General features: G+C 68.6%; 54 protein-coding genes (2 of these 54 only partly in view). 25 read left to right on the top strand and 29 right to left on the bottom strand.

Going from position 1 to position 55,004, the window contains the following annotated elements; all coding sequences use genetic code 11:
- Together ACTIFS_RS09215 and ACTIFS_RS09210 are read left to right on the top strand one after the other, a co-directional pair.
- Positions 1-219, top strand: the 3' portion of a protein-coding gene (locus ACTIFS_RS09215; RefSeq protein WP_439573781.1) for a (R)-mandelonitrile lyase. Its footprint begins 180 nt before the window's first position; only the last 219 of its 399 coding nucleotides appear in the window; its start codon lies off the left edge, out of view; its stop codon occupies positions 217-219.
- Between the two features lie 183 nt (positions 220-402).
- The gene (locus tag ACTIFS_RS09210) at positions 403-1,119 is read left to right on the top strand and encodes a DUF5765 domain-containing protein (RefSeq protein WP_439573780.1); all 717 of its coding nucleotides are present in this window, start codon (positions 403-405) and stop codon (positions 1,117-1,119) included.
- Between the two features lie 28 nt (positions 1,120-1,147).
- Here the strand turns inward: ACTIFS_RS09210 and ACTIFS_RS09205 are convergent, their stop codons facing one another.
- From ACTIFS_RS09205 to ACTIFS_RS09170, 8 genes are all read right to left on the bottom strand, one after another.
- On the bottom strand, positions 1,148-5,443 hold the full coding sequence (locus tag ACTIFS_RS09205) for a translocation/assembly module TamB domain-containing protein (protein WP_439573779.1): 4,296 nt from the start codon (positions 5,441-5,443) through the stop codon (positions 1,148-1,150).
- Positions 5,443-7,410 carry an autotransporter assembly complex protein TamA gene (locus ACTIFS_RS09200; RefSeq protein WP_439573778.1) on the bottom strand — a complete coding sequence of 656 codons (1,968 nt, stop codon included), beginning with the start codon at positions 7,408-7,410 and terminating at the stop codon, positions 5,443-5,445. The genes ACTIFS_RS09205 and ACTIFS_RS09200 overlap by 1 nt, the downstream gene beginning before the upstream one ends.
- Positions 7,411-7,632: 222 nt before the next feature.
- Positions 7,633-7,944 carry a Na+/H+ antiporter subunit G gene (locus tag ACTIFS_RS09195; RefSeq protein WP_439573777.1) on the bottom strand — a complete coding sequence of 104 codons (312 nt, stop codon included), beginning with the start codon at positions 7,942-7,944 and terminating at the stop codon, positions 7,633-7,635.
- Between the two features lie 7 nt (positions 7,945-7,951).
- Entirely contained in the window at positions 7,952-8,221 is a 270-nt protein-coding gene (locus tag ACTIFS_RS09190; protein WP_439573776.1) for a K+/H+ antiporter subunit F, read from the bottom strand.
- On the bottom strand, positions 8,215-8,712 hold the full coding sequence (locus tag ACTIFS_RS09185; protein ID WP_439573775.1) for a Na+/H+ antiporter subunit E: 498 nt from the start codon (positions 8,710-8,712) through the stop codon (positions 8,215-8,217). Before ACTIFS_RS09185 ends, ACTIFS_RS09190 begins: the two co-directional genes overlap by 7 nt.
- Positions 8,709-10,256, bottom strand: coding sequence for a monovalent cation/H+ antiporter subunit D (locus tag ACTIFS_RS09180; RefSeq protein ID WP_439573774.1), 1,548 nt, complete (start codon positions 10,254-10,256; stop codon positions 8,709-8,711). Before ACTIFS_RS09180 ends, ACTIFS_RS09185 begins: the two co-directional genes overlap by 4 nt.
- Positions 10,256-10,588: a Na+/H+ antiporter subunit C gene (locus ACTIFS_RS09175; protein ID WP_439573773.1), complete on the bottom strand. Its 333-nt coding sequence runs from the start codon at positions 10,586-10,588 to the stop codon at positions 10,256-10,258. The genes ACTIFS_RS09180 and ACTIFS_RS09175 overlap by 1 nt, the downstream gene beginning before the upstream one ends.
- 4 nt (positions 10,589-10,592) lie before the next feature.
- Positions 10,593-13,394, bottom strand: coding sequence for a monovalent cation/H+ antiporter subunit A (locus ACTIFS_RS09170; RefSeq protein WP_439573772.1), 2,802 nt, complete (start codon positions 13,392-13,394; stop codon positions 10,593-10,595).
- Positions 13,395-13,487: 93 nt separating this feature from the next.
- On the opposite strand from ACTIFS_RS09170, the gene ACTIFS_RS09165 reads away from it, so the two are divergent.
- The gene (locus tag ACTIFS_RS09165) at positions 13,488-15,452 is read left to right on the top strand and encodes an SLC13 family permease (protein ID WP_439573771.1); all 1,965 of its coding nucleotides are present in this window, start codon (positions 13,488-13,490) and stop codon (positions 15,450-15,452) included.
- A 13-nt stretch (positions 15,453-15,465) separates the two neighbouring features.
- On the opposite strand, the gene ACTIFS_RS09160 is transcribed toward ACTIFS_RS09165, so the two are convergent.
- From ACTIFS_RS09160 to ACTIFS_RS09150, 3 genes are all read right to left on the bottom strand, one after another.
- The gene (locus tag ACTIFS_RS09160) at positions 15,466-17,010 is read right to left on the bottom strand and encodes an MFS transporter (protein ID WP_439573770.1); all 1,545 of its coding nucleotides are present in this window, start codon (positions 17,008-17,010) and stop codon (positions 15,466-15,468) included.
- Between the two features lie 224 nt (positions 17,011-17,234).
- Positions 17,235-17,870 carry a glutathione S-transferase family protein gene (locus tag ACTIFS_RS09155; protein ID WP_439573769.1) on the bottom strand — a complete coding sequence of 212 codons (636 nt, stop codon included), beginning with the start codon at positions 17,868-17,870 and terminating at the stop codon, positions 17,235-17,237.
- Positions 17,871-18,353, bottom strand: coding sequence for an SRPBCC family protein (locus ACTIFS_RS09150; RefSeq protein ID WP_439573768.1), 483 nt, complete (start codon positions 18,351-18,353; stop codon positions 17,871-17,873). It abuts the gene before it with no gap.
- A gap of 359 nt (positions 18,354-18,712) precedes the next feature.
- On the opposite strand from ACTIFS_RS09150, the gene ACTIFS_RS09145 reads away from it, so the two are divergent.
- The 4 genes from ACTIFS_RS09145 (at position 18,713) to ACTIFS_RS09130 (ending at position 21,094) form a co-directional block, all read left to right on the top strand.
- Positions 18,713-18,973, top strand: a complete 261-nt coding sequence (locus ACTIFS_RS09145) for a hypothetical protein (RefSeq protein ID WP_439573767.1) — start codon at positions 18,713-18,715, stop codon at positions 18,971-18,973.
- A gap of 13 nt (positions 18,974-18,986) precedes the next feature.
- Positions 18,987-19,382, top strand: a complete 396-nt coding sequence (crcB, locus tag ACTIFS_RS09140; RefSeq protein WP_439573766.1) for a fluoride efflux transporter CrcB — start codon at positions 18,987-18,989, stop codon at positions 19,380-19,382.
- Positions 19,383-19,407: 25 nt separating this feature from the next.
- Positions 19,408-19,791: a fluoride efflux transporter FluC gene (locus tag ACTIFS_RS09135; RefSeq protein ID WP_439573765.1), complete on the top strand. Its 384-nt coding sequence runs from the start codon at positions 19,408-19,410 to the stop codon at positions 19,789-19,791.
- 472 nt (positions 19,792-20,263) lie between these two features.
- Positions 20,264-21,094 (top strand): universal stress protein, encoded by an 831-nt coding sequence (locus ACTIFS_RS09130; protein ID WP_439573764.1) that lies wholly within the window; start codon positions 20,264-20,266, stop codon positions 21,092-21,094.
- 134 nt (positions 21,095-21,228) lie between these two features.
- Here the strand turns inward: ACTIFS_RS09130 and efp are convergent, their stop codons facing one another.
- Positions 21,229-21,798 (bottom strand): elongation factor P, encoded by a 570-nt coding sequence (efp, locus tag ACTIFS_RS09125; RefSeq protein ID WP_439573763.1) that lies wholly within the window; start codon positions 21,796-21,798, stop codon positions 21,229-21,231.
- A 97-nt stretch (positions 21,799-21,895) separates the two neighbouring features.
- Positions 21,896-22,720 carry an acyl-CoA thioesterase gene (locus tag ACTIFS_RS09120; protein WP_439573762.1) on the bottom strand — a complete coding sequence of 275 codons (825 nt, stop codon included), beginning with the start codon at positions 22,718-22,720 and terminating at the stop codon, positions 21,896-21,898.
- Between the two features lie 97 nt (positions 22,721-22,817).
- Here ACTIFS_RS09120 and epmA point away from each other — a divergent pair, with 97 nt between their 5' ends.
- On the top strand, positions 22,818-23,873 hold the full coding sequence (gene epmA, locus ACTIFS_RS09115) for an EF-P lysine aminoacylase EpmA (RefSeq protein ID WP_439573761.1): 1,056 nt from the start codon (positions 22,818-22,820) through the stop codon (positions 23,871-23,873).
- A 5-nt stretch (positions 23,874-23,878) separates the two neighbouring features.
- Here epmA and ACTIFS_RS09110 read toward each other — a convergent pair whose 3' ends face one another.
- Positions 23,879-24,745, bottom strand: coding sequence for a helix-turn-helix domain-containing protein (locus tag ACTIFS_RS09110; protein WP_439573760.1), 867 nt, complete (start codon positions 24,743-24,745; stop codon positions 23,879-23,881).
- Between the two features lie 290 nt (positions 24,746-25,035).
- Here ACTIFS_RS09110 and ACTIFS_RS09105 point away from each other — a divergent pair, with 290 nt between their 5' ends.
- From ACTIFS_RS09105 to ACTIFS_RS09080, 6 genes are all read left to right on the top strand, one after another.
- A complete protein-coding gene (locus tag ACTIFS_RS09105) occupies positions 25,036-27,030 on the top strand; it encodes an AMP-dependent synthetase/ligase (protein WP_439573759.1) in 1,995 nt (664 codons plus the stop codon).
- Positions 27,027-27,827 carry an ABC transporter ATP-binding protein gene (locus ACTIFS_RS09100; protein WP_439573758.1) on the top strand — a complete coding sequence of 267 codons (801 nt, stop codon included), beginning with the start codon at positions 27,027-27,029 and terminating at the stop codon, positions 27,825-27,827. Before ACTIFS_RS09105 ends, ACTIFS_RS09100 begins: the two co-directional genes overlap by 4 nt.
- A gap of 178 nt (positions 27,828-28,005) precedes the next feature.
- Positions 28,006-28,944 carry a branched-chain amino acid ABC transporter permease gene (locus tag ACTIFS_RS09095; RefSeq protein WP_439573910.1) on the top strand — a complete coding sequence of 313 codons (939 nt, stop codon included), beginning with the start codon at positions 28,006-28,008 and terminating at the stop codon, positions 28,942-28,944.
- Between the two features lie 13 nt (positions 28,945-28,957).
- Complete coding sequence (locus tag ACTIFS_RS09090; protein ID WP_439573757.1) at positions 28,958-30,037, top strand: branched-chain amino acid ABC transporter permease; 1,080 nt, start codon at positions 28,958-28,960, stop codon at positions 30,035-30,037.
- Between the two features lie 98 nt (positions 30,038-30,135).
- A complete protein-coding gene (locus ACTIFS_RS09085; protein ID WP_439573756.1) occupies positions 30,136-31,473 on the top strand; it encodes an ABC transporter substrate-binding protein in 1,338 nt (445 codons plus the stop codon).
- Positions 31,474-31,736: 263 nt separating this feature from the next.
- Positions 31,737-32,582: an ABC transporter ATP-binding protein gene (locus ACTIFS_RS09080; protein WP_439573755.1), complete on the top strand. Its 846-nt coding sequence runs from the start codon at positions 31,737-31,739 to the stop codon at positions 32,580-32,582.
- 9 nt (positions 32,583-32,591) lie between these two features.
- Here ACTIFS_RS09080 and ACTIFS_RS09075 read toward each other — a convergent pair whose 3' ends face one another.
- From ACTIFS_RS09075 to ACTIFS_RS09060, 4 genes are read right to left on the bottom strand one after another with little or no spacing between them, the layout of a single operon-like run.
- Positions 32,592-33,185: a GNAT family N-acetyltransferase gene (locus ACTIFS_RS09075; RefSeq protein ID WP_439573754.1), complete on the bottom strand. Its 594-nt coding sequence runs from the start codon at positions 33,183-33,185 to the stop codon at positions 32,592-32,594.
- Positions 33,182-35,128, bottom strand: a complete 1,947-nt coding sequence (locus ACTIFS_RS09070) for a molybdopterin biosynthesis protein (RefSeq protein WP_439573753.1) — start codon at positions 35,126-35,128, stop codon at positions 33,182-33,184. The genes ACTIFS_RS09075 and ACTIFS_RS09070 overlap by 4 nt, the downstream gene beginning before the upstream one ends.
- Positions 35,125-36,144: a hypothetical protein gene (locus ACTIFS_RS09065; protein WP_439573752.1), complete on the bottom strand. Its 1,020-nt coding sequence runs from the start codon at positions 36,142-36,144 to the stop codon at positions 35,125-35,127. The genes ACTIFS_RS09070 and ACTIFS_RS09065 overlap by 4 nt, the downstream gene beginning before the upstream one ends.
- A 33-nt stretch (positions 36,145-36,177) precedes the next feature.
- Positions 36,178-37,104: a substrate-binding domain-containing protein gene (locus ACTIFS_RS09060; RefSeq protein ID WP_439573751.1), complete on the bottom strand. Its 927-nt coding sequence runs from the start codon at positions 37,102-37,104 to the stop codon at positions 36,178-36,180.
- 78 nt (positions 37,105-37,182) lie between these two features.
- Here ACTIFS_RS09060 and ACTIFS_RS09055 point away from each other — a divergent pair, with 78 nt between their 5' ends.
- Genes ACTIFS_RS09055 through ACTIFS_RS09040 form a run of 4 tightly spaced genes read left to right on the top strand, consistent with a single transcriptional unit; the run spans position 37,183 to position 40,324 of the window.
- The gene (locus tag ACTIFS_RS09055; RefSeq protein WP_439573750.1) at positions 37,183-37,878 is read left to right on the top strand and encodes an ABC transporter permease; all 696 of its coding nucleotides are present in this window, start codon (positions 37,183-37,185) and stop codon (positions 37,876-37,878) included.
- 5 nt (positions 37,879-37,883) lie between these two features.
- Positions 37,884-38,612 carry an ATP-binding cassette domain-containing protein gene (locus tag ACTIFS_RS09050; RefSeq protein ID WP_439573749.1) on the top strand — a complete coding sequence of 243 codons (729 nt, stop codon included), beginning with the start codon at positions 37,884-37,886 and terminating at the stop codon, positions 38,610-38,612.
- A gap of 31 nt (positions 38,613-38,643) precedes the next feature.
- Positions 38,644-39,510 (top strand): substrate-binding domain-containing protein, encoded by an 867-nt coding sequence (locus ACTIFS_RS09045; protein WP_439573748.1) that lies wholly within the window; start codon positions 38,644-38,646, stop codon positions 39,508-39,510.
- Position 39,511: 1 nt separating this feature from the next.
- The gene (locus ACTIFS_RS09040) at positions 39,512-40,324 is read left to right on the top strand and encodes a molybdate ABC transporter substrate-binding protein (protein ID WP_439573747.1); all 813 of its coding nucleotides are present in this window, start codon (positions 39,512-39,514) and stop codon (positions 40,322-40,324) included.
- A gap of 13 nt (positions 40,325-40,337) precedes the next feature.
- Here ACTIFS_RS09040 and ACTIFS_RS09035 read toward each other — a convergent pair whose 3' ends face one another.
- Positions 40,338-41,489, bottom strand: coding sequence for an acyl-CoA dehydrogenase family protein (locus ACTIFS_RS09035; protein ID WP_439573746.1), 1,152 nt, complete (start codon positions 41,487-41,489; stop codon positions 40,338-40,340).
- A gap of 235 nt (positions 41,490-41,724) precedes the next feature.
- Positions 41,725-42,924 (bottom strand): pimeloyl-CoA dehydrogenase large subunit, encoded by a 1,200-nt coding sequence (gene pimC / locus ACTIFS_RS09030; protein ID WP_439573745.1) that lies wholly within the window; start codon positions 42,922-42,924, stop codon positions 41,725-41,727.
- A gap of 193 nt (positions 42,925-43,117) precedes the next feature.
- Here pimC and ACTIFS_RS09025 point away from each other — a divergent pair, with 193 nt between their 5' ends.
- From ACTIFS_RS09025 to ACTIFS_RS09015, 3 genes are all read left to right on the top strand, one after another.
- Positions 43,118-43,888: an enoyl-CoA hydratase/isomerase family protein gene (locus ACTIFS_RS09025; RefSeq protein ID WP_439573744.1), complete on the top strand. Its 771-nt coding sequence runs from the start codon at positions 43,118-43,120 to the stop codon at positions 43,886-43,888.
- Between the two features lie 164 nt (positions 43,889-44,052).
- Positions 44,053-44,460: a tripartite tricarboxylate transporter TctB family protein gene (locus ACTIFS_RS09020; RefSeq protein ID WP_439573743.1), complete on the top strand. Its 408-nt coding sequence runs from the start codon at positions 44,053-44,055 to the stop codon at positions 44,458-44,460.
- 5 nt (positions 44,461-44,465) lie between these two features.
- The gene (locus tag ACTIFS_RS09015) at positions 44,466-45,983 is read left to right on the top strand and encodes a tripartite tricarboxylate transporter permease (RefSeq protein WP_439573742.1); all 1,518 of its coding nucleotides are present in this window, start codon (positions 44,466-44,468) and stop codon (positions 45,981-45,983) included.
- Positions 45,984-46,004: 21 nt separating this feature from the next.
- On the opposite strand, the gene ACTIFS_RS09010 is transcribed toward ACTIFS_RS09015, so the two are convergent.
- A complete protein-coding gene (locus ACTIFS_RS09010) occupies positions 46,005-46,499 on the bottom strand; it encodes a peptide deformylase (protein WP_439573741.1) in 495 nt (164 codons plus the stop codon).
- Between the two features lie 233 nt (positions 46,500-46,732).
- On the opposite strand from ACTIFS_RS09010, the gene ACTIFS_RS09005 reads away from it, so the two are divergent.
- The 4 genes from ACTIFS_RS09005 (at position 46,733) to ACTIFS_RS08990 (ending at position 49,838) form a co-directional block, all read left to right on the top strand.
- On the top strand, positions 46,733-47,773 hold the full coding sequence (locus ACTIFS_RS09005; RefSeq protein ID WP_439573740.1) for an ABC transporter substrate-binding protein: 1,041 nt from the start codon (positions 46,733-46,735) through the stop codon (positions 47,771-47,773).
- A gap of 82 nt (positions 47,774-47,855) precedes the next feature.
- On the top strand, positions 47,856-48,599 hold the full coding sequence (locus tag ACTIFS_RS09000; protein ID WP_439573909.1) for an ABC transporter permease: 744 nt from the start codon (positions 47,856-47,858) through the stop codon (positions 48,597-48,599).
- Positions 48,587-49,354, top strand: a complete 768-nt coding sequence (locus tag ACTIFS_RS08995) for an ABC transporter ATP-binding protein (protein ID WP_439573739.1) — start codon at positions 48,587-48,589, stop codon at positions 49,352-49,354. Before ACTIFS_RS09000 ends, ACTIFS_RS08995 begins: the two co-directional genes overlap by 13 nt.
- 13 nt (positions 49,355-49,367) lie before the next feature.
- Complete coding sequence (locus tag ACTIFS_RS08990) at positions 49,368-49,838, top strand: Lrp/AsnC family transcriptional regulator (RefSeq protein ID WP_439573738.1); 471 nt, start codon at positions 49,368-49,370, stop codon at positions 49,836-49,838.
- Between the two features lie 26 nt (positions 49,839-49,864).
- Here ACTIFS_RS08990 and thiL read toward each other — a convergent pair whose 3' ends face one another.
- From thiL to glyA, 8 genes are all read right to left on the bottom strand, one after another.
- Positions 49,865-50,860 (bottom strand): thiamine-phosphate kinase, encoded by a 996-nt coding sequence (gene thiL, locus ACTIFS_RS08985; protein ID WP_439573737.1) that lies wholly within the window; start codon positions 50,858-50,860, stop codon positions 49,865-49,867.
- 81 nt (positions 50,861-50,941) lie between these two features.
- On the bottom strand, positions 50,942-51,298 hold the full coding sequence (locus ACTIFS_RS08980) for a DUF1428 domain-containing protein (RefSeq protein ID WP_439573736.1): 357 nt from the start codon (positions 51,296-51,298) through the stop codon (positions 50,942-50,944).
- Between the two features lie 86 nt (positions 51,299-51,384).
- Complete coding sequence (gene nusB, locus ACTIFS_RS08975; RefSeq protein ID WP_439573735.1) at positions 51,385-51,870, bottom strand: transcription antitermination factor NusB; 486 nt, start codon at positions 51,868-51,870, stop codon at positions 51,385-51,387.
- Positions 51,870-52,355: a 6,7-dimethyl-8-ribityllumazine synthase gene (ribH, locus tag ACTIFS_RS08970; RefSeq protein WP_439573734.1), complete on the bottom strand. Its 486-nt coding sequence runs from the start codon at positions 52,353-52,355 to the stop codon at positions 51,870-51,872. Before ribH ends, nusB begins: the two co-directional genes overlap by 1 nt.
- Before the next feature lie 25 nt (positions 52,356-52,380).
- The gene (locus tag ACTIFS_RS08965) at positions 52,381-52,995 is read right to left on the bottom strand and encodes a riboflavin synthase (RefSeq protein WP_439573733.1); all 615 of its coding nucleotides are present in this window, start codon (positions 52,993-52,995) and stop codon (positions 52,381-52,383) included.
- A gap of 3 nt (positions 52,996-52,998) precedes the next feature.
- Complete coding sequence (gene ribD / locus ACTIFS_RS08960) at positions 52,999-54,096, bottom strand: bifunctional diaminohydroxyphosphoribosylaminopyrimidine deaminase/5-amino-6-(5-phosphoribosylamino)uracil reductase RibD (RefSeq protein ID WP_439573732.1); 1,098 nt, start codon at positions 54,094-54,096, stop codon at positions 52,999-53,001.
- Positions 54,097-54,099: 3 nt separating this feature from the next.
- Entirely contained in the window at positions 54,100-54,579 is a 480-nt protein-coding gene (nrdR, locus tag ACTIFS_RS08955; RefSeq protein WP_439573731.1) for a transcriptional regulator NrdR, read from the bottom strand.
- Positions 54,580-54,594: 15 nt separating this feature from the next.
- On the bottom strand, positions 54,595-55,004 hold the 3' portion of the coding sequence (gene glyA, locus ACTIFS_RS08950) for a serine hydroxymethyltransferase (RefSeq protein ID WP_439573730.1). It continues 898 nt past the right edge of the window; only the last 410 of its 1,308 coding nucleotides appear in the window; its start codon lies off the right edge, out of view; the stop codon is at positions 54,595-54,597.

The raw sequence follows: 55,004 nt of genomic DNA, 5'->3' as shown, positions 1-55,004 counted from the left end.
CTGCATGTGACCGCCGGCTGCGGCCTCATCCAGAAGCTCGGCGGTCCCATCGAGGTCATCCGCGCCGGTGACTCGGTCTGGATCCCGCCCGACGTCAAGCACTGGCATGGCGCCGGGCCGCGCACGGGCATGACCCATGTCGCCATCCACGAGGCTCTCGACGGCAAGCATATCGACTGGCTGGAGCCGGTGACCGACGACCAGTATCGCGGCGCCTGACCTCTACGCCCTTCCCCGCGGTTGACCGCCGCCGCGGGCGCGCCTACGACCGGCCTCCACTGACGCGCAGGCGGCTGCCCCCCGAAGCCGTCACGGTTTGGCGCGTCAGGTGCCAGGGTTCGGGGGAACGGTCGCCAAGGGCGGCGGCTCCCGGCATGACGATGCTGCACAGGGGGCGCTGCGATGTGTTTCAGCCCGACCATTACCGGCGCCATGGTCGTGGCCGGCGTGATCGCCACCGCGGTCACGTTGAAGCGACGCGAACCGCCGATCTTCCCGATCACGCTGGCCTATTTCACCGCCATGGAGGCGCTCCAGTTCGGCGGCTATATGGTGATCAACCAGTGCGGCACGCCGGCCAACCAGTCGATCACCTTTCTGTCCATCCTGCACATCGTCTTCCAGCCGTTCTTCATCAACGCCTTCGCCATGGCGATCCTGCCCGTGGCGGTCGGCCCACGCATGCGCACGCTGGCCTTCGGCATCTGCGGCCTGTCGGCGGCGGTCATGCTGATGCAGCTCTATCCGTTCGCCTGGGCCGGCACCTGCCGGCCGGGCTCCATCCTGTGCGGCACGCCGCTCTGCACGGTGTCCGGCGACTGGCACCTGGCCTGGAACGTTCCCTATAACGACCTTCTGGGCGGGCTTTCGCGGATGACGGTCGAGTTTCCGACCTATTTCATCGCCGCCTTCTTCGTGCCGCTGCTCTACGGCGCCTGGCGCTTCGTCATCTTCCACGCGCTTGTCGGCCCGATCGCGGCCAGCTACCTGACGACCAATCCCAACGAGATTCCTGCCATCTGGTGCCTGGTGTCCATCGGCATCGCGCTGGTCGCCATGAGCCCGCTCATCCGCCGGCAGCTCGCGCCCCGGCCGGAGCCGGCCGCCGCGCCGTCCTGAGGGCCGGTCCGGCCAACGCTTCAGTGGATCAGTATTCGATCTCGGCGCCGATGCCGGCCGCCGCGCGTCCGTCCGCGCCGATCTCGGTCTGGATGCGGATGCGGCGGGTGAGGTCGATATCGACACCGACCGCGCTTGCCTCGGGCCGGGCGCCGGCGCGCACGCCCACCCGCACCCGCTCGTTGATGGCCCGAGAGACCCCCACCGCCGGCCCCGCGGCGCCGGTCGTCACGTCGAGATTGTCCACACCCAGCGCCCGGCGCGTCGCCTCGAAACTGTCCGGGCCGCCGCGTCCGGAGAGGGTTGCGACCGCCTGGGCAAGCTGCACCGCCTGAAACGGCGACAGACCGGCGGCAGCGCGCTGGAACAGCAGCCGCGACAGCACCTCGTCCTGCGGCAGGCTTGGGCTTGATGTCAGCGTGAATTCCGGCTCGGTCGCGCGGCCGGTAATGGCCACCGAGGCGGTGATGTCGGTCGCCCGCGTCTCCGCCACGAAATCGAGATCGGGCACCAGATCGCCGCCACCGAAGGTCACGCGCCCGCGCGTGATGTCGAGGCGCTGGGTGAGCAGCGACAGCCGGCCGCGGCGCAGCTCGAACGAACCGTTGGCGCGCATGTCGCGGGTGGTGCCGGCCAGGCGGAGCTGGCCGCCGAGCTCGGCGTCGACACCGCGACCGCGCACGAAAACCCGGCCGGGGGCGTCGAGCACGACATCGAGCGTGGCATTGAACGGCGCCTGCTGGCGGCTGGCTGCCGCCGCGCGCTGGCGGGCGATCTGGGCAAGCCGCGCGCGCGTCTGTGGCGGCGCACCGACATGGCGGGCATCGCGCAGGGGCTCGGCCGTCGAGGGCAGACGGTCGGGCACCCGCACCTCCATCGTGGCCACGCCGACGCGGCCCGCCAGCCGCGGCGTGGTCGCCAGCGGGCCGGTGACGGTGAGGTCGAGGCTGGCGATCATCTGCACGATCTCGCTGGAGACGAGTTCGGCATTGCTGGCCGATATGCGCAGGTCCGCAGGCAGGCCGCGCAAGGGGTCGGCGTTGATGCGGCCGGAGACCGAGACCGTGCCGCCGTTCTTCGCGCGCGCGGTCAGCCGCTCGATGGCGATATCGGTGCCGCGGCCGGCGAAGCGCCCCTCGATGGCCGTGAAGGACACGCCGTTCAGCGGGTCAGAGAAGGACCCGCCGGCAAGCGTCGCAGTCCCCTGGATATCGGGTGCCGTGCGCGTGCCGCGCAGGGCGCCGTCGATGGTCAGGCGGCCGGCCACGCGCTGGCCGGAGCCGGCAAGCTGCGCATTGGCGAGCGCTGCATCCAGCGTGCCGCGCGCCCTGAGATCGAAGGCGCCGACGGGCGTCACCGGCAGGCTGCCCTGAACTGTCAGGGCGATGGCGCGACCGCCATTGATGCGGGCATCGAGGCTGGCGCGCTCGCCGCGCGCCTCGCCGCGGGCGGTGATGTCCAGCGCCGGCACGCCCGCATTGCGGCTCGCCGGCAGGCTGAATCCCCGCAGGCTCGCCTCAAACGGGCCGGAGGGCCGTGCCGCCGGCCCGCGTAGCGTGGCGCGGGCATCGAGCGTGCCGCGCAGGCCCGTCCCGGGTGCAAGGATGTCCAAGGCGGCCAGCGGCACCCGCCGCGCGGCAATCGTGGCGTCCAGCTCGGCGCCCAGAGCGCCGGCGATCTCGATCTCACCGCCCTGCAGCGTGATTGTCAGCCGTTCCGTGCGGACCTGCGCGCCGTCCAGGACGAGGCTGGCCGGGCGGGCCAGCGCGATGCGCGCACCGGCGCGCGTGGCGGTGAACGACCGCAGGTCGAGCCGGTTCGGGGTGCCCGGAACCAGCCGCCCGGCCCCGGCCAGGGCGAAGCCGCGAGCGCGGGCGGTGAGGTTGATGTCGGTCGCCTCCCCGGCTGCGGCCGCGCGCAGTTCGACGCGCTCCACCGTCTCGCCGCCGGCGATCAGCCGGTCGACGGTCGCCTCGCCGTCAAGCCGCGGGCGGCCGTAGAGGTCATTTGCTCTCAGGTTCGCGCGCAGGATGTTGAGGCTCGCAGCCCCGAAGACCAGCCGCTGGCCGTTGCCCTCGACCGCAACCGACTGGCGCCCTCCGGTCGCATCCGCCGTCACGGTCGCCTGCATGCTCCCCGAAAGCCGGGTGAGGACCAGCGGAGACAGATCGTCGAGATTGCCGGCTGCGACCCGGAGCCTGCCGGCCGCCAGCCCGTCGGCACCGACCCGGCCCTGCCCTTCGGCCGTAAACGAGCCGAGGCGGGCCACCAGCCGGTCGAGCACCCAGGCGCTGCCGTCTTCCTTCAGCGCGACATCGGCGGTCAGCGGCTTGCCGTCGATCAGGCCGGCGGCATTGACCGCAAGATCCGGCGCCGAGGCGATGCTGCGCGCCTTCACCGTCAGCCTGAGATCGCGGATCGGGCGGTTCAGCGCCCGCGCATCGGGGGCCGAGACGATCAGCTCGACATCGGGATCGATGAGATCGCCGGTGGCATGGGCATCGGCACGCGCGGCGCCGGCCAGCTGGCGGTCGACCTGCGCGAGATCGGGAAGGGCGAGCGCCGCCCTGAGATTGACCTGCCCCGCACCCAGCGTTCCGCCAAGGCCGGCGGTGACATGGCGGCCGGACAGCGTCACGCCTTCCAGCGTCATCACCTCGCGCTGCCGGACAATGGTGCCGGCGAGCGTTGCCTGGCGCCCCACCAGCCGGTCGGCGACCGGATGACCGAAGGCGAGTTCGGTGGCGCGACCGTCCAGCACGGCGCGGGTCAGGCCCTGCGAGGGGTCTCCGCTCAGCGTTGCGGCCACATAGCCCTGGCCAGTCAGAGGCCGGCCGGCCAGGCGCGAGAAGGCTGCCAGCCGCATGATGTCGGCCTGAACCTGCCCCTCCAGCACCCTGGCACCGGTGCGGCCGGTGAACGAGAGCCTGACATTGGGCGAGGCGAGCGACAGGTCCGAGACCTCGGTCACGGCCTCTTCGTCGACAAGCGCACGCAGGCTCAGCACGGCCCGGTTGCCCAGGGCCTCGGCAAGACCGCGATCGGCGAGGACGAGCCCGTCAGCCTCGCCGTTCATGGCGATGCGATAGCGCGGCGTGCCCGCGGTCTCGGGCTCGGCCGAAAGGGTGGCGGCAAGGCTGCCGATCGTTGCCGCCGGCGTCTCCAGGGCCTGTAGGTCCAGCCTGCCCTCGACGCGCGGCGTCTGCAGAGGGCCAACCGCGGTCGCATCGAAGACGAGGCGGCCGATGCGCGTGGCGCCGCGGGCGGTGGCGCCCTCGGCATTGGGCAGGGCGCGGGCCTGGACGCGCACGTCCAGTTCCTGCCGGGCTGTCAGGTGGCCGCCAAGGGTCAGTTCGGCGAGGCGCGAGGCCAGCCGGAAGCTCTCGATGGCATATCCCCCGTCGTCGCCGAAGACGAGGCTGCCGGTCAGTTTCGTGTCCCCGGCGAACACGGCCGAGGCGGCCGGCGGCAGGAGCGTCTCGATACGGGCATCCAGATCGAGGTTGAGCCGGCGGATCTGGTTGTCGCGGGCGAGCACCGCCTCGCCGCGGGCGTTGATATCGGGGCCGGCATCGAAGGCGATGCGCCCGCGCCAGTCGTCGAGCGGGCCGGAGCCGGCAAGGTCCAGCTTCACCGGCGGCAGGCCCGGAAGGTTGGCGAGGCGGGCGAGGATGCCGCCGGCCGGCTCGTCGTGCCGGAGCGACAGGTCGAGTTGCTGGCCGGTCGGCACGAATGTCAGCTTCACGGCGGCCAGGCCCTCGGCGTCGAGGCGGCGGATCTCGAGGGCGGCATTCAGGCCCTCGGCGGGCGGGCCGAGACTGGCATTGCCGGTGGAGGCGAAGCGGGCGGCGACGCCGAGCACCGGCTCGCCGAGGACGAATTCCGCGATGGCGAAGGCGCCGATCTCAACCTTGAGCGGGAGTTCGGGCAGGAGCGGGCCGTCGGCAGCCGGCCGTGGGGCGGAGGGATCGGCGATCGGGCGGCGCAGCAGCTCGACCCGGCCGATCTCGAGGTTCTGGACTTCCAGCCGGCGCGACAGAAGGGCCACCCGGCGCCAGACCAGACGGATCGTGTCGATGCGCAGATAGACACCCTCGCGGTCGGCGATGGTGACGTTGCGGATCATCGCATCCGACGACAGCGGCCCCTCGACCGCTCCGATGCTGACCGTCGAGCCCGGCGAGGACAGGGTCCGCGAGATGAACCCGGCGAGCACGCCCTGGTCTTCCTGCGCGAAAGGACGCGAGCCCGTGCCAATGACCGCCACCACGGCCAGCACGGCCATGGCGAAGAAGGCGGCGAGGGTTCTGGCGCGCGTCATCATCAGAAGGCCTGCCCGATGCTGACATAGAAGGCATAGGGCCGCTCGCCCTGGCGGCGCGCCAGCGGCACGGCAACGTCGAAGCGGATGGGGCCGACCGCCGTGTAGTAGCGCAGGCCGAGACCGACCGCATAGCGCATCGGGGCCGAACCGTTGGGAAACGAGCCGGAATAGGCCTGACCCATGTCGAAGAACGGCACTACGCCGATGGTCTCGGTGAGGCGGACCCGCGCCTCCACCGAGGCCTCGAACAGGCTCATGCCGCCTGTCACGTCACCGAACATGTTGCGCGGTCCGAGACTCTTGTAATCGAAGCCGCGCACCGAGCCGCCACCGCCCGCATAGAAGCGCCGCGAGGCCGGAATTGCGGCCAGCGTGCCGCCGAGGATGGAGCCGAAAGCGACACGGCCGGCAAGGATGGTGCGGGCCTCCGCGTCCAGCGCGTAATAGGCGGAGGCCTGGATCCGGCCGACGGCGAACAGGTCGGGCGCATCCCCGAAGCCGAGATAGGGCGTCATCGATGCGGTGACGCGCACGCCGCGGGTGGGGTCGAGCGGCCTGTCGGTGGTGTCGTAGGTCACTGCGACCGGCAGGCCGACGAGGCCATAGTCGAAGCGGCCGAGCACATCGGTCGAGCGGCCGATCTCGGCCTCCACGCCCGCACGCACGCTGAAGGAATCGGTGAACCGGTGGCGGATCGCTGCCGTCGCGTTGAACAGGTTGCTGGTGTAGAGGTCGGTCAGTTCGCGCTGGAGATAGGCGTCGAAAAGGAAATCGTTGCGGCTTCCCCAGAGCGCCGGCTTCAGGAAGGACAGCGCGAGCCGTCCGCCGAGATTTCCTGCATTGAAGCCCGGCCCCACCGGTGGCGCCCAGGTCTGCCGGCCGGTGAAATAGAACAGGTCGGCATCCAGCCTCAGCCGTTCGGCGCCGCCGAACAGGTTGCGGTGGGCCCAGTAGGCCTTGAGCGCCGGACCATCGACGGTGGAATAGCGGATCGAGCCGCCGAGCACGCGCGGCGGCCGTTCAGTCACCTCCACCTCGACGGGAACGCCGCCGGTGGCGTCGAGGCTCGTGCCCTCGCGCACGCGTACCCCGCCAAGCGCCTCGATGCGCGACACGGACCGGCGGATGTCGGTCATCGCCCGGCGGGAATAGGGATCGCCGGGCCGGGCATAGATGAAGGAGCGGACCACGGCCGGGTCCACCTGCCGCGTGCCGGACACGCCGATGGCGCCGAGGCCGGCCTTCTCGCCCGGATCGACGAGGAGGGCGAGATCGACGGTCTGCGAGGGATGGTCGATGACCGGGGCCCGCCGGCTCACCCTGACGAAAGGATGGCTCCGGTCGCGGAAATGATCGGAGAGCGCGGCCGCCGCCTGCAGGACGTCGGCCGTGCGGGCCGCATCGCCCGGCTTCACGGTGACGATGCGCGGCGGCAGGACGGCAGGATCGAAGGGCTGGCCGGAGCGCCGGTCCAAGACAACCACGCTGCCGAACCGGTAGAGCGGCCCCGGCTCGACCATTACGGCCACCGGCACCACGGCGCGCCCGCGCAGGCTGTTGATCGCAGCCCTGACGGAGGCCGAGGCCGGCCGGTCCAGGCGGATCGCCTGCCCGCCGAGAACAATGGAGACCTGGGCTGCATAATAGCCGGAGCCCCAGAGGGCATCGACGATGCGCGGCAGGTCGGCCTCGGCCCGGCGGACCAGTTCGTCGCCGTCCTGCGGCGGCTCGTTGCGCAGGCGATGCAGGACGGACACGTCCCGGACGGCCTCGCGTGCGGCCGCATCCGAACGCAGCCCCTCGACAGCAAGCTGGTAGGCCACGGCCGTGGACGTCACCGACGGCGGCGATTCTCCGAAAAGTCCGAACGGATTGAAGGCGCGGGCGGGCGACGACGCCCCGATCAGCAGCACGCCAACGACCAGTCCGACACCGACGCGGGAGCTTGCCTTCCCGTCAGCCACCATTCCCGACCTTTCGGACGCGATACTGAAACAAATTCCCGGAGAGCGAGAAGCGATGGGCCAAACCGGTCTGGATCCCGAACTGATTCTAACCGGAAAATCTTAAGTCCGCCTTGTGGCACAGCGATGGCACTGGGGCCGATTGCCTGGGCCCTGGAATGCCTGCGACGATTGCACGCGCCTGTCCACCCGTCCGTGGGCCCCGCGACGCCTGCCGCAAAGCTGTCAGCCCTCAGCGCCGTTCCCCCCGCCCCGACCGGCCTTGAGCGCAGCCTTGGCGATGAGATGGGCGCTTACCGGGGCGGTGATGAACAGGAACACCGAAATGGCGAGTTCCTTGAGGCTCAGCGAACCGGAAACCGCGCTGGTCTGGATCAGCGAGGCGATGACCAGCGCGCCAAGGCCGAGCGTGGTCGCCTTGGTCGGCCCGTGCAGGCGCATGAAGATGTCCGGCAGGCGGGCAAGGCCGATGGAGCCGATCAGCGCGAAGGCGGCGCCGACCAGGACGAGGATCGAGATGACAGCTTCGAGGATCATGGCCGCCTCACTCGATGATGTCGCCGGAGAGCAGGAACTTGCACAAGGCGGCCGTACCGACGAAGCCCATCATGGCGATGATCAGCGCCGCCTCGAAATAGGCCTTCGTCGCCCAGGCCATGCCGAGCAGAAGCACTAGCGCGATGGTGTTGATGGACAGGGTGTCCAGAGCGAGGATGCGGTCGGCGGCATCGGGCCCCTTCACCAGGCGCCACAGGTTGAGTGCCATGGCCAGCGTCACCATGGCGAAGGCTACGGGCAGGACGAGGCTCAGCATCCGAATATCTCCTTCAGCGGCGCTTCGTAGCGGGACTTGATGGTGGCGATCGTCAGATCGGCATCCTCGACGTGCAGGGCGTGGACCAGAAGCAGGCGCTTCTCGCGGTCGATCTCGATCGAGACCGTTCCAGGCGTCAGCGACACGATGGCGCCCAGCATGGTGGCAACCAGCGTATCCTCCACCGCGAGCGGCACCTCGATGAAGGCGGGCTTGAGCCGGCCGACCGGACCCAGCACCTGCCGGGCAACCTCGACATTGGCGAGAATGATGTCGCCCATGACCCGGATGAACAGCGCGAGGCCGGCCACGGGGCGGTGCAGGCGCGGCGGATCGGGCCAGAACGACCGCGTCACGGCGGGAATGACGAGGCCGACGATGGACCCCATCACCAGGGTTCCGGGATGGTAGCTGCCGGCGAGCGCGACCCACAGGCCGATGATGGCCAGCGTGACGAAGGGATGGGGAAGGATGCGATAGAGCAGGGTCATGGCCGGCGCTCCCGCTGGACCGGCGCGCCGACGACGGCATTGCCGTAGGACTGGCGCTGCTCGAGCTGGGCAGCCGCCGCCCGCATATAGGCGGAAACCGGGGCGGCGAAGATGGTCAGGAGCGGGCCGGCCGCGGCCAGCATGGCGATGGCGGCGACCATGGCCGCCGGCGCCCGGCGGGGCGGCACCTCGCCGGCCTCCTCGGCAACCAGCGGCCGGGTCGGCTCCCAGAAGAAGGCACTCGCGGCCCGCGACAGCACCAGCGCAACGACAAGGCCGGTGATCAGGAGCGCGGCCCAGTACCAGGGTGCAATGGGTCCCGTGGAGACTGACTGCATCAGCATCAGCTTGCCGAGGAAGCCGGACAGCGGCGGCGCGCCACAAACGGCGATGCCGAGGGTGAGGAAGGCAGCGCCTGGAACGACCCGGTCGGCCAGAAGCGGACCCTTCTCGATTGTATCGGCAAGGGTCCCGCGCTCGCCCGCGATGGCTGCGCCGAGCAGGAACAGCCCCGCCGTGGCGAGCGTGGTGTGCGGCAGGTAGAACAGCGCCGCCGCCACCGGCTCCGGCCCGCCGGTCGCCACCGCCACGATCAGCGTGCCGGTGGAGACCAGCACCAGATTGGCGACCAGCACGCCGAACCGGCGGGCGGCGAGCGCCCCGATGGCACCGACAGCGATGGTCGCGGCGCCCAGCGCCGGCAGCCAGGGCTTCAAGAGGTCGGCGGTGAAGGGGGCGGCGTCGAGCCCGCCGGACGAGACGCGCAGGATCGCGTAGATGCCGACCTTGGTCATGACCGCGAACAGCGCGGCGATCGGCGCGGTGGCGGCCGGATAGACATTGGGCAGCCAGAACGACAGCGGCAGCACCGCCGCCTTCAGAAGGAACACGGCGATCAGAAGCGCCAGGGCGGTCCGCGCCAGCGCCTGATCCGCAGGGGCCACGCGCGGCAGCACCTCAGCGAGATCGGCGAGGTTGAGCGTGCCAAGCGTGCCGTAGATGAGGCCCAGCGCGATGAGGAACAGCGAGGAGCCGGTGAGATTGAGGATCACATAGGCAAGGCCCGCCCGCGACCGTTCCGGCCCGCCGCCATGGACGAGCATGGTGTAGGAGGCCAGCAGCAGAATCTCGAAGCAGACGAACAGGTTGAACAGGTCGCCAGTCAGGAAGGCGCCCATCAGGCCGGCGAACTGCAATTGCAGCAGCGCGTGGAAATGACCCCGTCCGTCCATGCCGGTCGAGATCGCGGCCAGCAGCACCGGCAGCGCGAGAACGGCGGTGAGCGCCACCATGATCGCCGACAGGCGGTCGGCCACCAGCACGATCCCGTAGGGCGCCGGCCAGTTACCGAGGCGATAGACGTGGATGGCACCATCGCCGGCGACCATGACGAGGCCAATGGCTGAGACAAGCGTCAGGACGGTTGCGCCAAGCGCGAGGGCCCGGCGCAGGGCAAGGTCCGTCCGGCCGAAGATCATCAGCAGGAACGCGGCCGAGAACGGCACCACGAAGGGCAGGATGGGCATGTGGCCGGACATGGGCATCAGCGGTGTCCGTCCGTGGTATCGACGTGATCGGAGCCGCTCTCGCCCTTGGCGCGCAGCGCCAGCGCGACGAGATAGGCCGTCATGCCGAAGCCGATGACGATGGCGGTCAGCACCAGCGCCTGCGGCAGCGGGTCCGCATGGCCCGTGGCCCCGGGAAGGGCCAGCGGCGGCGCGGTGGCGCTGAGCCGGCCACCGGCGAAGATCAGCAGGTTCACCGCATAGGCAAGCAGGGTCAGGCCGAGCACCACCGAAAAGGTCCGCGGCCGCATGATCAGAAACAGACCCGCAGCGGTGAGGATGCCGATGCCGGCGGCGACGATGATTTCCATGGCCTCAGCCCTCCCCGGCCATGCGTTCGCGCTTCGAAAGGTCGCCCAGCGCGGAGAGGATGAGCAGGACGCCTGCAACAACCACGAGATAGACGCCCAGATCGAAGGCGATGGCCGAGGCGACCTCGAACTTCCCGACGACGGGCGCGTGGATATAGGCATAGGTGCTGGTCAGGAACGGCCTGCCGAAAAACCAACTGGCCAGGCCGGTCAGCGTCGCGATCCCCAGCCCCAGGCCGATCACGCGGACATAGTCGATCCGCAGGCGCGCCGTGGCGAAGTCGATGCCGCTCGCCATGTACTGAAGCATCAGCGCCACCGCGGCGACGAGGCCGGCAATGAAGCCTCCGCCCGGCAGGTTGTGCCCGCGCAGGAAGATGTAGACCGACACTGCGATGGCAAGCGGCAGCAGCGGCCGCATCAGCATGGCGAGCATGACCGGGTGCCGGTCGGCCTCGGCCGCGATCTCGCGATGGGCATAGGGTTTCAGCCGGAGCCCCTCGAGCACGGCATGGACACCGAGCGCCGCCATGGCCAGCACGGCAATCTCGCCGAGCGTATCGAAGCCGCGGAAGTCGACCAGGATGACGTTGACGACGTTGGAGCCGCCTCCACCGGGCACCGCATTGGCGATGTGGTAGCCGGAAATGGTCTCTAGCGGCCGCGTCAGCATGGCATAGGCCAGCAGGCCGACCGCAAGTCCACCCGCGCCGGCAAGGACGGCGTCCCGGATCTGCCGCGCCGGCGCGCTCTCCGGCGTGCCCTGCTCGGGCAGGAAGCGCATGGCCAGCAGCAGCAGCACAATGGTGACGACCTCGACCGAGAGCTGGGTCAGCGCCAGATCGGGTGCGGAGAACCGCACGAAGGCGAGGGAGACGATCAGACCGACAACGCTCATCATGATGACCGCGGTCAGGCGCTTCCGGTGGTTGAGCACTGTTCCTGCGGCCCCCAGCGCCAGCGCCAGCAGCGCGGCGACCGCCAGGGCATCGGGCGGTGACACGCCGGCAAGGCCGGTGAGCGGCCCGGCAGGCCCGCCTGCCCAGGCCCAGGCGCCGAGCACCAGCACGAAGCCGACGAAGGTCGCGAGATAGCGCTGCAGCGAACCATTGTCGATGAAGCCGAGCAGTGCGACGGCGGCCCTGCTGGAGTCGCGATAGACGCGCTCGAACGCGACCGGACTGGACAGGCGCGGCAGGTAGCGGCCGTGCAGTTCGAACAGGTGGTTGCGGCGCCAGTAATGGATAAGCCCGCCGCCGAGCGCCACGAGGCTCATCACCAGCGGGACGTTGAAGCCGTGCCAGACCGCCAGCTTGAACTCGGGCACCCCGGCCGGAAGGACGGCGCTGGACGCGGTCACCAGCAGCAGCCCGACCGACAGTTGCGGCAGGATGCCGACCGCCAGCACGAGCACGACAAGGATCTCCACCGGCAGGCGCATCCAGCGCGGCGGTTCGTGCGGGGTTTTCGGCAGATCGACCGGCTTGCCGTTGAAGAAGACGTCCAGGATGAACCGCGCCGAATAGGCGACCGAGAAGATGCCGCCGACCGTGGCGAGCGCCGGCAGGAGATAGGCCCCCCAGCCCTGGAAGGCGGGATGGCCGATGGTTTCGGCGAAGAACATCTCCTTGGACAGGAAGCCGTTGAGGAAGGGCACGCCGGCCATGGAGCCGGCGGCGAGAATCGCCAGCACTGCCGTGCGCGGCATGTAGGGGAACAGGCCGTGCAGGCGGCGCATGTCGCGCGTCCCGGTCTCGTGATCGATGATGCCGGCCGCCATGAACAGCGAGGCCTTGAAGATGGCGTGGTTGATGATGTGGAAGACGGCGGCCACCGCGCTCATCTGGGTGTTGAGCCCGAACAGCAGGGTGATGAGCCCCAGATGGCTGATGGTCGAATAGGCCAGAAGCCCTTTGAAATCGTCCTTCAGGAGCGCGATGTAGGCGGCATAGACGAAGGTGATCGCGCCCGTGCCGCCGACCAGGATGAACCAGAGGTCCGTGCCGGCAAGCGCGGGATACATGCGGGCGATAAGGAAGACGCCGGCCTTCACCATGGTCGCCGAATGCAGGTAGGCGCTGACCGGTGTCGGCGCAGCCATGGCATTGGGCAACCAGAAATGGAACGGGAACTGCGCCGACTTGGTGAAGGCGCCGAGTAGGACCAGCACCAGAATCACAGGGTAGAGCGCATGGGCGCGGATCTGGTCGCCACGGGCCAGAATGTCGCTGAAATTGAAGCTGCCGGCCGCATGGCCAAGCAGCAGGAGGCCGCCGAGCAGGGCAAGTCCGCCGCCGCCGGTGACGGCCAGCGCCATGCGCGCGGCGATCCTCCCGTCATGGGCCTCGTATTTGTAGGCGATCAACAGGAATGACGTGAGGCTGGTGATCTCCCAGAACATCAGCATCATCAGCACGTTCTCGGCGAGCACCACGCCGAGCATGCCGCCGGCGAAGGCCATCAGCAGCGCGTTGAACCGCACCAGCTTGTCCTTGTCGGGCATGTAATAGGCGGCATAGAGGACGATGAGCAGGCCGATGCCGAGGATGAGGATGCAGAACAGCAGCCCCAGCCCGTCGAGCCGCAAGGCCAGGTCCAGCCCCCATTCGGGCAACCAGGGACGGCTCGCGATGACCGTGCGGCCGGCGACCACCTCCGGCACCATCGGGGCCATTGCGACCAGGCCGAGGATCATGCCGGCGGCGGCAATCCACGAGGATGCCGCGCGCGTGCGGCTGCCGAGCAGGATAGCCAGCGTCGCAAGGAAGGGCGCTGCGAGAATGATGGGAACCAGAGCGGGGACCATGCGGTTTGATAACCGATCGGCCCGGCCGATCAACCCGCCTCGCGAAGATGCGGCAAAGCGTCCGTGGAGGACGCAGGCAGGACAGCCCGTTTCATGACACAGCCCCAGATCATTCTCCTCGCGCTCCTCGGGGTCACCGTGCTGCTGTTCCTGTGGGGCCGGTGGCGCCATGACATGGTGGCGCTCGGGGCGCTTCTCGCCGCCGTGGCGACGGGTCTGGTTCCAAGCGACGAGGCCTTTGCCGGATTCGGCCACCCCGCCGTCGTCACGGTGGCCTGCGTCCTGGTGCTGAGCGGCGCACTGCAGTCGACGGGTGCGATCGACTGGGCCGCGCGAGCCTTGATGCCGCGCTCCTCCAGTCCGGCGCTGATGATCGGCGCGCTGTCCGGCTTTGCCGCGGTTCTCTCCGGATTCATGAACAATGTCGGGGCTTTGGCCCTGCTTATGCCGTTCGCGATGCAGGTGTCCAACCGCCTCAACATGCCGCCCGGCCAGATGCTGATGCCGCTGGCCTTCGGCTCGATCCTTGGCGGCATGACGACGCTGATCGGCACCCCTCCCAACCTGATCGTCTCCGGATTCCGGGCGCAGAACGGCTCCGGGTCCTTCGCCATGTTCGATTTCGCACCTGTCGGCCTGGCCGTCGCCGTGGCCGGCATCGCCTTTCTGGTCCTCGGCGGCTGGCGGCTGGTGCCGGCGCGCCCGCGGAGCGGCGCCGACACGTTCGAAACGGGCGCCTATCTGACCGAGGCGCTGGTGCTGGATGACTCCCGCGCCGCGGGCATGACCCTCCGCGAGGTGGAAGCCGCGCTCACCGAAGCGGACGCCCAGGTCGTCGGGCTGGTGCGCGACGAGACGCGAATCCCCGCGCCGAATCCCTGGCGGGAGGTGCGTGCCGGCGACATTCTGGTGATCGAGGCCGAACCGGAGGCCCTGAACGACGCGCTGGGGCGGCTGGACCTCAAGCTGGCCGAATCCGTGCGGCCGGAACCGGTCGAGGCTACAGACGATGACAAGGGCGACGCCGAAGAGGCGGTCGATTCGGCCGGCAAGGCCGTGTCCGGCGGCAAGGGTTCTTCGGGCGGGAAAGGATCTTCAGGCGGGAAAGGATCTGCAGGCGGCAAGGCGCCAGCCTCTGGCCGGAAGGGCAAGGCCGCAGCCGCCGAACAGCAGGAGCCGCGTCGCACCAGCCTGCAATCGGACGAGATCGTCCTGATGGAACTGGCGGTCAGGCCGCGCGCCGACCTCGCCGGCCGGTCGGCCAGCTCGATCCAGCTGAGAAGCCGGTTCGGCATCAATCTGCTGGCGGTGTCGCGCGAGGGGCGCCGCTCGCGCGCGCGCCTTCGGACGATGCCGATCGCCGAGGGCGACGTTCTCCTCATGCAAGGCCCGCCGGACGCCATCCTGGAATTTGCCAACCGGTTCGGATGCGTGCCGCTGGCCGAGCGCGAATTGCGCATTCCCGCGCCCCGCAAGGCGCTGCTTGCCACCGCGGTTCTGGCGGCGGCCATCGCGGGCGCCGCCTTCGGGCTGGTTCCGGCGGCCATCGCCTTTGCTGCCGGGCTTGTGGCCGTCGTCCTGACCGGGGTCGTGCCGGTGAAGCGGGTCTATGACGCCATCGACTGGTCGGTGATTTTCCTGTTGGCGGCGCTCATCCCCGTCGCAGGCGCCATGGCGACCACCGGGACGGCCGATCTCATTGCCAAGAATCTGGTCGGCGGGCTCGCTGGCGGCCAGCCGGTCGTCGCGCTGGTGATGATCCTCGTCGTCACCATGACCCTGTCGGACTTCATGAACAATGCGGCCACGGCTGCGGTCATGTGTCCGGTGGCGATCGGCACGGCCGGGCAGCTCGGCGTCAGCGCCGATCCCTTCCTGATGGCGGTCGCGGTCGGGGCGTCCTGCGCCTTTCTCACGCCCATCGGCCACCAGAACAACACGCTGATCCTCGGGCCTGGCGGGTTCCGCTTCGGCGACTACTGGCCACTCGGCCTGCCACTCGAGGTGCTTGTGGTCGTGGTGGCGACCCCCATGATCCTGCTGGTCTGGCCGCTCTGAGGCCGGCCCGGCCTCACGGCAGGGCGGGCTCCCGGCGCCGCAGCATCACCAGAGCAACGGCCGCGGCGAACAGCGCCACCAGAGCCGCGATGAGCGCCATGGTCTCCAGCGACTGCGTGAAGGCCAGGCGAGCCGCAGCCACCAGCGGGGCTGCGACCTGTTCGGGCAGGCTGCCAGCCACGGCGATCGCGGCACCGAGCGTGTCGCGCGCGGCAACCGCAGCCGCCTCCGGCACCGCCGCCGGCGTGGCCGAGGCCATGGCGCTGCGATAGATGGCCGTGACGATGCTCCCCAGGACCGCGATGCCGACCGCCCCGCCGAACTCGGAGGCGGTCTCCGAGATGGCGGAGGCCGATCCGGCCTTTTCGGGCGGTGCCGACCCGACGATGAGGTCGGTCGTGAGCGTGACGACGGGCGCAAGGCCAAGCGAGATGACGATATAGCCGCCCACCACCGCGGCGAGACCCCAGCTGCCGCCAATCCGGGTGAGGATGACGAAGCCCAGCGCCGCCACGAGCAGGCCGCCGACCATGACCGTCGCCGGGAGAAACGCGCGCGTCAGGCGCGGTGCCACCATCGAGCCGGCAATGAAGCCAAGAGCCGATGGCACGGTCCACAGGCCGGCTTCCAGCGGCGACATGCCGAGGACCAGTTGCAGATGCTGGGCAATCAGCAGGAAGGAGCCGAAGGCAACCGAGAAGCCGAGCAGATTGACCACCACGGCCGCCGAAAAGACCGGCGAGGCGAACAGGCGGAAGTCGATCAGCGGGTCGGTCAGCCGGCGCTGACGCAGCACGAACAGGCAGGCCAGCACCAGGCCGCCTGCCGTCGCCCCGGCAGCCAGCGCGTCGGGGCCATGTTCGGCCATCCGCTTGATGCCGAAGATCACGGCCAGCACGGCCGCGAGCGACAGGCCGACGCTTGGAAGATCGAGCCGGCCGGCCTGACCGTCGCGATATTCGGGCAGCAGGACGGGGCCGAGCGCCAGCAGGAGCACCATGACCGGCACGTTGATGAGGAAGACCGAGCCCCACCAGAACTGCGACAGCATGAGCCCGCCGACCAGCGGTCCAATGGCCGCCCCTGCGGAGAAGCTGGCGATCCAGACGCCGATGGCGAAGGTCCGCTCCTGCGGATCGGGGAACATGTTGCGGATCAGCGACAGCGTGGAGGGTGCCAGCGTCGCCGCCGCGATGCCGAGCAGCGCGCGGGCGATGATCAGCAGCGCCGGAGAGGTGGCAAATGCAGCAAAGACGGAGGCGATGCCGAAGGCACCCGCGCCGATCAGCAGCAGGCGACGCCGTCCGATCCGGTCGCCGAGCGTGCCCATGGTGACCAGAAAACCGGCGACGAAGAAGCCGTAGATGTCGACGATCCAGAGCAGCTGGGATGCGGTCGGCCGCAGGTCGGCCGAGATCTGCGGCACGGCCAGATTCAGCACCGTCAGGTCCATGGAATAGAGCATGCAGGGCAAGGCGAGGACGGCGAGGCCGATCCATTCACGCCGGCCGGCGAGCGCCGCTGCGCCGGTTCCGGATGATGCCGCGGTGTCGGTCATGATGCCTCGTCGGGGATGCACGGTGTCGGCGGAACAGTGGCGGATCCCCGTCCGGAACCTGTCAGCAGGTCCGGAATGCCGCCCGCGGGCCCACGCAGCGACGGTGCCTGCTGACAGCTTCTGGCCGCCGGGGCCGGCGAACCCGACGAAAAGGGACCTCTCGCCGGGCAGGCGAACCCGTCCGGCGAGAGGGGTGGGGCCACTCCCTGGCCCCCTGGATTTCGTCAGGCCGCGGCCGCGGCGGCCTTCGGGAACGGATCGCGCCAGGCATCCAGTTGCATCAGGCGGTCGTGCCACCGGCTCACCGCCGGAAAATCCGTCACCGGGATGCGGGCCTTCTCGGCCCAGGGCAACGTCACGGCCACGGAAAAGTCGGCGATGGTCAGGTCAGGCCCCAGCAGATAGGCGCGATCACCCAGATGGCTGTCGAGCAGTCCGAGATGGCGGCGGCAGGCCTTGATGGCGGACGCCTCGGCCGCCGCATCGACCGGCCCGAGACCGAAATACGGCCGGATGACATGCTCGAAATAGAGCGTACCGGTCTTCGGGTTGAACTCGTGGGCCGCCCAGCTGAGCCAGCGCATCACCTCGACCTGACGGTCCGCGGCGGCCGGCCACAGCGGCGATCCGGCGCGCGCCGCCAGATGCATCATGATCGCATCGGATTCCCAGAGGACGAGATCGCCGTCCACCAGCACGGGCACCTTGCCGTTCGGGTTCATGGCCAGGAAGTCGGGCGCCTTGTGGCCGCCGGCGCCGAGGTCCACGGCGATATAGGTCACGGGCGAGCCAAGGTGGCGCGCCAGCGCGCAGACCTTTCGCGGCATCATCGTGTCGGAATAGTAGAGCTGCATGGTCATCTAGATATCTCCCTGGGCGAAGCAGGCTTCGAGCTTGTCGATCGAGGCGGTCCAGCCGCGGGTATGGCCGAGACGGGCGGCCTCGTCGAAGAACTGCTCGTGATGGAGGGTGAACAGGCAGCCCTCACCGTCCGGGCGGAAGGTCAGGGTCACCAGGGAGACGCGCTCGGGCGTGGACTTCCAGAACCAGGTGAAGACGAGCCGCTCGCCCGGCACGACCTCCTGATAGACCCCATGAACGTCGTGGTCCTCGCCCTGAAAGCCGAAGCCGATATGAAAGGCGCCGCCCTCGCGGACGTCGAGCCGGGTCACCCGCATGTCCTGCGGCGTCCCCGGTCCCCACCAGCGCGCTAGCTTTTCCGGGTCCGTCCAGGCCGACCAGACGCGCGCGGGCGCGGCGTCGATCCGCCGTCGGATGGTGAGGCTGGGCGAGGTCTTGTCTCGAACGGTGCCTGATGCGGAGGCGTCGGCTGGGGCGGGCATGTCGTCTCCTGTTCCAGATAGGTCTGAAGGCGATCAAGTCGGCGGGACCAGGAGAACCAGTGGCGGAAGAACAAGACCATCGCCCTCTCCGTCGGGCTCCACGTTTCGATGGAGGCGCCGCTGTCCCGGCCGTCCTGCTCCGCCGCTGGCAACCTCGGGACGGAGCCTTGAGGTTGATCCGGCGGCCGGCGACTTCACTTAACTTATGAGTTAAGTTTTAGGCTGCCATTCGAAACCTGTCAAGCGCGGGATCAAGCCGTCCGCGCCGACACGATGGTCGCCCTGCCCTCGCCCGCAAACCTCTTGCCAGCCGCGCGTAGGGGGGGACAATGACGGCCCGACTCGCGAGGGTTTCATTCATGGTCCGCCAGAGCCTGACCGCCTTGTCCGTGCTGTTGACGATGACGGCGATGCTTGTCCTTTCGGGCGCGCCGGCTCTGGCCTATGGCGTCTATTGCGCCAACAGCCGGATCGAGGTCGACAGCCGTTCCTTCGAGCAGATGCGCATCGCCCGCGGCTCGGGCGTCTGCATGCTCGGCCAGTTCAGGTTCCTCTCCGACGCGCAGAACTTTGCCCGACGGAACAACCTGCCGCCCGGAACACGCTGTTCGTGCCGCTGACCGGACGGCCGCGATGTCGCTGGCCGCCTGCCTTGCCATTCTCGCCGGAGGCTTCCTCGGCGGAATCGGGCGCCACGCCCTCGCAGGCCTTGTCGGGCGGCGCGTGCGCGGCGACTTCCCGTGGGGCACGATGGCGGTCAATGTTACCGGTGCCCTCGTCATCGGCGTCGTTGCCGGCATCGCCCGCCGTCCCGACAGCATCCTGTCGGGGGACCTTGTCCGGGATTTCCTGATCTTCGGCCTGCTGGGCGGCTATACGACGGTCTCTGCCTTCAGCCTGCAGACGCTGCACCTGATGTTCGAGGGGCATGGCGCCGCCGCGGCCGGCAATGTCGCGCTGTCGGTAACGCTCTGCCTGCTCGCCACGGCCATCGGCCTGTGGGCCGTGGCAGCATGGCACGGGCTGTGACCGCCATGCCGAACAGGAAGCGGCCGTGAGACAGCACCTGGCCATCGGATGCGGCGCTGCGCTCGGTGCGTTGCTGCGCTACCTGACGCACATCATGGTGGTATCGACCGGACTGGCGGGCCTCTGGACCACCGGCCTCGTCAACGTGCTCGGCTCCTTCGCCATCGTGCTTTACGGAACCGTGACCGGCCCCGGCGGACGGCTCGGCTCCGATCTGTCGACGCGGCTGTTCGTCATGGCCGGCCTGTGCGGCGGCTACACGACCTTCTCGGCGCTGAGCCTCGACGCCGTTCTGATGGCCGAGACCGGACACTATGCCGGGGCGGCAGGCTTTCTCGCCGCCGTCGTGGGGCTCTCGCTCGCCGCGGCCTGGGCGGGACGGGCGGTGGGTCGCTGGGTGAACGGGTAGCGCCGCGTCAGCCCGCCGTGTCGGCAGCCTGCCGGGCGGCAGCCTGCAGCCGCGTCGCCCGTCGGCATAGTCGGCCATGGTGTCGGCGGCGAACTTCATCTGCACGTCCACGTATTCCCTGGGCGTGCGGGCGGCCATGACCTCGCCGAGATGGTCGGCATTGGCCCTGAGGCGTCGCGCCCCGAAGCCGAACAGTTCCTGCGTAACCGCCGTCGGAACCGCCATCATCGCTGAAAGGTTCAGGCTGAATGCGTTGTCATGCGCGTCACGGGCCATGGCATCGTCCTCCTGTCGCCTGGCATCGGGCCAGTTTCGCCCCGGGCGACGCAGGCGTCCTTGCGATGGATCACTGTCCGCCCGGACATCGCCTCGCCATATGACGGGGGAAGGATTGCCGCCGATCATGGCCTCGTCCCGACGCGTCCAGCGTCGTCCCGAGGCGGGTGATCCGGCCCCGGACCGGGAGAATTCGATGACCGCGAAGACCGTCCATGTCGCCCTGTTCGCCCCCGAGGGCGAGATCGAGACCGACCTGCTCGACTATGCGCTCGCCCTTCCAGGCCTGCGCGGCGCCCATATCGTCGCCCTGATCGGCACTCCCAAGCTGCACTTCTCGTTCCCCGAGGGCGGAGCCCTGTCCGAGACCGTCATCGAGGGCATTAACCAGAACCTCGTGCGGACCGGACAGGAATCGGGCGAGGCCCTGCGCATCCTCGCCTCGGCGCGGGGCGCCGAGGTCTCAACCGAACTCGTCCATGCCGCGCTACCGGAGATGACGGCGACCATGGTGCGCCGGTGCCGACTCGGCGACGTGGTGGTGGCGCGCGGCGCCAGCGCGGACCGTGGCGGCGAAGGCGCGCTGGCGGAGGAACTTCTGGTCGGAACCGGCAGGCCGGTGATCCTGGTCCCCGACGGGTGGCGCCGCGAGGAGCCGGAAGGGCCGGTTCTGGTGGCCTGGGACGGCGGTGCCAAGGCCGCCGGCGCCGTGGCCGAGGCGCTGCCGGTGCTGAAGGCGGCACGCGCCGTGGAGGTGCTCATCGTCAATCAGGCCGGAGAAGCCGGCGAGGATGATCTGGCCTTTATGGACCATCTGCGCCGCCATGTGCCCCACGCCACACTCTCGCCGGTGAAGTGGGAGGCCGGGACGGTTGCCGAAGTGATCGCAGCCCAGGTGCGCGTGAAGTCTGCCAGCCTGCTGGTTGCGGGCGCCTATGGCCATTCCCGCCTGAGGGAATTCGTGTTCGGCGGCACCACCGCGCACCTCTTCGCCAGGCCGCCCTGCCCGCTGCTGCTCTGCCATTGAGGGTTTTCCGCAAGGCGGGCGCGCGGTGAAGGCGTGTCCTTGTGGGTTCCTCAACAAAAACCGGCGGGCAGAGCCCGCCGGTGAAACCATCCCCCATGCGGGTCCATCAAGCCCCGCGGCTGCCGGCCAGACGCTCAGTCCTTGGCGCGCTCGGAATAGGACCCGTCCTCGGTCAGGACCACGACGCGGGTGCCGACCGTGATGTGCGGCGGGACCAGCGTGCGCACGCCGTTGGACAGCATGGCCGGCTTGTAGGACGAGGACGCCGTCTGGCCCTTGGTCACCGGCTCGGTGTCCACCACCTCAAGCGTCACGCGCTGCGGCAGTTCGATACCGACGGCGTTGCCCTCATAGACGGAGAGCTTCACTTCCATCTCGCTCTGCAGATAGGGCTTGGCATCGCCGAGGATGTCGTCGGGAACGGAGATCTGGTCGTAGTTCTCCTTGTTCATGAAGTGGTTGCCGTCGGCATCGGAGTAGAGATAAGTGTGCGGACGGTCCTCGACGTAAGCGCGCTCGACCAGCTCGGTGGTGCGCCAGCGCTCGGACACCTTCACGCCGTCGGAGAGGCGGCGCATGTCGACCTGCGTCACCGGCGTGCCCTTGCCCGGATGAATGTTCTGGGCGGAGACGATCAGGTAGAGCTTCCCGTCGACTTCGAGAATGTTGCCCTTGCGGACGGAGGAGGCGATGACCTTCGGCACGGAACGGGTCCCTGGAATGGCGGCGGCGCGGATTGCGGCCCGACGGTTCTGTCGGGCCGTCGCATAGACGAAAGCGCGGCCGAACGCCACCCCCGCCCTATTGGCGGAACCAGCCGATCTGGCTTGTGCTGGCCAGCAGCGTGCCGGCATCAGACCACAACTCGCCGAACTGGTCGCAGAACTGGTCGCCGAATCGCAGCGCATCCGCGCGGGCGAGCAGCGGCCGATCCCCCTGCGCGTCGATCTCGGCCTGGCTCGCATGGAAATAGGAGGTCATCGACACGGTGCCGGCCGGCACCGGATGGCCGCGCACCTGGAACACCCTCGGAAAGAAGATGTCGCAGAAGGCGGCAAGCGAAACGAAATCCAGCGTCCGCGCCGGCCGGTCGGCGATCCAGAACAGCGAATGCGGCGAGCGCGGCTCGGCAAGCGGCGGACCGAAACGCGGCTCGCCCTCCAGAAAGCGGAACTCATAGCGGCCGATGAACGGGACGGGCGCGCCCGCCGGCATGGCCGGCAGGCTTTCGGCCGGAGCCGCATCCGGCATCGTCGCGGGCTGATGGCGCCAGGTCTGCGACCGCACCGCGCAGATGATGGTGGCGTTGGTGGTGATCGTGCCGTTCTGGGCGATCTCCGCATAGAAGTGCTGGACGCTCCGGCCGCTGCGCACCACCCGCACGGCAACAGTGAAATCACCCTGGGCGATCGGCGCGCAATAGTTGACCGTCTGCGAGACGGGCGTGCCGATCCGCTCGGGATTGTCGAGGACGGCGCGCATCAGCAGCCCGGCGGTGACGCCGCCGAAGGGGCTGGCCATGTTCCAGTAGGCGGGCGTCGTGCGGCCGGCCAGGAGGCCATCCGGTCCCGGCGCAAGGCGCGTCGCATCGTCGAGCGGATGCAGGTCAGCGGTGTTTTCGGACATGGGGGGCCGGGTTTCGCTTCGGGAGCGGCGAGACTATGTGGGGGTCCCAGACGCCGCAATGACGCCGAAGGTCAGGGGCTCGCCCTGAAACATCGCCATGACAGACGCCCCCTCGCCCTGGTGGCAGCCGGACCGCCATGCCGACCGGAAGCCGTTCCTTGCCGCACGGGGCCGGATCAAGGCGGCCATGCGCAGGTGGTTCGATGCGAGGGGCTTCACGGAAGTCGAGGCCGGCATCCTGCAGATTTCGCCGGGAAACGAGGCGCATCTGCACGGCTTCGCCACGCAGGCTGTCGCCATCGACGGCCGGCAGGCGCAGCTCTACCTGCACACCTCGCCCGAATTCGCCGCCAAGAAGCTGATCGCGGCCGGCGAGACGCGGATCGTCGATTTCGCCCGCGTGTTCCGCAACCGGGAGCGCGGTCCCTTGCACCATCCCGAGTTCACCATGGTCGAGTGGTACCGGGCCGGCGAGCCCTATGAGCAGTTGATGACCGACTGCGCCGACCTGTTGCGGCTGGCCTGCGAGACGACGGGGCGCGACGTGCTGTCCTGGCGCGACCTGTCGTGCGATCCGGCCGAGGAGCCGGAACGGCTGACCGTGTCGCAGGCCTTCGAGCGGCATGCCGGCATCGACCTGCTCGCGACCGTCTCGGCATCGGGCGCGACCGACCGGGAAGGACTTGCCGCGCAGGCGTCGGCGGCGGGTCTGCGCTTTTCCGGCGACGACACCTGGTCCGACATCTATTCCAAGGTGCTGGTGGAACGGATCGAGCCGCAGCTCGGCCGTGGGCGCGCGACCATCCTGTGCGAATATCCGGTGAGCGAGGCAGCGCTTGCCCGCCCCAAGCCGGAGGACCCGCGGGTCGCCGAGCGCTTCGAGCTCTATGCCTGCGGCGTGGAACTGGCCAATGCCTTCGGCGAGCTGACCGATCCGGTCGAGCAGCGACGGCGTTTCGAGGCGGAGATGGCCGAGAAGCAGCGCGTCTATGGCGAGCGCTACCCCGTCGACGAGGAGCTTCTGGCAGCGCTGGCCCTGATGCCGCCGACCAGCGGCATCGCGCTCGGTTTCGAGCGTCTGGTGATGCTGGCCAGCGGCGCCCGCCATATCGAGGACGTGGTCTGGACGCCGGCGCCCGACCCCCTCGCCTGACAGGTTCAGGCCTTGACCGCCCGGCGATAGGCGCCAGGCGTGACGGCAAGGCGGGCCTTGAAGGCCCGGGTCAGGTGCGCCTGGTCGGCAAATCCCACTTCCGCAGCGACCTCCGCCGGCGCGCGCCCGGCCCGCAGGCGGTCCTGCGCCCGCCGCACCCGCACATCCACCACATAGGCATGGGGCGTCAGGCCGATCTCGCGGCGAAAGGCGCGGATCAGGTGATGGGTGGAGAGGCCGGCATGATGGGCAAGCTCGGTCAGCTTCAGGTCCTCGGCATAGCGCGCCTCGATCAGATCGCGCACGCGTTGCACCGGACCGCGCTCGCGGCCGAGCCCGGCCTGCGGGATGTCGGCGTGGAGAACCAGGCAGCGGCCATAGGCCCGCAGGAGCAGTTCCTCGCCGGCCAGACCATCCGTCCCGGCCTCCAGCGCGGCATGGGCCGCGGAGAACAGGCGCGCGCCCTCGGGGTCGTGGACAACGGGCGAGCGGAACCATGGCGTGCCGGTGACGATGCGGCCACTGACCGCGCCGGCCACCAGGCGGATGACGTCGAGGCCCGGATAGGTCATGCGGTAGGAATAGCCGCCATCGGCCGGCATGCCGTCATGGACGTCGAGTGGCTGGTTGAACACGAGGTCGCCGGCAAAGGCATAGTGCTTCGCCCCGCGCGTGTTCCACATCTCGCAGCCGGCCTCCAGATTCCCGATCACGTAGGTGTCATGGGTATGGGGGGCATAGGCATGGGTGACGAAGGTCGCGCTCAGGCACTCCAGACCCTCGAAGCGGCTGGCTGCGAAGAAGCGCGCCCGTTCGCCGCGGGCGAGCGGTGTCGCCGCCAGGGCTTCAGCCTGCGAAACGGGGCCATCCATATCGATTAACTAGCACGTCGGCGGCGGAGGTCTTGAACGAAATCGGCATCGAACCGTGCCGATTCCGGCTGCGACAAGCCGTTTCGGCCTCCCTCTTCCGGCTGATCGCGGGCTGGATGATCGTCCCCTTGATTTCGTCGACCGCGCGGTCAACTATCCGGCCATCCGCCGTGACGAGGCTGGATGCGGCTCCGCAAGGCGCCGCCAGAACCCGGGAAACGGGTCGTCGACCAAGGGAACAACCGGCGCCGGAAGAGCTGCCGGAAGGAACATCAGGGAGGACGCCGGCCGTGGCAGACCACGCCGACGCGCGCGCCGTATCGGGCGCCCACGACACCTTTCCGAAGCTGCTGGCGCTGAACGCGCAGCGCTTTGCAGGCCGTCAGGCCATGCGCCAGAAGGACCTCGGCATCTGGCGCTCATGGACCTGGGCGGAGGTGGCGCATGAGGTTCGCGCCTTCGCGCTCGGGCTCGGCGAACTGGACCTGAAGCGCGACGACAAGGTCGCCATCGTCGGCCGCAACCGGCCGCGCCTCTACTGGACCATGGCCGCCGTGCAGAGCTGGGGCGGCGTGCCGGTGCCGGTCTATTCGGATTCGGTGGCGGATGAGATGGCCTACGTGCTCGAACATGCCGAGGTCACCATCGCCGTGGTGGAGGACCAGGAGCAGGTCGACAAGGTGCTGTCGATCTCCGACCGGCTGCCGAAGCTCACCCACATCATCTATGACGAGCCGCGCGGCCTGCGCGACTACGACCACTCGCGGATGCACGCCTTCGAGGAGGTTCAGGCGCTTGGCCGGAAGGCCGGAGCCGACCCCGCGAAGGCCGCGGCGCTGGATACAGCCATTGCCGCCGGCAAGGGCGCCGACCTTGCCATCATCCTCTACACGTCCGGGACGACCGGCCGGCCGAAGGGCGTGATGCTGTCGAACGACAATGTCATCGTCTCGGCCCGCAATGGCGGCCTGTTCGACGGGCTGAACGAGAATGAGGAGACCATCGCCTACCTGCCGCTCGCCTGGGTGGGCGACAACATCTTCTCCTATGCCCAGTCCTATGTGCTGGGCTTCTGCGTGAGCTGTCCGGAAAGCGCCGAGACGGTGGTCGACGACCGCCGCGAGATCGGCACCTCCTATGCGTTCGCGCCGCCACGGGTTTACGAGAACATGCTGACGCAGACCATGGTCCGGATGGAGGATGCCGGCCCGGTCAAGAAGGCGATGTTCAACTATTTCCTCGGCGTGGCGAAGGAATGGGGCGAGCAGATCCTCAACCGCGAGCCGGTGCCGCTGACGGCGCGGCTCAAATATGCGGTCGGCGAGTTTCTGGTCTACGGTCCGCTGAAGAACCGCTTCGGCCTGACCAATATCCGGGTCGGCTATACCGCGGGCGAGGCGATCGGGCCGGAGATCTTCAAGTTCTTCCGCTCGCTCGGCATCAACCTCAAGCAGCTCTACGGCCAGACCGAAGCCAGCGTCTATATCACCGCCCAGCCGGACGGCGAGATCCATGCCGACACGGTGGGCAAGCCGAACATCGACGTCGAGGTGAAGATCGCCGACAACGGCGAGGTGCTCTATCGCTCGCCCGGCGTGTTCCTCGGCTATTTCAAGGACCCGGAAAAGACCGCCGAGACCAAGACGCCGGATGGCTGGGTCCATTCGGGCGATGCCGGCTTCTTCGATCCGAAGACCGGGCACCTGAAGATCATCGACCGCGCCAAGGATGTCGGCAAGCTGCGCACCGGCGCGCTGTTCGCGCCGAAATACATCGAGAACAAGCTGAAATTCTATCCGAACATCAAGGAAGTGGTGGCCTTCGGCCAGGATCGCGACTTCGTCTCCTGCTTCCTCAACATCGACCTGACGGCGGTCGGCTCCTGGGCCGAGCGCAACAATGTCTCCTATGGCTCCTACCAGGAACTGGCCGGCCATCCGGACGTGCTGAGGACGCTCACCGCCCATGTCGACGAGGTGAACCGCTCGCTGTCGCAGGAACCCATGATGGCCGGCTCGCAGATCCGGCGGTTTCTCGTGCTGCACAAGGAGCTGGACGCCGACGATGGCGAGCTGACGCGCACCCAGAAGGTGCGCCGCGGTTTCATCGCCGACCGCTACCTGCCGCTTGTCGACGCGCTCTACAGCGGTGCCGCACGCGGCCAGATCCGCACCGAGGTCACTTTCGAGGACGGCCGCAAGGGCATCATCGAGGGCGACGTCCAGATCATCGACATGACCCCCTATCCGGTCGCCGAGACCGCCTTCAAGGAGGCTGCGGAATGAGGGCCCCGTCTGCAACCGACATTGCCGCCGGCGAGGTGATCCTGGCGGTGGAGAAGGTCTCGCTGGCGTTCGGCGGCGTGAAGGCGCTGTCCGATGTCTCCTTCGACATCCGCAAGGGCGAGATCCGCGCCATCATCGGCCCGAATGGCGCCGGCAAGACCTCGATGCTCAACTGCATCAACGGCTTCTACCACCCGTCCGAGGGGCGGATCACGTTCAAGGGCCTGACGCGCCCGAAGATGCGGCCCTACGAGGCGGCCGCCGGCGGCATCGCCCGCACATTCCAGAACGTCGCGCTGTTCAAGGGCATGTCGACGCTCGACAACATCATGGCCGGCCGCACGCTGAAGATGCACCGCAATTTCTTCTGGCAGATGCTGCGCCACGGCCCGGCCATGGACGAGGAGATGGAGCATCGCCGCTTCGTCGAGGAGATCATCGACTTCCTGGAGATCCAGCACATCCGCAAGGTGCCGGTCGGCAAGCTGCCCTACGGGCTGCAGAAGCGGGTGGAGCTTGGCCGGGCGCTGGCGATGCAGCCGGAGGTCCTGCTGCTCGACGAACCCATGGCCGGCATGAACCTCGAGGAGAAGGAGGACATGTGCCGCTTCGTCCTCGACGTCTCCAACCAGTACGGCACCACCATCGCGCTGATCGAGCACGACATGGGCGTAGTCATGGACCTGTCCGACCGGGTCGTGGTGCTGGACTACGGGCGCAAGATCTCCGACGGCACGCCTGACGAGGTAAAGCGCGACCAGCGCGTGATCGATGCCTATCTCGGCGTGGCCCATTGAGGACGAGATCATGACCGACGCCACCCTGACCTCGTCCGGCGACCGCCCGATCCGCAAGGGTCTGATCGGCTGGGGCATCCTTGCCGCCGTCCTTGCCCTGATCGTCATCACCGGCGCCACCGGCGTGCTGCCGGCGAACTCCCTGCCCTATCGGATCGTCATCGCGCCCTTCGTGGAGATGGTGCAGATGCCCGACCTGCTGGTGCAGACGATCTGGGAAGGCTTTGTCGGCGGGGTGCTCTATGCCCTGATCGCGCTCGGCTTCGTGCTGATCTTCAAGGCCTCGGGCGTGTTCAACTTCGCCCAGGGCATCATGGTGGTGTTTGCCGGCCTCACGCTCGTGGGGCTCTACGAGAAATTCTCCGGCTTCGGCTTCACCGGCGTGCTTGCCGCCTATGTGGCGCTGATCGCCGCTCTCGGCGTCATGCTGGTGCTGGCCATCGCGGTGGAGCGCGTGGTGCTGCGGCCGCTGGTCAACCAGCCGGACATCATCCTGTTCATGGCCACATTCGGCCTGACCTACCTGCTGATCGGCATCGGCGAGACCATTTTCGGCGGGTCGCCCAAGGTGATGATCGCCGACGAACTCGGTCTGCCGAAGGGCGTCATCGACCTCAACATTCTCGGTGGCCGGGTCAGCCTGCAAAGGCTCGACATCGCGGCGGCGGTGATCGCGATCGCGATGATCGCGGTGCTCGCCTTCTTCTTCCAGTACACCCGCATCGGCCGGGCCCTGCGCGCGGTCGCCGACAGCCACAAGGCGGCCTTGTCGGTCGGAATCTCGCTGAACCAGATATGGATCATCGTCTGGTTCACCGCCGGCATCGTGGCGCTGATCACCGGCATCATGTGGGGCGCCCGCTCGGACGTGTCGTTCGGCCTGCAGGTGATCGCGCTGAAGGCGCTGCCGGTGCTCATCCTCGGCGGCTTCACCTCGGTGCCGGGCGCGATCGTCGGCGGCCTCATCATCGGCATCGGCGAGAAGATCGGCGAGTTCTACTGGGGCCCGCTGTTCGGCAGCGGCATCGAGAGCTGGCTTGCCTATGTCATCGCGCTGACCTTCCTGATGTTCCGGCCCCAGGGATTGTTCGGCGAAAAGATCATCGAGCGGATCTGAGGAGCGCCCCGTCGTGTTCTATCGTGAAGCCGGCCAGTACAAGACCTCCTACAAGTCCGACATGGCGGTGTTCCCGCTGCTGCAGGACCGTATCGGGCTGATGCTGATCCTTGCGGTCGCCTTCATCGGCGTCCCGCTGTTCGCATCCGAGTTCATCATCCTGTCGGTGATGGTGCCGTTCCTGGTCTTCGCCCTGGCCGCGATCGGGCTGAACATCCTGACCGGCTATACCGGCCTGATCTCGCTGGGCACCGGCGCGTTCATGGGGGTGGGCGCCTATGCCTGCTACAAGCTGACGACGATCTTCCCCGGCGTGAACATCATCGTCTGGATCCTCGTCTCCGGCCTGTTCTCGGCGGCCATCGGGGTGGTGTTCGGCATTCCGAGCCTCAGGATCAAGGGCTTCTATCTGGCCGTGGCGACGCTCGCCGCGCAGTTCTTCCTGCAATGGTGCTTCGTGCGCATCCCCTGGCTCTACAACTACAATGCCTCGGGGGCGATCGAGGTGCCGGAGCGCACCCTGTTCGGCGTGGCGATCACCGGGGCGCGGGCAGCGCCGGAGGTGCGCTATCTGGTGCTGCTTTCCATTGTGGTTCTGCTGACCTGGGTTGCCTCCAACATCGTCCACGGCCGGATCGGGCGGTCCTGGATGGCGGTGCGCGACATGGACATCGCGGCCGAGCTGATGGGGATCCGGCTGCTGCCGACCAAGCTGCTCGCCTTCGCCGTGTCGTCGTTTTATTGCGGGGTGGCGGGCGCCTGCATGATGTTCCTCTGGTACGGCGGTGGCGAGGCGAATGATGCCTTCAACGTCAACCAGAGCTTCCTCGTGCTGTTCATGGTGATCATCGGAGGCCTCGGCAGCCTGATCGGCTCGTTCTTCGGCGCCTTCTTCATCTCCACCCTGCCGACCATCCTCAAATTCGGCGTGCCGGCCATCGGCATCCCGCTCACGGGCGCAGCCGCCGAGCACCTGACCCACATCATGGTCGGCGCGCTCATCATCATCTTCCTGATCGTCGAGCCCCATGGCCTGGCCAGGCTCTGGCAGATCGCGAAGCAGAAGCTCAGGGTCTGGCCCTTCCCCTATTGAGGGCCTGATCCCGCATCAACGAGACCCGGCGGAAAGCCAGGCATGACAGGACCGCGGCGACCGGATCACCGGCCCGCCAAATCCAAGGAGGAACTTCCATGAAAGGCTTCAAGTGGACGATGGCTGCGGCCTTCGCCGCGGGTCTGGCGACGGCGGCACCCATGCCGGCAAGCGCCCAGGCCCAGGACACGATCTTCATCCCGCTGCTCAGCTACCGCACCGGCCCCTTCGCCTCGTCGGGCATCCCGATCGCGAACGGCATGCGCGACTACCTCGAAATGATCAACCAGCGTGACGGCGGCATCAACGGTGTGCGCATCGTCATCGAGGAATGCGAAACGGGCTACGACACCAAGAAGGGCGTGGAGTGCTACGACTCGCTGCGCTCGCGCAACCCGGTGGTGGTGAACCCCTATTCGACCGGCATCACCCTGCAACTGATCCCGCGCGCGGCGGTTGACCGGGTTCCGCTGCTGTCCATGGCCTATGGCCTGTCCGCCTCGGCTGACGGCAACACCTTCCCATGGATCTTCAATCCGCCGGCCACCTACTGGGACGGCGCCTCCGTCATGGTCACCTACATGGCCCAGCGCGAAGGCGGCTTCGACAAGCTGCGCGGCAAGACGCTCGGGCTGATCCATCTCGACGCGCCCTACGGCAAGGAGCCGATCCCGGTCCTCCAGGCCATGGCCGAGCGCTACGGGTTCAACCTGAAGCTCTATCCGGTGGCTGCCGCCGACATGCAGAACCAGAGCGCCATCTGGCTCAACATCCGTCGCGACCGGCCCGATTTCCTCTATAACCAGGGCTGGGGCGCCATGAACCCCACCGCGGTGCGCGAGGCGATCCGCAACAACTTCCCGATCGACCGTCTGGTCGGCGTGTGGTGGGCCGGCGGTGACGACGATGCCCGCGCGGGCGGTGCCCAGGCCGCAGGCTACCGCATCCTGAACTTCCATCAGGCGGGCGCCAACTTCCCCGTGATCCAGGACATCCTGAAGCACGTGGTGGAGAAGAACCTGTCGCGCGTCGACTCGCGCGACCGTGTCGGCGAGAACCTCTACAACCGCGGCGTCTACAACTCGATGCTGATGGTCGAGGCGATCCGCACCGCCCAGCAGATCACCGGCAAGAAGGTGGTGACGGGTGAGGATGTGCGGCGCGGCTTCGAGTCGCTCAACATCACGGAGGCGCGGCTGAAGGAGATGGGCATGGAGGGCTTTGCCGCTCCGGTGCGCGTCACCTGTGCCGACCACAACGGCCACAACAATGTGTTCGTGGCCCGCTGGGACGGCACCCGCTACGTGCGCGACAGCGACTGGATCTCGCCGATCCGCGACCTGGTGCGTCCGCTGATCGAGGATGCCGCCAAGAAATATGCCGAGGCCAATGCCGGCTGGCCGCGCCGGACCGAAGCCTGCGACCAGCGCTCCTGAGGCGCCGACCGAGACCGGGAGCCGCGGGCAACCGTGGCTCCCGACCTGAACGGATCCGATGCGTCCTTCGAGGCTCGCTTCGCTCGCACCTCAGGATGAGGAGGGTGGTGCCAGGTCTCAGCGCCGAACGAGACCCGGCCGCCGCACCCTGTCATCGCTGGAGCAGGGCACTCCGCTCCTCATCCTGAGGTGCGAGGGCTTTTGGCCCGAGCCTCGAAGGACGCACTCGAACAAGGCAGTTCCGCTGACAACCGGAAGGTTCCATGACCGCCCAGACCCAAGCAACGACGGCGCCCGAGACGGCCCAGGACCTCATCCTGTCGGTCAGCAATATCGAGGTCATTTACGACCACGTCATCCTCGTGCTCAAGGGCGTCTCGCTGATCGTGCCGCGCGGCGGGATCGTGGCCATTCTCGGGGCCAACGGGGCCGGCAAGACCACGACGCTGAAGGCGATCTCCAACCTGCTGCATGCCGAGCGCGGCGAGGTCACCAAGGGCCACATCCTGTTCGAGGGCGAGGAGGTTCACGCGCTGTCGCCGAACGACCTCGTGCGCCGCGGCTGCATCCAGGTGATGGAAGGCCGCCACTGCTTCGGCCACCTGACCATCGAGGAAAACCTGCTCACCGGTGCTTTCACCCGGCGCGACGGCAAGGCGGCGATCCGCGACGACATCGACAAGATCTACACCTATTTCCCGCGACTGAAGGAGCGCCGCACCGCCATGGCCGGCTACACGTCCGGCGGCGAGCAGCAGATGTGCGCCGTCGGCCGCGCCCTGATGAGCCGGCCGAAGATGATCCTTCTCGACGAGCCGTCCATGGGCCTAGCCCCGCAGATCGTCGAGCAGATCTTCGAGATCGTGAAGGACATCAACGCCAAGGAGGGCGTGTCCTTCCTGCTGGCCGAGCAGAACACCAACATGGCGCTGCGCTACGCCACCTTCGGCTACATCATGGAGACGGGCCGGATCGTCATGGACGGCGACGCCAAGGCTTTGCGCGAGAACGAGGACGTCAAGGAGTTCTATCTGGGGGTTGCCGAGGGCAGCAAGAAGAGCTTCCGGGATGTGAAAAGCTACAAACGGCGCAAGCGCTGGCTGGCCTGACCGACCGCTTCAGATGATCGGCGCCCGGGGCGCCGCCTCGCGCGGAATCCGCCCCGACAGGCGTGGATCGTCGATCACCTCGATGGCGCGCGCGAAGGGCGAAAATCCCATACGGCGGTAGAAGCCGAGCGCGCCGGGGTGGTCCAGCGTGCAGGTGTGCAGCCAGACGCGCCGCGTTTCCGACTGCCAGGCGTGGCGCAGCGCCTCGCCCATCATGGCGCCGCCGAGGCCGCGTCCCAGGGCATCCGCCCGAAGACCGAAGAAGGCGATCTCGACGTCGGCCGGGTCGCGGCGGTTCAGTTCGACAATCCCGACCGCCTCGCGCTCGCCATCGGCCGCGAAGACCTCGACGCCCGGATGGTGGAGGATTGCCGCCAGGTCCGCATCGCTCATCAGCAGGCGCGAGAACCACAGCCAGTCGAGGCCGATGGCGGCATAGAGCGCACGATACCAGCCAAGGTCGGGCTGCGGCACGCGCCGGAGGCGGATCGCCTGCGTGGGCACGGCAGGGGTCGGCCGCTCGCGCATCTCCAGATGGGTGACCACGGCGGCAAGCTTGCCGGCGGGGATGTCGGTATAGCCGTCGAGGTTGAGGAGGGTCATGCCGGGGTCTCGGGCGGGTCGGCGGGAGTGAAACCGAGCGCGGTCAGGTCGGCGGCAGCAGCCGACAGCGCCCGGCGGAAGGCGGCAATGGCCTCCGGCCTGCGCGGCGAGGCGGCAACCGCGATGTCATAATGCTCCTCGGCGAGCGGGATGAAACCAAGGCCGTTGGCCTCGGCGACCTGCCGGATGGCGAGGCCCCAGTCGGCCCGGCCCTGGGCGACCGCCGCCGCCACGGCATTGTGCGAGCGCGGCTGGTTCCAGTAGCCGGGCGGCTTCGCCCCGCCGAGCAACTGGTCGATCAGGATGCGCGTACCGGCCCCCGGATTGCGTCCGACCATCAGGCAATCGGGATCGGCCAGCGCCGCAGCAATGGCGCCAGCGGCATCGGCGGCGCCAGCGAACGGGGCATGGCCGGGGCGATGCAGGATGCCCTGCATGCGTCGCCAGCCGGGGATCAATTGCGCGCCCTCCGGCAGGAACGGGCGGTTGTAGGTGCCGCTTGCCGGGTCGAGCAGGTGGATGGGGGCAAGATCGCATTCGCCGCGCCGCAAGGCCGAGAGACCGCCCTGGCTGCCGAGCGCCAGAACCCGCGCCGCAAGGCCCTCGCCGGCCAGCCGGCCGACAACCGCGTCGAGCCCGACACAATGGCTGCCCATGATGGTGAGGTCGGGCACGGCCAGATGCGGCGTGAACAGCGTCACCTCCGCCGTCCCATCGGCGGGATGGGCCTCGCTCAGCGCGTCGATGGCGAAAAAGCCGTCGGCCTGCGAGAAGGCGGTGACCGCCCCCGATCCCTTCCCCACGGGATAGGCGATGCGGTCCTCTTCGGTGCCAGCGAGCGCCACCATGACGAACTCGGTGCGGCCGAGGTCGGAGGGGACGCGCACCGGCACGCGGGCCGTGGTGCGCACCTCGTGGCGCTCCGGCAGGCCTGCAAGGATGCGCAGCACCGGCGCGACGATGTCGTGGAAGGTGAACATGGCGGAGGTCGGAAAGCCCGGCAGGATGACCACCGGCTTGCCGGCGCAGACCGCAAGGCAGAGCGGCTTGCCGGGCTTCAGTGCCACGCCATGGGCGACGATCCCGGGGTCGCCGAGACCTGAGACGATGCGGTAGGTCAGGTCGCCGGCGCCCTTCGACGTGCCGCCGGACAGGATCACCGCGTCGCAGGCCGCGTGGGCCTGCCGGATCGCCTGTTCCAGCAGGTCCGCGCGATCAGGAACGGCCCCGGATCTCACCGGCTCGCAGCCGTTCTCCTCAAGGGCCGCGGCGACGATCGGCCCGTTGGAATCGTAAATCGCGGCCGGTCGCAGCGGCTCGCCCGGCGCCAACAGTTCGTCGCCCGTCGAGATGACCGCGACGCGGGGCCGGCGCCAGACCTCGGCGCCCGCCAGCCCGACGGCCGCCAGCATGCCGATCTCGCGCGCCCCGACCGTGGTGCCCCGGCGCAGCAGCGTCTCGCCGCGGGCGATGTCGGAGCCTGCAAAGGCAATGTTCTGGCCGGGCGCCAGGGCGCGGCCGACGGCGATGCCGACCGTGCCGGACGGCTCTGTATGCTCGACCATGACGACGGCATCGGCGCCCCGCGGGATGGGGCCACCGGTGGCGATCAGCGTGGCCGTGCCGGCCTCCACCGACACCCTGGGTTCGGTGCCGCAGGCAATGGTCTCGCCGGTGAGCGCCAGCAGCACCGGCCGTCCCTCGCGGGCCCCTGCAATGTCGGCCGCGCGCAGGGCGAAGCCATCGACCACGGAGCGGTCGAAGGGCGGTGTGTCGATGGGGGCGGCAATGTCGCGCGCCAACACACGCCCGACCAGCCGCTCGAGCGGGACGGTCTCGGTGCCCAGCGGCGCAGGCTTCACGGCCGCGCGGAAACGGGCCACGGCTTCCGCGCGCGAAAGGACTGTGAGGAACTGGTCCTGGTCGAGGGCTGAACGCGTCATGCTGCTTCGGGGGCGAGAGGGCTGTTGATCAGAATGGCATCGAAGGGCGTGCCGGCGGCCGCGCCCTCGCTTTCCGGCGGAACGATGCCCAGCGCGCCGGCGGCAAGCAGTCCCGAGAGCGGCGCCTCGCCGACGGCCAGGGGCTCCCAGCCACCGGAGGATTCGCGCAGAAGCACGAGATCGGTCGCCCCGACCATGGATGCGACCTTGCGCGTCAGCGGCCGGGTGACGTGCGCCATGCGGCGGCCGGTCAGGCGAGCCAGCAGCGGCAGGATGAGCGCGACGAAGGCGGCCACCACGCCGTCGAACCGTGGCGGCAGCGCCAGCAGCGTCCGGCCGTCGCGTGCTGCCAGATGCGCATGGCCGGGCCGCAATGCAATGCCGCGGGCGTCAGCGCCCGCAGTTTCCGCGAGCAGGACCAGATCGGCGTCGCATCGGGCGGCCCGGCGGCAGCCCAACGCCTCCAGCCGGGCGGCGAGCCAGCGCAGGCCGGCACAGTCGGGCGCCGCCTCGAGGGCGTAGCGCGGCACGCAAACCTTTACCTCGGCCAAGCCTGCCGCCTCCAGCGCCAGACGGTGCTCCGGCGTGATCTGGACACCCGTATCGAGCAGCGACGCCCCCGCGACGAGGTCGGAACCCGCAGGCACGGCATTCTCGCCCGGATGGGCCGATTGTCCGATCTCGAACAGGCCCCCGGCGCCCTGGAGGGCATCGGCGGGCAGGACGGCATCGGTCCCCGGCGGCAGAGGTCCGGCGGCTGCGACATGGGCCGGTGCCACCGACAGCAGGGCCGGCGCATAGGCTGAGGCACCGACAAGATCGGACGAGGCGACGGCGATGCCGGCGCGCCGGGCGATCCACAGAGCCGGAACGGGTCCGGGTGATGCCACGGCCTCGGCCGCGACCAGTCCGACAGCGCCGCGCACCGCCACCGTCCGCGGAGCGGGAGGCGTGAGGCCGGCCAGAAGCGCGGCAAGCGCTTCGGAAACCGGAATCAGGGGCGCGGCGTGGGTCATGGTGCCCCTATATGGGTCAGCCGGCGCCATTCGTCACATGTTGAGACGCACGGCACCGGTCCCGGCGATATCGTAGCCGGTGAGATCTGCAGCCCGGCCGCCGAATTGGGGGCTTCGCAGCAGCGCGAGGAGGCGCTGCGGGCCAGGCTCGAAATAGGTCCGGCGACGCATGACCAGGTCAAATCTCTCCCAGGCGAGCGGCAGGAACCCCAGGCCATGCGTTGCCGCCACGGCCCGCGTGGCGATGCCGCAGTCGATCTCCCCCGCGCGGATGGCCAGAGCGAGGTCGGCACCGGTCGGATAGGGCTGCGGGACTGCGGCAAGGGCCTCGATGGCGAGGCCTTCCTGTCCGGCGAGCCGACGCAGGAGCAATTGCGCCCCGGCACCCGCCTGTCTGAGGCCGAACCGGGCGTTGCGCGCCGCCGCAGAGACAAGCCCGTCCAGCCCGAGCGGATTGTCCCTGGCGGTCAGCAGGCCCTGCTCGCGGCGGGCGAAGGCGATGACCACGGCATCATGCAGGCCGGGCCGGGCCGCCACCCGCTCCACATTGGCAGCGTCATCATCCCCGTCAGAACCCTCGTCGCCATGGAGGTGAATGGCCGCGAGCGACACCTCGTCGCGCCCGAGACGGTCGAGACCCGCCTCGGACCCCTCCGACAGCAGCGCCAGCCCCGAGCCCGACTGGCGCACCGCCCATTCGAGCAGCGGATCGTGACTGCCGCCCACGATGGGCGGTGGCGGCGACAGAACCAGCCCGTCCGGCAGGGCGAGCCCCGCAGTCACCCAGCGGTCGAGCGCCGCACGCGGGAAAAGCCACTTGCCGGTGACCTTCGAGCAGGGAACGGCCCGGTGCGCCACGAGCTCGTAGAGCTTGCGTTCCTTGAGCCGCAGATAGGCAGCGGCCTCCTCGGTTGTCAGATAGGCATCGACCTGCATCATGTTGCGCATGATTGCATTCATTCCATACTTTGAGAAGCTGATGCTTTGGAAGATATTCAGCGCAAATAAAAGCAGAACGGGGATCGACGCATTTTGGATATGACGGCCGCCTTCGCCGCCGCCCTGGCGCTCATCGTGGGACTGGATCCGCAGTTCCTGTCCATCGTGCGGCTGTCGCTTACCGTCACACTGGCTGCAGTCCTGATCGCCGCGGTGATCGGCCTGCCGCTGGGTGCGCTCCTCGCCCTCTCCCGGTTTCGCGGTCGCTCGCTCGTCATCGTCGTGGTCAATGCCTTGATGGGCCTGCCGCCGGTGGTCGCCGGGCTGATCGTGTTCCTCGCGCTGTCGCGGTCCGGCCCGCTCGGCGCGCTCGGCCTTCTGTTCACGCCAACCGCGATGGTGATCGCCCAGACCATCCTGGTCCTGCCCATCGTCATCGCGATCACGCGGCAACTGGTGGAGGACCTCCACGGGGAATATCGCGAGCACCTCGCCTCGCTGGGCCTGACGGGCGCGCGCGCCATCCCCACGCTGCTGTGGGACGGGCGCTTTGCCCTGACAACCGCCCTGCTCGCTGGTTTCGGGCGCGCCAGCGCCGAGGTCGGCGCCGTGCTGATCGTTGGCGGCAATATCGCCGGCTACACCCGCACCATGACAACCGCCATCGCGCTGGAAACGTCCAAGGGCGATCTGCCGCTGGCGCTTGGCCTCGGCATCGTGCTGATCCTGCTGACGCTGGCGATCAATGCCGCAACCTTCGGCGCCAGCCGCATCGGCGCGCGCTTCTCGGGATGACCGGCATGCGTGACACCGCCTCCATCCTGCCGCTTGCGGTCAACGGCCTGGTCTTCGAGGCTGGCGGCCGCCGTCTGGTCGACGGCATTTCGCTGACGCTGCCGCGTGTCGGACTGACCGCCATTCTGGGCCCGAACGGTGCCGGCAAGTCGCTGCTGCTGCGGCTCTGCCACGGGCTGATCCGGCCGACCGCCGGCCAGGTCCGCTGGGCCACAGACGGGGGCAGCGTTGCCGGCGTGAGGCGCCATGCCATGGTGTTCCAGAAGCCGGTCATGCTGCGCCGCTCGGCGCGCGCCAATGTCCTTCACGCACTGGCGGCCACGGGCGCAGCCGGCCGCGAGCGCACCGAGCGGGCGGATGAGGCGCTGGAGCGTTTCGGGCTGACGGCCTTCGCAGGCCGCCCGGCCCGGTTGATGTCGGGCGGCGAGCAGCAGCGCCTGGCCATTGCCCGCGCCTGGGCGCTGCGGCCAGAGATGCTGTTCCTCGACGAGCCGACCTCGCAGCTCGACCCGGGCGCCACACGGCAGATCGAGCAGATGCTTGCAGCGCTCAGAGCCGAGGGTGTCACGCTCGTCATGGCATCGCACGACCTTGGCCAGGCCCGCCGGCTCGCAGACCGGGTGCTGTTCATCGACCGGGGCAAGCTCGTCGAGGACCGGCCAGCGCAGGCCTTCTTCGCCGAACCGGAATCGCAGGAGGCGCGGGCGTTCATCGCTGGCGACCTCCCCTGGTAGCAGACACGACAACCGACAAAAGGGAGACGACATGATCACGCGACGCCACCTCATCCTCACCTGCGGAGCCCTGGCCCTCGCCGGCACGGCCGCCCTTGCCCAGGACCCTCGGCCCGCTACACCCCAGGCCGCCGCGGGGACGCGCTTCATCACCGTCGCGTCGACGACGTCGACGGTGGATTCCGGTCTGTTCAACCACCTCCTGCCGCTGTTCAAGGCGAAGACCGGCATTGACGTCCGGGTCATCAGCCAGGGCACGGGACAGGCGCTCGACACCGGGCGGAGAGGCGATGCGGACGTCGTCTTCGTCCATGCGCGCGCGGCCGAGGAGAAATTCGTCGCCGACGGCTTTGGCGGCCCGCGCCGGCCTGTCATGTTCAACGACTTCGTTCTGATCGGGCCGCAGGCCGACACCAGCGGAATCCGGGGCACCCGCGATATCGTCGCAGCTCTGAAGACCATCCAGTCGCGCGCGCTACCCTTCGTCTCCCGCGGCGACCGTTCCGGTACCCATCAGGCCGAGCTGGCGCTGTGGCGCGCCGCCGGCATCGACCTGGCCGCGACCCGCGGCTCCTGGTACCGCGAGATCGGCCAGGGCATGGGCGCCGCACTGAACACCGCCTCCGGCATGAACGGCTTCGTCCTGTCGGATCGCGGCACCTGGCTGTCATTCCGCAACCGCGGCGGGCTTGCCGTCCTTGTCGAGGGCGACCGCCGCCTCGCCAACCAGTACGGCATCATGCTGGTCAGCCAGCAGCGACACCCGCATGTGAAGACGGCCGATGCCCAGGCCTTCATCGACTGGGTGACCGGCCCCGAGGGCCAGAAGGCCATCGCGGACTACAAGATCGGCGGCGAGCAGCTGTTCTTTCCGAACGCGACCGAGTCGGGGGTGTGAGATGCGCGCCATCCTTGCGCTTGGGGTGCTCGCCATGACGGCGGGCGCCGCTTCTGCCGCGGAACCGGTCTTGCTCCATGCCGCAGGCAGTCTTCGGGGCGCCCTGACCGAGGCGAGCCGCGCCTTCGAGGCCCAGACAGGACTCAGGGTGACGCAGGCCTACAGGCCATCGGGCCTGATCCGCGATGCCATTGCCGGCGGGGAGAAGGCGGAAGTCTTTGCATCCGCCAACATGAACCACCCTGCCGCTCTGGCGGGCGCCGGCAAGGCTGGACCGGTCGTCCTGTTCGCGCGCAACGAGCTTTGCGCCTTCGTCCGACCGGGCCTCGACGTGAGTGCAGGCACGCTGCTGGACCGGATGCTCGACCCCGCGGTGAAGCTCGGGACCTCGACGCCGCGGGCAGATCCGGCCGGCGACTACGCCTTCCAGGTCTTCGCCCGTGCCGAGCAGATCAGATCTGGCAGCCGGGCCGCCCTCGAGGCCAAGGCGCTCCAGCTGACGGGCGGGCCGACCAGTGCTCCGGCTCCCCAGGGTCGCAATGTCTACGGCCATGTCCTTGCCGAGGGTCGGGCCGATCTCTTTCTGGCCTACTGCACCAATGCCGGCCCCATCGCCCGCGAACAGCCGGGAATCCGGGTCGTGCGCCTGCCGGAGGGGTTGGCCGTCGGCGCCGACTATGGACTGACCCTGATGACCGGCGCATCGCCCGGTGCGGTCCGGCTGGCGATGTTCATCCTGTCACCGGACGGACAGCGCATCCTTGCGAGCCACGGATTCACGGCCCCTGGCCTGCCACGCGAAGCGACCAACTGAGTGACGGCGGCCGTCAGGCCGCCGTGACCAGCCTGCCATAGTCGGCAACGGCCGCGAGGTGGTGGTCGGTGTCGCCGAACAGGGTGTCGATCATGGTGAGGCGCTTGAAATAGTGCCCCGCCTTGTACTCCATGGTCATGGCAATGCCGCCATGGAGCTGGACCGCCTGCTGGCCGATGAAGCGGGCCGAGCGGCCGATCTGGACCTTGGCGGCAGAGGCCAGCGCGCGGCGTTCCTGCGGGTCCTCGGTCGAGGCGGTCATGGCCGCGAAGATGGCCATGGAGCGGGCCTGTTCGAGCGCGACGAACATCTCGGCGGCCCGGTGCTGCAGCGACTGGAACGAGCCGATATTGATGCCAAACTGCTTGCGCTGCTTGAGATAGTCGACCGTGACCGCGGTCAGTTCGTCCATCGCCCCGACGGCCTCCGCGCAGAGCGCCGCAATGGCCTCGTCGGCGACAGCTTCCAGCACGGGAAGGCCGCCCTCCGGATCGCCGATCACGGCGTCGGCGTCGACGCGCACCCCGGACAAGGTGACCTCGGCCGCGTGCGTGCCGTCCTGGGTCGGCGTGTCGCGGCGCGAGAGGCCCGCCGCATCGCCCGGCACGAGGAACAGACCGATCCCGCCATGATCGCGCCGGCCACCGGCGGTGCGGGCCGACACGATGAGTGCATCGGCCGTGCCGCCATGGACGACAACCGCCTTCTCGCCATCCAGCACGTAGCCGGACCCCTCCCGCCTGGCCGTGGCGGTCACGTCGAACAGGTCATAGCGCGAATGCCGCTCGGTGGTGGCCAGCGCCAGCGTGCGCGATCCATCGGCGATGGCCGGGATGTTGGCGGCCTTCTGGTCGGCAGAGCCGGCCCGCTTCAGCACGCCACCGCCAAGAATGACCGTGGCGAGCCAGGGTTCCAGCACCAGCCGGCGCCCGAAGGCCTCGGCCACCAGCATGGTCTCGACCGCCCCGCCGCCGAAGCCGCCATCCGCTTCCGCAAACGGCAGGCCAGCGAGGCCGAGTTCGGCGAACTTCGACCAGACGTCCGGGCTCCAACCGCCCGGCAGGGCAGCGATCTTCCGCCGGCTCTCGAAATCGTAGGTATCGGCGAGAAAGCTCTCCACCGAGTCCTTCAGGAGCTGCTGTTCTTCTGTCAGGTCGAAATCCATGGGAAGCCTGCTGATCTCGTTGTCGGTTCGCGTAGCGACGATGCGACGCCCGTTGGAAGTGGGTCCTTCGAGGCTCGCTGCGCTCGCACCTCAGGATTGGAGGGGTTGTGTCTGGCCCCGGCGGCGTGCCGGAGCATTCACAGTCGTCCTTCGTGCAGGTCGCTGTCTCACCTCGTCCCGAGGTGCGGGCGCAGCGAACCTCGAAGGACGCATTCCGGCCTCGCAGAGTGCCCGCTCAGAGCCCCAGCACGGCCTTGGCGATGATGTTCTTCTGGATCTCGTTCGAGCCGCCGTAGATCGAGACCTTGCGCACGTTGAAATAGGTCGGCGCGATCGTCTGCGCCCATTCCGGCCCGACAGGCGGCTCGTTGGAGCCGTGGTCGTCGTCCAGCGTATAGGGCGCCGAATGCGGGCCGATCACCTCCATCAGGAGCTCGGTCGTGGCCTGCTGCAGCTCCGAGCCCTTGATCTTCAGGACGGAGGAGGCCGGGTCCGGCTTGCCCTTCTCGCGCTTCTTCTCGCCGGCAATCACGCGCAACTGGGTGATCTCGAGTGCCTTCAGCTCGATCTCGACGGCCGCAATCTTCTCGCGGAAGCGCTGGTCCTCGATCAGCGGGCGCCCGCCGCGCTGCTCGATCGCGGCCATCTCGCGGATCTTGGCGATGCGCTGCTTGGAGATGCCGACGCGGGCGATGCCGGTGCGCTCGTTGCCGAGCAGGAACTTGGCATAGTCCCAGCCCTTGTTCTCCTGGCCGACCAGGTTCTCGAGGGGCACCTTCACGTCGTCGAAGAACACCTCGTTCACCTCATGGCCGCCGTCGATCGTCTGGATCGGCTTCACGGTGATGCCGGGAGTCTTCATGTCGACGAGGATGAAGGAGATGCCCTCCTGCTTCTTCACGGTGGAATCGGTGCGGGCGAGCACGAAGATCCAGTCGGCATACTGGCCGAGCGTCGTCCAGGTCTTCTGGCCGTTGATGATCCAGTGATCGCCAGCCTTTTCCGCCTTGGTCTTGAGGCCGGCAAGGTCGGAGCCGGCACCGGGCTCGGAAAAGCCCTGGCACCACCAGTCGTCGAGATTGGCGATGCGCGGCAGGAAGCGCTTCTTCTGCTCGTCCGAACCGAACGTATAGATCACTGGTCCGACCATCGAGGTGCCGAAGGCCAGCGGCGGCGGCGACGGCGCCATCATCATCTCCTCAAGGAAGATGTACTGCTTCACCGCATCCCAGCCGGTGCCGCCATAGGCGACCGGCCAGTGGGCGACGCCCCAGCCCTTCTCGTTGAGGGTGCGCTGCCAGAACACGATGTCGTCGCGCGAGGCGTGGTGGCCGCTCGCGAGCTTCTCGCGCAGCGCCCTCGGCAGCTTGGCCTCGATGAAGTCCCGGACCTCCTTGCGGAAGGCGATTTCCTCGTCGGTGAACTTCAGTTCCATCCGGTCCTCCAGCGTCTTCCTCGGCGCGCGGCGCGGCGGGTGGCCGACGTTGACATACCCGCGCGAATGTTTTGCCGCATTGAACCCCTCCGGGGCGACCTTGGCAACCGTCACCTATGGGAGAGGCCCGGGCCGGAGACAGCGGTGGCGGAGGCGTCCAGATTGCAGCCGCACGCCGACAGGGAGGAGCGCCATGAGCCATCAGCACGTCAGGATCGAGACCGGGGACGGCATTGCCCGCATCGTGCTGGACCGCCCGCCGGTCAATGCGCTGAGCCTCGACTTCATCCGCTCGGTGGTTGCGGCCTTCCGCCAGATCGGCGGCGATCCGGCCGTGCGTGCGGTCATCCTGACCAGCGCGGTCTCGGGACGGTTCTCGGCAGGGCTCGACCTCGACATCCTCATCGGCAAGTCGGGCATGGAGGTGCGTGAGTTCCTCACTGCCCTCTATGTCGATCTCTACGACGCCCAGCACGACCTCGGCCGGCCATCGATCGCGTCCGTCAGCGGAACGGCCCGCGGCGGCGGCGTCACCATGGCGATTTCCTGCGACGTGCTGATTGCCGCCGAAAGCGCCACGTTCGGCTATCCGGAGATCGATATCGGCGTGCTGCCGGCCATCCATTTCGCCCACCTGCCGCGCATCATCGGGCGGCACCGGGCCTTTGAACTGCTGTTCACCGGCCGCAGCTTCACCGCCCGCGAGGCGGCGGAACTCGGCCTTGTCAGCCGCGTGGTGGCCGATGCCGACCTCGACGCGGCAGCCTCCGCGATGGCGCGGACCTTTGCCGCCAAGTCGGACACGGTGATGCGTCTCGGACGGGCCGCCTTCATGCGACAGAACGATCTCGACTACCGCCGCTCGATCGCGGCCGCTGTAGAGGATTTCTGCAATGTGGTGGCCACAGACGCCGCGCAGGAAGGTCTGCGCGCCTTTGTTGAAAAACGACGGCCGCGCTGGTAGGTCAGTTTCTCGACAATTCCCGCTTGTTGCAGCGTGAAACTGATCCATAACCATCGCGAGCGTTCCGAATCGGATCGCTATATCTGTGAATATGTGAAATTGTGATGCGAGCTGTGGAAAAAATTGGCAATCTGAAGTTTGATCTGCGGGATCTTCTGGGCGGCTTGCTGCTTCTTGCCGTTGGCGTGTGGTTTTTCGTGCGCGCGCTCAGGCTTTCCATCGGAAGCGCGACGGCCATGGGGCCGGGCTACTATCCCGTGCTCGCCTCCGGCTCCCTCATCCTGCTGTCCCTGATCATCATCGGCTTGTCCTTCTTCAGGCCCGCCACGCTGCCGCAAGCGCAGTGGCGCCCCCTGGTCAGCATCTGCGCGGCGATCCTGACCTTCGCGCTGACCATGGACTATTTCGGACTGATGCCGGCCATCTTCTGCACCGTCCTGGTGGCGGCCCTTGCCGACAAGCGGTCGCGCCCCCTGTCCGCCGTGATCCTTGGCCTGCTCCTCTGCGTGGGCGCCTACATCATCTTCATCAAGCTGCTCGGCATGCCCATGCGGCCCTTCAAAGGCTTCTGATCGCGATGGACCTTCTGGCCAACATGGCGCTGGGCTTCCAGACCGCCTTTTCCCCGGACAACCTGTTCTATTGCTTCCTCGGCGTGTTCCTCGGCACGTTCATCGGCGTGCTGCCGGGCATCGGCGCGCTCGCCGCCATCTCCATGCTGCTGCCGGTGACCTTCTACCTGCCGCCGACGGCCGCCCTCGTGATGCTGGCGGGCGTCTATTACGGCGCCGAATATGGCGGCTCCATCGCCTCCATCCTGCTCAATCTGCCAGGCACGCCATCGGCCGCGGTCACCTGTCTCGACGGTTATCCGATGGCCCAGCAGGGCCGGGCCGGCGAGGCGCTGCTGATGACCACGCTCGCCTCGTTCTTCGGCGGCAGCGTCGGCATCCTCCTGCTCATGGGCTTTGCGCCGCTGCTGGTGAAGGTGGCCCTCGCCTTCGGGCCAGCGGACTATTTTGCGGTCATGCTGTTCGGGCTGCTCGCCGCTTCCGCCATCAGCCAGGGCACGCCGATCAAGGGCATCATCATGGTGGTGCTCGGCGTGCTGATCGGCTGTATCGGGGCTGATCTGGAAACCGGAGCCGAGCGCTTCACGCTCGGCATGCCGGCGCTGTTCGACGGGGTCAGCATCATCGCGCTCGCCATGGGGCTGTTCGGCATTTCCGAGATCATCGCCTCGATCGACGGCAAGGATCACAAGCCGCAGACGCGCATCACGTTCCGCTCCATGCTGCCGCGGCCAGGCGAGCTGAAACGCTCGCTCATGCCGATGGTGCGCGGCTCGGCCATCGGCTCGTTCTTCGGCACCCTGCCCGGCACCGGCCAGACGATCGCCGCCTTCATGAGCTATGTGGTGGAGAAGAAGGTGTCCAAGACGCCCGAGCGCTTCGGCAAGGGCACCATCGAGGGCGTCATGGCGCCGGAAGCGGCCAACAATGCGGCCGCGCAGACCGCCTTCATTCCCACCCTGACCATGGGTATTCCGGGGGCTGCGACCATGGCGCTGATGCTCGGCGCCCTGATGATCCACGGGATCGCGCCCGGCCCGATGCTTATGACCACCCGGCCGGAACTGTTCTGGGGCCTTGTCGCCAGCTTCTGGATCGGCAACGTGCTGCTCGTGGTGCTGAACGTGCCGCTCATCGGCCTGTGGGTGCGCATCCTCTCGGTGCCCTACCAGTGGCTCTATCCGGCCATCCTCGTGATGATCTGCATCGGCGTCTACAGCGTGAACAACAACGTCTTCGACGTCTATCTGGCGCTGGTCTTCGGCCTGCTCGGCTATGCCATGCGCATGTTCGGGTTCGAGCCGGCGCCGCTGCTGATCGGCTTCGTGCTCGGCCCGATGATCGAGGAGAACTTCCGCCGGGCCATGCTCATGGCGCGCGGCAATTTCTTCGCCCTGTTCGAGCGGCCGATCAGCGGCACGCTGCTGACCCTGGCCATCGGCCTGCTGCTCTGGGCCCTGTGGACGTCCCTGAGGCCCTCGCGCGCGAAGCCGGCCACCCCTGCCCCGTCAGAATCGGCCTGACGTGAGTCCGGCGCGGGCCGTTCACCCGCGTTGCCTGCCGTAGCGCCGGATCGCCCGCTCGCGCTTCAGGCGCGAGAGGCGATCGAGCCAGAAGATGCCGTCGAGCTGGTCGATCTCGTGCTGCAGGACGACGGCGAGGAAGCCGTCGGCCGCGCCCTGCTCTTCGGATCCGGAAAGCGTCCGCCATGTCAGGCCGATGCGCGCCGGCCGCTCGATCTCCTCGGAAATGCCGGGCATGGACACACTGCCCTCCCGCTCGACGCGGGTTTCGGGAGCCGTCCAGACGATCTGCGGATTCACATAGACGCGCACCAGCGCGTCATCGGCGAGCCTCACCACGACAAGGCGCTGCATCGCGCCGACATGCGGACCGGTCAGTCCGATGGCCGGCGCTGCGACCAGCGTGTCGATCAGGTCCTGCGCAAGTTGCTCCAGCTCCGGGCCGAACTCCTCGACGGGCGCAGCTTTCGCCTTCAGGCGCGGGTCCGGATACATGACGAGCGGTCGCGCCGGCACGGCTCTCTCCTCCACACAGCGCCAATCGGCCCGACGCACCGTTTACCGGAAACCGGCGGATGGGCGAAAGGGAGGACAGGCAGGATGCGGCCTTTCCCGAAAGCAGACTGCCGTTCTGATTTCTGGCCCATGTAGTAGTACAATATTTCTATTTGCGCTGCCTGTATTGCTGCTATCAGAATAATTTTCTAATTCCTATGCTCCAAGTCCGCTCAGAGCCGTAGGAACTCGACATGACAGCTTTTCGACCAAGCCGCCGCCTCGTCATCGCCGGTGCCGCCGGCCTCGCCGTTCCTGCTCTCAACCGCAGGTCCAGTGCCCAGGGAGCAGCCGTGGCGGCGCGAGTCGGGTTCATCCCGATCGTCGGCGCCGCTCCCATTCTCGTCGCCGACAGGCAGGGCTGGGCTCGCGAGGGCGGCCTTGCGCTGGGTTTCACCACCTTCGAGTCCGGGCCGAACATGATCCAGGCGGTCGCATCTGGGACGATCGACGTCTATGTCGCCGGCGTTGCGCCGCTGGGCGTTGCCCGCTCGCGCGGTGTCGATGTGAAGGTGGTCTCATCCACCGCAACCGGCGAGAACGTGTTCGTCGCCACGCCGCGGCTGGCCGCCCACTTCAAGCCGGGCGTCGCGCCCGCCGAGGCCTTCCGCCACTACCGGGCGGCTACCGGGCGCCCTGCCCGCCTCGCCACCCAGCCGCCGGGCTCGGTGCCGAACACCACGCTGCAATACTGGCTGTGGGAGCAGATCAAGGCCGACCGGGCCGATGTCGAGATCGTCGCCATGGGCATCGATGCGACCCAGCAGGCCGTACTCGCCGACGCGGTGGAGGGCGCCACGATCCGCGAGCCGGCGCTGACCATCGTGCGGACGCGCAATCCGGCCATCAAGCTCGTCGCGGTCGGGGACGAGCTGTTCCCCGGCCAGCCCGGCAGCGTCGTCGCCGTGTCGGGCAGCTTCCTGCAGCGGCACGAGGACAAGGTCCAGGTGCTCGTCAATGCGGTCGTAAGGGCGGGCGCCCTGCTGCGCCGCGATCCCGACAGGGCGGCCCCCGACGTCGCCGCACACCTCGCCAAGGGAATCGTTAATGTCGCGACCATTGCCGCGGCCCTGAAATCGCCGGCGAGCAAGTTCGAGACGGATCCGCAGGCGATCATCGCGCCGACCAAGGCCATGCAGGACTATCAGGTCAGGCTCGGGTCGCTGCGCCAGGCCGTGCCGCTGGACGACCTGTTCGATACGCGATTCCACCAGCGCGCTCCCGCGGCGAGTTGAGGCCATGCCGGTTCCCTCGCAGGCACCCGTGCGCACAGAGCCCCTGATATCCATCGGCCTGCCGAACCCGACCTTCGACGGCCTGCGCCGCGTCGGGCTCGCCGCATGCGGCCTGCTTGCCTTCCTGCTCCTGTGGGAAGCCCTGCCGCGCATCGGGTTGTTCAATCCCCTGCTGCTGCCGGGACCCTCCTCGGTTCCCGGCGCCTTCTGGTACGAACTGACCAGCGGGGCCTGGCAGTCGGCGGTGAGCGCCAGTCTCGGTCACTACCTGATCGGTCTCGGCGTCGGCTGCGTCCTCGGGCTCGCGCTTGGCGTTGCCACCGGCATGTCACGGCTGGCCGAGGATCTGACCGCGTGGATCGTCCGCCTGCTGAGGCCGATCCCGGGCCTTGCCTGGGTGCCCTTCGCCATCATCTGGTTCGGGGTGACGCCCGCGGCGGCCGTGTTCATCATCGCCATCGGCGTCTTCTGGGTGGTCTTCTTCGCGGCCCATGGCGCCGTGCGCGGCGTCGATCGCGACCTGATCGAGGTGGCGGATGCCTTCGGCTTCCGCTCCGCCCGCGAGCGCCTGTTCAAGATCCTGCTGCCGGCGGCCATGCCGGGCATCCTGGTCGGGGTGCGAACGGCCCTCGGCCAGGCCTGGATGGCCGTCGTCGCAGCCGAGATCTTCGGCGTTCCGGGCCTCGGCCAGCGCATGATCCAGGCCTCCAGCCTGCTCGCGAGCGAGATCGTGGTCGTCTACATGCTGACCATGGCCGCGCTCTATGGCCTTCTCGACACGCTGTTCGTGGCCATTCAGGACCGGGTGCTGCGATGGAAGGCGTGATCGACATCCGCGGACTTGGCCTCACCTTCGAGCGGGACGGCCAGCGCAACGAGGTCCTGAGCGGGCTGAACCTGTCCATCGGCCGGGGCGACTTCGTGGCCATCGTCGGCTCGTCGGGCGTCGGCAAGTCGACGCTGCTGCGGGTCCTCATCGGCCTTGCACGGGCCAGCGCCGGCAGCGTGGAGGTCGCCACCCGCTCCGCCGAGCGCCAGCCGCTCGCGCTCGTGTTCCAGGATTCGCGCCTGCTGCCGTGGCGGCGGGTGATCGACAATGTCGCCTTCGGACTGGAAGGCCGGGGCCTCAGGCGTGCCGAGCGGCATGCCAGGGCACTTCAGGCCCTGACGGTCGTGGGTCTTGCCGATCTTGCACGGCGCTGGCCTCACCAGCTTTCCGGCGGGCAGCGCCAGCGCGTCTCGCTCGCCCGCGCGCTGGCGGTCGAGCCCGAGGTCCTTCTGATGGACGAGCCTTTCTCGGCGCTCGATGCCATCACCCGCGAGGGCCTGCAGGACGAGCTCGTCCGCATCTGGCAGACGACCGGCAAGACCGTGCTCTTCGTCACCCACGACATCGAGGAGGCGACCTATCTGGCCGACCGCGTGGTGGTTCTGGCAGGCACGCCCGGTCGCGTGGTTGCCGATCACGCCGTCACCGAGCCACGGCCGCGTCCCCGCCATGCCGACAGCGCCGCGGCCACCATCCGCGACGTGCGCCGCCATATCGGAGCCGTTGACCAAACCGACGGCTCCGGCATCTGAACGGGCGGGACTGATGAAGCTCGACGCCACCGACCGCAAGATCCTGCGCCTCCTGCAGGAGGACGCGACGCTCTCCATCGCCGAACTGGCCGCGCGCATCCACCTGTCGACGACGCCGTGCTGGAAACGCATCCAGAAGCTGGAAGAGGCCGGAATCATCCTGAAGCGCGTCGCCCTCGTCGCTCCGGAAAAACTCGGCCTCGGCCTCACGGTCTTCGTCTCGGTGGAGACCAACGACCATTCGCGCGAATGGCTCGTCCGCTTCGCCGAAACGGTTGCGGCCATGCAGGAGGTGATGGAGTTCTACCGGATGGCCGGCGATGTCGACTACATGCTGCGCGTCGTCGTGACCGACATGGCCGCCTATGACGGCTTCTACAAGCGGCTGATCGAGACCATTCCGCTGAAGAACGTCACCTCGCGCTTCGCCATGGAGCGCATCAAGTCGACCACGGCCTATGCGGTGCCGGCAGAACCGGCCTGAGGCCTGCGCCGGGGGCGCGGACAGGATCAGAAGTGCTGGAAGCGGCCGGCGCCGAGGTCGAGCGGTCGCCCGTCCGCGCCCGAGACGACGAGGCCGTCACGCGCCGTGATCTCGCCGATGGCCGTAATGGCAATGCCGGCTCCGGCGGCGGCGGAGGCAAGGTCTCCCAGCACCTCCGGGCGACAGGTCAGGAGGATCTCGTAGTCGTCGCCGCCGGTCAGCGCCGCCGGCAGCAAGGCGGGTTCGATGGCCAGTGCACGGCGGGCGGCCTCGGACAGCGGCACCCTGCCGGCATCGACCACGGCACCTACGCCCGAGGCGGCAAGCAGCTTGGCAAGGTCGCCGGCAAGGCCGTCGGACACGTCCATGGCGGCGGTCGCATGGGTGGCGACCGCATCGGCAAAGCCGCAGCGCGGTTCGGGCAGCAGGTAGCGGCGTTCCAGATGATCGGCCTCCGCCACCGAGAGTGCCTTCACCCAGGCGGGAGCGGTGGCCGGGTCGCGCCGCGCCCGCCTGACCGTCAGGCCCAGCGCCCCATCTCCGATCGTGCCGGTGACGCAGACGAGGTCGCCGGCCTTCGCCCCGCGCCGGCGTACCCAGCGCCGAGCCCGGCCGAAGGCGGTGACGGAGAGCGTCAGCGGGCCGGGAACCTTCACGGTATCACCGCCATAGAGCGGGCAGGCATAGGCCGCGATGTCGGCGGCGAGGCCTGCGCAGAAGGCGGCGAGAAAGTCCTCGGTCCAGTCCGGCGGCAGGCCGAGGCCCAGCAGAAAGCCGACCGGCACGGCGCCCTTGGCGGCAAGGTCCGACAGATTCGTGCGCAGCGCCTTGGCCGCGATCATGGCGGGCGGATCGTCGGGAAAGAAGTGAACCCCGGCGATCGCCATGTCCTTGGTGACGACCAGTTCGCCTTCACCTTCCGGAATGACGGCGGCATCGTCGGTGAGGCCGTCCGCTCCCGCCGCGACAGCGAGGGGGCCAAGGTGGCGCGCGATCAGTTCGTCTTCGGTGGGGCGGGGCATGGCATCGGCTGCAGGCGGGAACAGGGCGATGATCCTACCGCCTGCCGCCCGGACGAACCATGCCGCGTCCGACCGGCCGCCTCACATCTCCAGGAGTGTCTTGAACCCGCCATAGATCATGCGCTTGCCGTCGAAGGGATATTGCGACGGATCGTCCATCTTCAGGCGCGGATCGGCCATGGCCCTGGCGTTGGTCTTGTCCCGCTTCTCGCGCGATTCGTGAACGATCCAGGAGAAGACGACGATCTCGTCGTCCGTTGCCAGCACGGCGCGCGGGAACGAGGTCACTTCGCCATAGGGCACGTCGTCGGCCACGCACTCGACATAGGCGAGCGCGCCGTGCTCCTTCCAGACCTCGCCGGCCGTCCGTGCCATGGCCTCGTAGTCGGCAAGCCTGTCCTTCGGCACCGCAAGGATGAATCCATCGACATAGGGCATGACCTGCTCCGTTCGGCTGTATCAGCGGATGACGGACCCTAAGGGCCGTCGCGTCACGGAGAGGTCAGCAGCGGGCGCCGGACGGCTCAGGCCTTCGGCGCCTCGCCCATCTCGGCGGGCCGGATGCGCTTGGCGATGCGGTCGAGCACCGCATTGACCATGCCGACCTCCTCGCGGTCGACGAAGGCGTCGGCCACATCGGCATATTCGGCAATGATGACGCGGGCCGGGATGTCCGGCCGCTCGAACAGCTCATAGGCCCCGGCGCGCAGCACGGCGCGCAGCACCGCCTCGATGCGGCGCAACGGCCAGGTGTCGGTCAGGATCAGGTCCACCGCCACGTCGATGCGCTGCTGTTCGCGCATGACGCCCTGGATGATGTCGCGGAAGAACTGGTGGTCGGCCGGCAGATAGGTCTCTCCTTCCACCTCGCGGCCCATCCAGAAGGTCTGGAACGAGCCGATGACGTCGTTGATGTCGCTGCCGGCGACATCCATCTGGTACAGCGCCTGCACGGCCGCGAGCCGCGCCGTGCCGCGCTTGTTCGCCTGTTTGGGGGCGACATCGGCCATCAGTGCTGCTCCGCCGACCGCTTCAGGCGGATCATCGCGAGGCAGGCTTTCGCGGCCCCCCCGCCCTTGTCCATCTCGGTGCGGCGCGCGCGCGCCCAGGCCTGGGCATCGTTTTCCACGGTGAGGATGCCGTTGCCGAGCGGCATCCTGCGCGAGACCGACAGGTCCATCAGCGCGCGGGAGCTCTCCTCGGAGACGATCTCGTAATGGGTGGTCTCGCCGCGGATGACCGTGCCGAGCGCCACGGCGCCGTCGAAAGGCTGGCCGCGGGCAGCGGCGCCATCCATCAGGATGGCGATGGCGGCCGGAATTTCCAGCGCGCCGGGAACGGTATGCACCTCGCAGGTCGCCCCCACCTCGGCAAGCGCCGCCTTCGCGCCCTCCAGAAGCGCATCGGCCAGATCATCGTAGAAGCGCGCCTCCACGACCAGCACGCGGGCATGGGTCGGGACGACGTGCTCGGGCGCGGAACGCGGGGCGGCCATCGGGGTCTCCTGCAATCGGGGCCGCTTAGTAGCCCTGCGCCCTCGCATCCGCAAGACGGGCGGCGTAGCGGGCCATCATGTCGACTTCGAGATTGACCCAGTCGCCGGCCTTCGCCTCGCCCCAGGTGGTCACGGCCAGCGTATGCGGGATCATGGTGACGGTGAACGTGTCGTCCGTCACGCTGTTGACGGTCAGCGAGGTGCCGTCAAGCGCCACCGAGCCCTTCTCGGCGATGAACTTCGCCAGATCCCGCGGCGCGCGGAACACGAACCAGGCCGTGCCGTCGCGGTCCTCGCGCGAGACGATCGCGGCGACGCCGTCGACATGGCCGGTGACGATATGGCCGCCGAGCTCGTCGCCAATGCGCAGCGCGCGTTCGAGATTGACCCTGCGGCCCGGCTGCCAGTCGCCGAGGGTCGTGCGCGCCAGCGTCTCGCCGGAAGCGTCGATGGTGAACAGCGTCCGCCCGCCCTGCTCCTTCAGGGAAGTGACGGTGAGGCAGACGCCCATATGGCAGACTGAGGCGCCGAGCGGCAGGGAATCGGCCGGATAGACGCAGGCAATTGTCAGGTGCCGGGCCGAGCCGTGTTCCTCCACGGCGACGACCTCGCCGATGTCGGTGATGATGCCGGTGAACATGGTTCAGGTCTCCTGGCGGTAGGTCTCGATGATATCGCGGCCGGCGGGTTCGGTCGCCGCCAGCCGGTAGCGGTCGGGCAAGGGCGCGGAAAAGGCCGGCACCCCGGTCCCCAGCGGATCCGGCGATCGGGCCAGCACGATCTCGTCGGCAAGGCCTGAACCGATGAGGCCGGCCGCGAGGCGCGGGCCTCCCTCGGCCAGGACGCGGGTGATGCCGCGCACGCCGATGAGCCGCAGCGCGGCGCCGAGATCCAGAGTGCCGTCGTCGAGGCGGCGCACCAGCATGACCTCGCAGCCGGCAGCCCTCAAAGCGCGCTCGGCATCCGGCGGGGCGCCGACGGTGCCAAGCACCCAGGTCGGCACGTCGCGGGCGGTCGCGACGAGGCGCGAGGCCAGCGGCAGGCGCAGCCGGGAATCGACGACCACGCGCACCGGCGAACGGTGCTCCATGCCGGGCAGCCGGCAGGTCAGCATCGGATCGTCGGCCAGAACCGTGCCGATGCCAACCATGATGGCATCGGCCATGGCCCGCATCAGATGCACGCGGTCATTGGCGCGCGGGCCGGTGATGGCGGTACGGGCGCCACCCGACGCGGCGACGAAGCCGTCCGCGGAAAGCGCCATCTTGAGCTGGACGAAGGGCCGGCCGAGCCGGACCCGGGTGAAATGGCCACGATGGTCGAGACCCGCCTCTTCCTCGCCGAGCCCGACATCGACGCCGATCCCGTAGGCGCGCAGCATGGTGAAGCCGCGACCGCGCACGCGCGGGTCCGGATCGCCGATGGCACAGACGACGCGCACGATGCCGGCGCGGGCCAGCGCATCCGAACAGGGTGCGGTGCGGCCGTAGTGCGAGCAGGGCTCCAGCGTCACATAGGCGGTCGAGCCCCTGGCCGCAGCGCCGGCATGGGCGATGGCGGTCGTTTCGCCATGCGGACGGCCACCCGGCTGGGTCAGGCCACGGCCGACGATGGCGCCATTGCGCACCAGCACGCAGCCGACGGACGGATTCGGCCAGGTGAGCCCCAGCCCGCGCCGGCCGAGGCGCAGCGCATGGTCCATGAAGGTGTGGTCGTCCGGCGAGAACCCCGGCCTTGCCATGAGCTACCGGTCCGGTTCGCCGCCCGCCTCGCCGTCCTCGGCCATCTCGCCGATGAGCTGCTCGAAGTCCTTCGGGTCGCGAAAATCGCGATAGACCGAGGCGAAGCGGACATAGGCGACGTCGTCGAGGGCCTTCAGCGCCTCCATCACGATCCGGCCGATATTCTCGGCCTGGATCTCGCTCTCGCCCGAGGCTTCCAGCTGGCGGACGATGCCGGAGACGAGACGCTCGACCCGGTCGGGGTCGACGGGGCGCTTGCGCAGCGCGATCTGGATGGAGCGCATCAGCTTGTCGCGGTCGAACGGCACGCGCTTGCCGGAGCGCTTGACCACCACCAGTTCGCGCAGCTGGACGCGCTCGAACGTCGTGAAACGCCCGCCGCATTCGGAACAGACGCGCCGCCGGCGGATGGCCGAGCCGTCCTCGGTCGGACGGGAATCCTTCACCTGAGTGTCAGCGAAGCCGCAGAAGGGACAGCGCACGGCCCGCCCTTGCCGTCAGGAATAGATGGGGAAGCGCGTGGTCAGGTCCTCCACCTTCGCGCGCACGGCCCCCTCGACCTGGGCATTGCCTTCCTCGGAATTGGCCCGGGCGAGGCCATCCAGCGTCTCGGCGATGAGATCGCCGATGCGCTTGAACTCGGCGATGCCGAAACCCCGCGTGGTGCCCGCCGGCGTGCCGAGCCGGATGCCGGAGGTGACGAAGGGCTTCTGCGGGTCGAACGGGATGCCGTTCTTGTTGCAGGTGATGTAGGCGCGGCCGAGCGACGCCTCGGACGCCTTGCCGGTGAGGTTCTTCGGACGCAGGTCGACCAGCATGAGGTGGTTGTCGGTGCCGCCTGTGACGAGATCGAAGCCGTGGGACTTCAGCGTCTCCGCCAGCGCCTTGGCATTGGCCACCACGGCAT

Source organism: Phreatobacter sp. (genome assembly GCF_051860605.1).
In the GTDB taxonomy this organism is placed as follows: Bacteria; Pseudomonadota; Alphaproteobacteria; order Rhizobiales; family Phreatobacteraceae; genus Phreatobacter.
This window is presented reverse-complemented; position numbering and strand designations above follow the sequence as displayed.

What these genes read in the sequence shown, in the direction of transcription:
- ACTIFS_RS09070 (WP_439573753.1), bottom strand. Translation starts at nt 35,128, where the DNA reads ATGACGCGTTCAGCCCTCGACCAGGACCAGTTCCTCACAGTCCTTTCG.
- ACTIFS_RS09205 (WP_439573779.1), bottom strand. Translation starts at nt 5,443, where the DNA reads ATGATGACGCGCGCCAGAACCCTCGCCGCCTTCTTCGCCATGGCCGTG.
- ribH (WP_439573734.1), bottom strand. Translation starts at nt 52,355, where the DNA reads ATGGCCGCCCCGCGTTCCGCGCCCGAGCACGTCGTCCCGACCCATGCC.
- ACTIFS_RS09050 (WP_439573749.1), top strand. Translation starts at nt 37,884, where the DNA reads ATGCGTGACACCGCCTCCATCCTGCCGCTTGCGGTCAACGGCCTGGTC.
- ACTIFS_RS09190 (WP_439573776.1), bottom strand. Translation starts at nt 8,221, where the DNA reads ATGCTGAGCCTCGTCCTGCCCGTAGCCTTCGCCATGGTGACGCTGGCC.
- ACTIFS_RS09060 (WP_439573751.1), bottom strand. Translation starts at nt 37,104, where the DNA reads ATGAATGCAATCATGCGCAACATGATGCAGGTCGATGCCTATCTGACA.
- ACTIFS_RS09130 (WP_439573764.1), top strand. Translation starts at nt 20,264, where the DNA reads ATGACCGCGAAGACCGTCCATGTCGCCCTGTTCGCCCCCGAGGGCGAG.
- epmA (WP_439573761.1), top strand. Translation starts at nt 22,818, where the DNA reads ATGACAGACGCCCCCTCGCCCTGGTGGCAGCCGGACCGCCATGCCGAC.
- ACTIFS_RS09180 (WP_439573774.1), bottom strand. Translation starts at nt 10,256, where the DNA reads ATGCCCATGTCCGGCCACATGCCCATCCTGCCCTTCGTGGTGCCGTTC.
- ACTIFS_RS09025 (WP_439573744.1), top strand. Translation starts at nt 43,118, where the DNA reads ATGAGCCATCAGCACGTCAGGATCGAGACCGGGGACGGCATTGCCCGC.
- ACTIFS_RS09160 (WP_439573770.1), bottom strand. Translation starts at nt 17,010, where the DNA reads ATGACCGACACCGCGGCATCATCCGGAACCGGCGCAGCGGCGCTCGCC.
- ACTIFS_RS09120 (WP_439573762.1), bottom strand. Translation starts at nt 22,720, where the DNA reads ATGTCCGAAAACACCGCTGACCTGCATCCGCTCGACGATGCGACGCGC.
- thiL (WP_439573737.1), bottom strand. Translation starts at nt 50,860, where the DNA reads ATGCCCCGCCCCACCGAAGACGAACTGATCGCGCGCCACCTTGGCCCC.
- ACTIFS_RS09005 (WP_439573740.1), top strand. Translation starts at nt 46,733, where the DNA reads ATGACAGCTTTTCGACCAAGCCGCCGCCTCGTCATCGCCGGTGCCGCC.
- ACTIFS_RS09185 (WP_439573775.1), bottom strand. Translation starts at nt 8,712, where the DNA reads ATGACCCTGCTCTATCGCATCCTTCCCCATCCCTTCGTCACGCTGGCC.
- ACTIFS_RS09210 (WP_439573780.1), top strand. Translation starts at nt 403, where the DNA reads ATGTGTTTCAGCCCGACCATTACCGGCGCCATGGTCGTGGCCGGCGTG.
- ACTIFS_RS09195 (WP_439573777.1), bottom strand. Translation starts at nt 7,944, where the DNA reads ATGATCCTCGAAGCTGTCATCTCGATCCTCGTCCTGGTCGGCGCCGCC.
- ACTIFS_RS09065 (WP_439573752.1), bottom strand. Translation starts at nt 36,144, where the DNA reads ATGACCCACGCCGCGCCCCTGATTCCGGTTTCCGAAGCGCTTGCCGCG.
- ACTIFS_RS09165 (WP_439573771.1), top strand. Translation starts at nt 13,488, where the DNA reads ATGACACAGCCCCAGATCATTCTCCTCGCGCTCCTCGGGGTCACCGTG.
- ACTIFS_RS09045 (WP_439573748.1), top strand. Translation starts at nt 38,644, where the DNA reads ATGATCACGCGACGCCACCTCATCCTCACCTGCGGAGCCCTGGCCCTC.
- ACTIFS_RS09075 (WP_439573754.1), bottom strand. Translation starts at nt 33,185, where the DNA reads ATGACCCTCCTCAACCTCGACGGCTATACCGACATCCCCGCCGGCAAG.
- ACTIFS_RS09055 (WP_439573750.1), top strand. Translation starts at nt 37,183, where the DNA reads ATGACGGCCGCCTTCGCCGCCGCCCTGGCGCTCATCGTGGGACTGGAT.
- ACTIFS_RS08980 (WP_439573736.1), bottom strand. Translation starts at nt 51,298, where the DNA reads ATGCCCTATGTCGATGGATTCATCCTTGCGGTGCCGAAGGACAGGCTT.
- ACTIFS_RS08995 (WP_439573739.1), top strand. Translation starts at nt 48,587, where the DNA reads ATGGAAGGCGTGATCGACATCCGCGGACTTGGCCTCACCTTCGAGCGG.
- ACTIFS_RS09085 (WP_439573756.1), top strand. Translation starts at nt 30,136, where the DNA reads ATGAAAGGCTTCAAGTGGACGATGGCTGCGGCCTTCGCCGCGGGTCTG.
- ACTIFS_RS09200 (WP_439573778.1), bottom strand. Translation starts at nt 7,410, where the DNA reads ATGGTGGCTGACGGGAAGGCAAGCTCCCGCGTCGGTGTCGGACTGGTC.
- ACTIFS_RS09095 (WP_439573910.1), top strand. Translation starts at nt 28,006, where the DNA reads ATGGTGCAGATGCCCGACCTGCTGGTGCAGACGATCTGGGAAGGCTTT.
- ACTIFS_RS09035 (WP_439573746.1), bottom strand. Translation starts at nt 41,489, where the DNA reads ATGGATTTCGACCTGACAGAAGAACAGCAGCTCCTGAAGGACTCGGTG.
- ACTIFS_RS09170 (WP_439573772.1), bottom strand. Translation starts at nt 13,394, where the DNA reads ATGGTCCCCGCTCTGGTTCCCATCATTCTCGCAGCGCCCTTCCTTGCG.
- ACTIFS_RS08990 (WP_439573738.1), top strand. Translation starts at nt 49,368, where the DNA reads ATGAAGCTCGACGCCACCGACCGCAAGATCCTGCGCCTCCTGCAGGAG.
- ACTIFS_RS09100 (WP_439573758.1), top strand. Translation starts at nt 27,027, where the DNA reads ATGAGGGCCCCGTCTGCAACCGACATTGCCGCCGGCGAGGTGATCCTG.
- ACTIFS_RS09110 (WP_439573760.1), bottom strand. Translation starts at nt 24,745, where the DNA reads ATGGATGGCCCCGTTTCGCAGGCTGAAGCCCTGGCGGCGACACCGCTC.
- ACTIFS_RS09150 (WP_439573768.1), bottom strand. Translation starts at nt 18,353, where the DNA reads ATGCCCGCCCCAGCCGACGCCTCCGCATCAGGCACCGTTCGAGACAAG.
- pimC (WP_439573745.1), bottom strand. Translation starts at nt 42,924, where the DNA reads ATGGAACTGAAGTTCACCGACGAGGAAATCGCCTTCCGCAAGGAGGTC.
- nusB (WP_439573735.1), bottom strand. Translation starts at nt 51,870, where the DNA reads ATGGCCGATGTCGCCCCCAAACAGGCGAACAAGCGCGGCACGGCGCGG.
- ACTIFS_RS09040 (WP_439573747.1), top strand. Translation starts at nt 39,512, where the DNA reads ATGCGCGCCATCCTTGCGCTTGGGGTGCTCGCCATGACGGCGGGCGCC.
- ACTIFS_RS09155 (WP_439573769.1), bottom strand. Translation starts at nt 17,870, where the DNA reads ATGACCATGCAGCTCTACTATTCCGACACGATGATGCCGCGAAAGGTC.
- ACTIFS_RS09015 (WP_439573742.1), top strand. Translation starts at nt 44,466, where the DNA reads ATGGACCTTCTGGCCAACATGGCGCTGGGCTTCCAGACCGCCTTTTCC.
- ACTIFS_RS08965 (WP_439573733.1), bottom strand. Translation starts at nt 52,995, where the DNA reads ATGTTCACCGGCATCATCACCGACATCGGCGAGGTCGTCGCCGTGGAG.
- crcB (WP_439573766.1), top strand. Translation starts at nt 18,987, where the DNA reads ATGTCGCTGGCCGCCTGCCTTGCCATTCTCGCCGGAGGCTTCCTCGGC.
- ACTIFS_RS09080 (WP_439573755.1), top strand. Translation starts at nt 31,737, where the DNA reads ATGACCGCCCAGACCCAAGCAACGACGGCGCCCGAGACGGCCCAGGAC.
- ribD (WP_439573732.1), bottom strand. Translation starts at nt 54,096, where the DNA reads ATGGCAAGGCCGGGGTTCTCGCCGGACGACCACACCTTCATGGACCAT.
- ACTIFS_RS09175 (WP_439573773.1), bottom strand. Translation starts at nt 10,588, where the DNA reads ATGGAAATCATCGTCGCCGCCGGCATCGGCATCCTCACCGCTGCGGGT.
- ACTIFS_RS09145 (WP_439573767.1), top strand. Translation starts at nt 18,713, where the DNA reads ATGGTCCGCCAGAGCCTGACCGCCTTGTCCGTGCTGTTGACGATGACG.